This is a genomic window from Pseudomonas sp. 20-5 (genome assembly GCF_056782835.1).
This window is the reverse complement of the sequence record NZ_CM165584.1, coordinates 504,740-559,638: the sequence shown is the minus strand read 5'-3', so window position 1 is coordinate 559,638 and position 54,899 is coordinate 504,740. Positions and strand designations below refer to the sequence as shown.

The following is a 54,899-nucleotide window of genomic DNA, read 5'->3' as shown; positions in this document are numbered from 1 at the left end:
TGACCACCAGGGTATTGCCCTCGGCCTTGTCCAGGCGCGCGGCGAGGCTTGCCGGGTCGTTGTGCAGGTAGCGCGAGAAACGCGCGCCGGAGAGCAATCCGGCATCCAGCAGCGAAGCGTGGTTGAGGCGGTCCTCCAGCACCGTGTCGCCCTTGCCGACCAGCGCGGTCACCGCACCGAGATTGGCCATGTAGCCGGTGGAGAACAGCAGCGCGCGCGGCCGCCCGGTGAATTCGGCGAGGGCCAGCTCCAGTTCGTGGTGCGGGCCGCTGTGGCCGACCACCAGGTGCGAGGCGCCACCGCCCACGCCCCAGCGCTCGGCGCCGGCGCGCAGCGCGGCGATCACCTCGGGATGGTTGGCCAGGCCGAGGTAGTCGTTGGAACAGAAGGCCAGCAGCGGCTGGCCGTCGACCACGACGTCCGGGCCCTGGGCCGACTCCAGCAGCGGCCGCTGGCGGTAGAGGTCTTCCGCGCGCCGGCTGGCGAGGCGGGAAGCGAGATCGAAGGACATGGCAGGTCGCTCGTGTTGCTGGACGGACGCAGGCGCACCCGTCCACGCAGGGCCGACATCAGCGGCTGCAACGAAGGGACGGCGGCACCCTCCCTTCCAGTATGGTCAGGCGGAAGCGGCGTTATAGAACAGCTTCGATTCGCGTTGTTCCACCAACGCCTGCTCGATGGCGGCCTGGTGCACTTCGTCGGCGTGCTCTTCGCGCTCTTCCGGCTTGATGCCGAGACGGGCGAACAACTGCATGTCCTTTTCGGCCTGCGGGTTCTTCGTGGTCAGCAGCTTTTCGCCGTAGAAGATCGAGTTGGCCCCGGCCATGAAGGCCAGCGCCTGCATCTGCTCGTTCATCTGCTCGCGGCCGGCGGACAGGCGCACGTGGGACTTCGGCATCATGATCCGGGCCACCGCCAGGGTGCGGATGAAGTCGAAGGGATCGACGTCCTTCTCTTCCGCCAGGGGCGTGCCCTTGACCTTCACCAGCATGTTGATCGGCACCGACTCCGGGTGCTCCGGCAGGTTCGCCAGTTGGATCAGCAGGCCGGCGCGGTCGTCCACCGACTCGCCCATGCCGAGGATGCCGCCGGAGCAGATCTTCATCCCCGCCTCGCGCACGTAGGCCAGGGTCTGCAGGCGCTCGCTGTAGGTGCGGGTGGTGATGATGTTGCCGTAGAACTCCGGCGAGGTATCCAGGTTGTGGTTGTAGTAGTCGAGGCCGGCGTCCGCCAGCGCCTGGGTCTGTTCCTGGGTCAGGCGACCGAGGGTCATGCAGGTCTCCAGGCCGAGCTTCTTCACGCCCTTGACCATCTCCAGGACGTAGGGCATGTCCTTGGCCGACGGGTGCTTCCAGGCAGCGCCCATGCAGAAGCGGGTCGAACCGATGGCCTTGGCCTCGGCCGCCGCCTCGAGGACCTTCTGCACCTCCATCAGCTTCTCCTTGTCCAGGCCGGTGTTGTAGTGGCCGGACTGCGGGCAGTACTTGCAGTCCTCGGGACAGGCGCCGGTCTTGATCGACAGCAGCGTCGAGACCTGCACGCGGTTCGGGTCGAAGTGCGCGCGATGCACCGTCTGCGCCTGGAACAGCAGGTCGTTGAACGGCTGCTCGAACAGGGCACGGACTTCGGCGAGGGACCAGTCGTGACGGGTGGCGACGGAAGCGGTTGCACTCATGGGGAAGATTCCTTCGACGCTTGTATGGCGCCTTTTGTCGGGGAGCCCCGGCACGCCGGGGGTCAGGCTCAAGGGCATCATAAGTGGCTGTATGACGCTGTCAACCCAACCCAGGACACAGGTCTACATCTGATCAATATTTGATCTCCAATGTAGAAGCCAGCAGTCATCGACTGCTCCAATCGGCCTCGACCTCTATGCGGCATTCGGCTCCCTGGAAAAAACGAGGCAACTACCTCGGGAAATTACAAGTAAAGCTTAGGATATTTCCTACAAGAAATAGGAAATATCTTATTTATATATTCCCTGGCAGGTTTCTAACATGGAGAAACATTGAATCTCTTGCCACCCTAGCGGTGCGCAACGAAAAAAAGTTATCCAGACTTGAACCATGAACGCAACCAACCACCCTAGATATAGCCATTCAAAGCGCAGCGGAAGTATAACGAAAAATATATTCGATCCTTCCGACCAACCACTTTCCAAAACACGATACGGGTTTCATTCGGGCACATTCAGGAATATGAATGGAAAGCGCCTCTTCCAGGTCCGAAGTTGGCTTCGGATGGTTCTTGCATCGATATTCGCCTGGCTGTGCATGTCCGCCCATGCCGATCTCTCGTTCGACGGCCAGAACCGTTTCGTGATGAAAGGCAAGCGCCTGCCGATCACGCTGGTCAACGAGGGCAAGGAGCCGGCCCTGGCGGAAATCTCCCTGGATTGGGGTACCGACGGCACGGGGCAGGCGCTGCCCTTCGCCGTGTCCAGGCCGCTGCTCCGCCTGGGCGCCGGCCAGCGGGCCAAGGTGGAGGTGCTCTACCAGGGCCAGGGCCTGCCCACCGACCGCGAGACCTACCTGCTGTTGAGTGTGCTGGACGTGCCGCACGCGACTGGCAAAGGCGATGCTCTGCAAATCGCTCTGCGCCATCGTTTCAAACTGTTCTACCGACCGTCCTTGAAAGCTACCGTCGAGCAAGCCATGGCTGGCTTAACCTGGTTCTACGATCCTGAGGGTAGTCCCAGGACGCGGAATCCCTCTCCCTATTACGTGACCCTCAGCCAGGTGGAGTTTCTCGATGCGCCCGGGCGGCTCTGCACCCCACCCATCGATCACCTGATGCTGGCTCCTTATACCGAACACTCATTCGACAGCATCGATTGCCAGGCCATCAAGGCTCGATATGAGGTAGTCAGCGACGCCGGCAACCTACGACCCTTTCAGGTCATATTGCCAACGAATGGGAAAGCTACCGCCAATCCACTCTGACCTAGAAGAGACTCCCTATGAAGCCAACCATCCGACTCCTGTTCCTGGGACTGCTCCTGGCTCTATCCCAAAAAAGTCTCGCTTTGACTTGTCTGAAAAACGCGAAGGACGTATCTGATCAAATCTCGATGGATACGACCATCGCGGTACCCATTGCGCTTCCCAAGGACACCATTCTCTGGCGCTCCCCCAACTACAGCGTCAATATAAGTTGCTGGGCGAACCAGTTCTGGAACGACGAAGAGGAGATCTTTTTCTACCTCAGCCCCAAGGATCCTGGCTTGAGCATGATCGGACCCGACCTGGAGGTCGGACTGAACATCGACGGGCGGGACATACGGTGTACGCAAGTCGATCGCTGCCGAATCAAGCTTCCCTATAAAACCAAACGCTGCCTGAGCAATGGCCCCCTCGGCTGCCCGCACCTGACAACCGATTTCACGCTGCACTACAACTTCTTCATTTCCAAGCGAAGCCTTCCCGGCACCAACAAGGAAGGACCGATGGCTGGCCACGATAACTACGTGATTTTCCAGTTGGATGGTATTAAAGGCCCTATCGCCGACAACTTTCGCATGGTGCTCAATGGCCTGAACCAACTGCGCTATATCGCATGCTCGTCGACCCTGAGCATTTCACCCGAGACACTCGACTTCGGCCTACTTCAAGCGTATCAAGCCACCGCCAACCAGACCATCAAGGAAAAACCCTTCCAGATCACTGCAAGCAAGAACTGCAATAGCGCCTATGGCCTGGGAGCACTTCTGAGACCCGTGAATTCTTCCAGCACCGTAGGCGACACGTTGGTGCCGGGAGACAACAAGTCCGTAGGCATCACCGTGCTCAGGCAAGAAGACCGTAGCATCGTCCCCTTCAACGAAGAGTTCCAACTAGTGGAACACAGCAAAGACCAGGTCGTGGTGAAGAACTTCTTGGCCCAACTGAAATGGATGACCGACATGCCTACGCCGGGTCGATTCAATGCCACCGCTGCGATAGATATCTACTACAAGTGAGCGGGAGGCCGCTTCGCAGACGGAAGCGGCCGGTATCGACGACTCAGCGCAGGAAGAAGTGCTGGAGTCGTTGCACTTGCCAGTTGTAACGGCGACGCGCCTCGAGACCTTCCTCCAGGCTGACGGCGACGAAACGCGCCTTCTGGTTCGGTTGCATCTGCGCCAGCCGGTTCAGGTCGGGGCTGATCACCGTGCCCAGCGTGGCATATCCCCCACCGGACACCGCATCGCGATGCAGGACGATGGGTTCGAGCCCGCCCGGTACCTGGATCGAGCCGATGGGATAGCAGGCGTCGACGATGTTGGACGGGTCCGAGCCTGCGCCGAATGGCTGTTCGCGCGGCTCGAACCGGAGCGCCGTGCCGCCCTTGAAGCGGTAGCCGGTGCGGTCCGCCTCCGAGCCGACGGACCAGGTCTCGGCGAAGAAACGCTCGACCGCGTCGGGAGTCAGGCGATGGACGTAGAGTCCGGGAACCACCCGCAAGCTCACCTCGCCGCCGACCTCCACCTGCAACGAACGCGGCAGCGCCAAGCCCTCCACGGCAGAGGGCGAGGCAGGCCCCAGGGGCAGCAGGTCGCCCTCTGCCAGCCGTCGTCCCTGCAAGCCACCGATCGTCCCCAGACCGTAGGTCGAACGGCTGCCCAGCACCTCGGGTACCGCGATGCCGCCGTCGATGGCGAGATAGCCACGGGCGCCGGCACGGATGAAATCGAACCCCAGGACCTGGCCGGCGCGAACCCGGAAGGAAGTATCCAGCGGCATCTCCGCGCCCTCCAGGCGAGGCGTCATGCGCGCCCCGCACACGGCCACCAGGGCGTCGCGCTGGAACTCCAGCTGCGGCCCCAGCAGCGCGCACTCCAACACGGCGGCGGTCGGTGCGTTGCCCACCAGCAGGTTGGCAGCGCGCAGGGCATACTGGTCGAGCGCGCCGGACGGCGGGATGCCCAGGTGATAGTGGCCTTCGCGGCCGGCGTCCTGCACCGAGGTAGCGAGGCCGGGCTTGAGCACCTTAATCGACATACAGCACCTCCTGCAGATGTTGCGTGCAGCCTCGCGGATCGGCGAGGAACGCGTCGAGATCGAAACTCACCGGGCGGATGCGCAGGTCGAATGTGCCCGCTTCGACTTCGGCCGCCATGCGCTCGTATTCGGTCCGCTCGATGGGGCGGAACTGGACGATGTCGCCAGCGCGGAAGAACACCATCGATTCCTCGAGATAGGGCAGGCCCTGGCGGGGATCGAAGATCGGCGCCGGAGTCACGCCGAACATCTGATAGCCGCCGGCACCGCGCACCGAATAGATGCAGCCGAAGCAACCGCCGTGGCCGAGGGTCAGCTTCGGCGTGTCGATGCGCGGACGCAGGTACTTGGGCACCTGCAACTGCCGCTCGCGCTCGACCATCTGGTACATGAACGGCAGGCCGGCGACGAAACCGACCATCGAGACGAACCACGGCGTGCCGCTGTGCGCCTGGATGAACGCCTGCACGTCGGCGTAGCCGTTGATCCGCGCAGCGTACTCGAGGTCGGTGGAGTCCGGGTCCTGGTGCCGGTCGCGGAAGCGCATCAGGGTCTCGTGGGTCCAGGGGTCGTTGTACAACACCGGCACTTCGACGATACGCGTCTCGATGCTGCGCGCGGCGACCGCCTCGACCTCCAGGCCGCGTACGGTCTCCAGCAGCGCCTGCGGGGCCAGCCGGTCGGGGTCGAAGCGGACCTGGAACGAGGCGTTGGCCAGGCATACGTCGAGCACCCCGGGCAATTGCAGGGTCTCGATGGCGCGGGTGATCGCCATGCCGCGGAAGAAGGCTTCCAGCGACATGGACTCGGCGACCTCGGCGAACAGGTGCTCGTCGCCGCCGAAGCTGTAGCGGATGTTGGCATGCATCTCAAACCTCCTGCGCGGCGGCGGTCCGCTCGGCGAGCCAGGTTTCCAGGGTAGCGGTATCGAACTGCGCGGCCTGTACCCGCGCATCGGCGAGCAGCCAGCGGTGCAGCGGCAGGGTAGTGGCCATGCCGGCCAGCACGGTGCGCTCCAGCGCCTGGCGCGCGCGGGCGAACGCTTCGTCGCGGTCGCGACCATGGACGATCAGCTTGGCCAGCAACGAATCGTAGTACGGCGGCACCCGGTAGCCGGGATACAGGTGGCTGTCCACTCGCACGCCCTCGCCCTGCGGCCATTCCAGGCGCTCCACGGTGCCGGGGCTGGGGAAGAAATTGCGCGTCGGGTCTTCGGCGTTGATCCGCATCTCCAGCGCCGCGCCGTTCAGGCGAATGTCCTCCTGGCGCCAGGGCAGCGCCTCGCCGGCGGCGATGCGCAGCATAGCCTGGACCAGGTCGATGCCGGTGACCATCTCGCTGACCGGATGCTCGACCTGGATACGGGTGTTCATCTCGATGAAGAAGAACTCGCCGCTGTGCGCGTCGAACAGGTATTCCAGGGTGCCCGCGCCACGATAGCCGAGACTCTGCGCCAGGCGCACCGCGCTCTCGCAGAGGGCCTGGCGCTGCGCGCCGTCCAGCGCCGCCGAAGGTGCCTCCTCGAAGACCTTCTGGCGCCGCCGCTGCAGCGAGCATTCGCGTTCGAACAGATGCACCGCGCGCTCGCCATCGCCGAGGATCTGCACTTCGATGTGCCGTGCCTGGCGGATGAAGCGCTCCAGGTACACCGCCGGCGAACCGAAGGCGGCCTGCGCCTCGCGCTGGGCGATGGGGAATTCCCGACGCAGTTCGTCGGCGTCGTGGGCGATACGGATGCCACGCCCGCCGCCGCCAGCGGAGGCCTTGACCAGCAGCGGATAGCCGACCTCTTCGGCGCAGGCCAGCGCCGCGTCGAGGTCGTCCAGCTCGCCGGGCGAGCCCGGCACCACCGGCACCCCGGCGGCCATCGCGGTACGCCGCGCCTCGGCCTTGTCGCCCATGCGGCGGATGGTCTGCGCATCCGGACCGACGAAGACCAGGCCGGCCGCCTGCACCGCTTCGGCGAAGGCGGGGTTCTCGGAGAGGAAACCGTAGCCGGGATGGATCGAGTCGGCACCGGTTTCCCGCGCCGCCATGAGAATCGCCTCGATATCCAGGTAGCTCCGGTCGGCCCGCGCAGGGCCGATCAGGCGTACCTCATCGGCCAGCCGCGCGGCCAGCGAATCGCGATCCGCCTCGCTGCACACCGCTACCGTGGGAATGCCCAGTGCCTGCGCGGCGCGGATGATGCGCACGGCGATCTCGCCGCGATTGGCCACCAGCAGCTTGTTCAGTCGCTTGTGCATGGCATCCTCCTCAGGTAGCGCTGGCGATCACCGCCAGCACCTGGCCCGGCTCGATGGCCTCGCCATCTTCCACGTGGAACGCCTGGAGTATGCCGGCCTGCCCGGCCTGCACTTCGGAAAACTGCTTCATCACCTCGATCAGCCCGATCACGCTGCCGGCCTCGACCGCCTGCCCGACCTCCGCGTAGGGCGGCGCGTCGGGGCTGGCCTTGCGATAGAAGGTGCCGGGCAAGGGGGACTGCACGTTATGTTCGGCCATGACGAATCCTCATTATTCGAACGTTGTAGGAAATGGCAGAAAAGCTTGTCGCGAGGCTCGCCGAGGCGAGCGGCGCTCAACGCGGCGCCTTGATGCGGATGCCGGCGCCCTCCAGGCGCGCACGGGTGCTGGCGACCAGCTCCAGGGCACCGGGGGTATCGCTGTGGATGCACACCGAGTCGAAGGCGATGTCGAGGTCCTCGCCCTCGACGGTGCGCACCTTGCCCTCGCGGCAGGCGCGCAGGACCTTGTCGGCGACCTGCTGCGGATCGAGGGCGGCGACCCGCCGGGTGAAGACGATGGAGCCGCTGCGGTCGTAGTCGCGGTCGGCGTAGAACTCGCGCACCAGCGGCTGGCCCAGTTCCCGGCCGATGCGCCAGGTGGCCGAACCGGGCATGCAATAGAGCAGCAGTTCCGGTTCCAGGCGTTGCAGGGTCTCGACGAACAGGCGCGCGGCGACCTCGTCCCGCGCCAGGTGCATGTAGAGCGCGCCGTGGGGCTTGACGTGTTGCAGCGACAGGCCCTGCAGCCGGGCGAATTCGCGCAGTGCGCCAAGCTGGTAGAGCATGTCGTTGACCAGCTCGATGGCCGGCGCGGCGATGTGCCGACGCCCGAAGCCGACCAGGTCGCGGAAGCCCGGATGGGCGCCGATGGCCACGCCATGCTCGGCGGCCATCTCCACGGTGCGGCGCATGCTGCTCGGGTCGCCGGCATGGAAACCGGTGGCGATGTTGGCGCTGCTGATCAGCGGCATGATCGCCGCGTCCACGCCATCGCCGATGGTCCATGGGCCGAAGCCTTCGCCCATGTCGGAATTGAGGTCGACTTCAGTCATTGCCCGCAGGCCTCATCTGTCTTGTTGTTGGATGGAGCCACGGTAAAAGCCGGGAAAGGTATTGGGTAGATTTATTATTCGATAGACTGGTTTCTGAAAAACAGATACCTCCTCCGGATGCTCCCCATGGCCCTGACCCTCCGCCAGGTTCGCTACTTCATCGCCACCGCCGAGTTCGGCCAGATATCCCAGGCCGCCATCCACCTGAACATCTCGCAGTCGGCGGTGACCAGCGCGATCCAGGAACTGGAAAGCATGCTCGGCGTCGCCCTGTTCACCCGCACGGCGCAGGGCATGAACCTGACCGACAGCGGCCGGCACTTCCTCAACCACGCCTATTCGATCCAGCGCAGCGTCGACGACGCGCTCAACAGCCCGCAACCGGACACCCGGGTCGAAGGCACCCTGAAGGTCGCCGCCAGCTATACCGTGATGGGCTATTTCCTCCCCCACCACCTGCAACGCCTGGCGCAGTGGTACCCGGAACTGGAGCTGCAACTGTTCGAGGACGAGCGCGCCAGCATCGAGCGCGGCCTCCTCGACGGTCGCTACGACATCGCCGTGCTGCTCACCGGCAATCTCACCGAGCCCGGGATCGCCGCCGAAACCCTGTTCAACTCCGAGCGCCGGTTGTGGCTGCCCAGCCGCCATCCGCTGGGCGAGAAGGCCGACCTGGGCCTTGCCGACGTGGCCGGCGAGCCCTACATCATGCTCACCGTCGACGAGGCCGGGCAGAGCGCGCTGCGCTACTGGCAACAGAGCGGACACCGGCCACAGGTGATCCTCCATACCAGTTCGGTGGAAGCGGTGCGCAGCATGGTCGCCAACGGCTCCGGCGTGGCCATCCTCTCCGACTTGGTGTACCGGCCCTGGTCGCTGGAAGGCAAACGCATCGAGACGCTATCGCTGGTCGACCCGGTGCCGTCGATGAGCGTCGGCCTGGCCTGGCGCCGCGACACCGAAGCGAGCGCCGGGATGCGCGCGTTCCGCGAATACTTCCGCCAGTCGTTCCTCGCTCCGCAGCAAAGCAGCAGCCGGCGCTGAACCCGGCGGCTAATCTCTGATCCAACGCTGGGAACACTCAGGACAGGACACTCATGGGTACAGAAGGCTTTTTCGACGGACTGGGCGAGATGCTGGGCAGGGCGATCCGCTTCGTGGTGGACCTGCTCTCCGGCCTGCTGGGCGGCATCTGGGGCGCCATGGACGACTTCCTCCACGGCCTGGCCAGGGCCATCGGCATGGACGCATCGCTGTTCAGCTTCGTCTTCCTGGTGCTCGGCCTGTTGCTGCTCTACAGCGGTATACGCGCCTTCATGCGCCGCTCGATAGTCGGCGGGGTGATCTGGACGGTGCTCGGCCTGATCGTCATGAGCTGGCTCATCCACTGATCCACGCGTCGGCCGTTTCCGCAAGGAGCGAAGGAAGGTTTCGGTTATCCACAGGCGAGTTCCGAACCCGCTGGCAACGGCTGGTCGGCGGCGCGCGCCTGCGGTTGCATGGTGCGACATCCGCCAGGAAGTCCCGCCATGTCGTTCCCGCTTCGTCCTCTCACGCGCTGGCTTTTGCCGCCGCCGGCCTGCCTGCTCTGCGCCGCCCGCAGCGACCAGCCGGCCCGCCCGCTGTGCCGCGCCTGTGCCGCCGACCTGCCCTGGTCGCGCCAGCAGTGCCGGCGCTGCGCCCTGCCCCTGCCGCTGGACGGCCAGGTGTGCGGCGAGTGCCTGCGCCGCCCGCCGTCCTATGAACAGGCGATCGCGCCCTGGCGCTACGCCTTTCCGCTCGACAGCCTGATCAACCGCTTCAAGCACCAGGCGGCCTGGCCGCTGGGGCGGCTGCTCGGCGAGTTGCTGGCGGAACACCTGCGGCAACGCTACGCCGAAGGCCTGCCGCGCCCGGCACGCCTGCTGCCGGTCCCGCTGGCGCCACGGCGCGAACGTCGTCGCGGCTTCAACCAGGCGCAACAGCTCGCCGAGCGACTGGCTGGCGAGCTGGACCTGCGCTGCGATCCGCACAGCCTGCGGCGAGTGCTGGATACTCCGGCCCAGCAGGGACTGGACGCGACGGTGCGGCGGCGCAACCTGCGCCACGCCTTCGCCCTGGCGCCCGCCAGCGATGTTCGCGGGCTGCACCTGGCACTGGTGGACGACGTGCTCACCACCGGGGCCACCGCCGAGCGCCTTTCCCGCCTGTTGCGCCGGGCGGGCGCCGCGCGGGTCGACGTCTACTGCCTGGCGCGCACGCCGAAGCCCGGCTGAGCTGGGCTAAACTGCCGCGCAACCGATACGGGAGAGGATCCATGCGCGCACTGCTGGTCGCGGCCTGCCTGTTGCTCGGCGGTTGCAGCCATTTCGCCGAAGACGACTGGCTGGGCGAAGACAAAGCCCTGCATTTCGCCAGTTCCGCGGCCCTTGCCGCGGCGGGCATGCAGATGGCCCACGACCGCGGCCTGCGCGGCGCTCGCCAGGCACGCTTCGGCCTGAGCTTCTCGCTCGCCTTCGGCGTCGGCAAGGAGTTCTACGACAGCCGTTCCGCCGGCAGCGGCTGGAGCTGGAAGGACCTCGCCTGGGACCTGGCCGGCGCCGCCGCCGGCTACGGTCTCTACCAGGCCGCCGAGTGACGCCCTTGCGTTTTGCCCATGGCTGTTGGAGCCTTCGCCGTATACGTCCGCTCATAGCGAAGCCTCCATGTCCGCACTCTCCACTCTCGCCCAGCACGTCACCCGTCGCCCGCAACGCATCGCCCTGCTCGCGCAGATCGCCGAACTGGGCTCCATCACCCGTGCGGCGAAGGCCGTGGGCATCAGCTACAAGGGCGCCTGGGACGCCATCGACGAACTGAACAACCTGGCCGAGCGTCCGCTGGTCGAGCGTAGCGTCGGCGGCAAGGGCGGCGGCGGCGCCCGGCTGACCGCCGAGGGCGAACGCCTGCTGGCTCTCTACCGGCGCCTGGAAGCCTTGCAAGCGCAGGTGTTGCAGGCCGCGGAAGACGCCGAGGACCTCAACCTGATCGGCCGCCTGATGCTCCGCACCAGCGCACGCAACCAATTGCACGGGCGGGTCCTGTCGATCCATGGCGAAGGCTTCCACGACCGCATCGCCATCGAGCTGCCAGGCCAGCAACGCATCGAGGCGCTGATCACCCGCGCCAGCACCGAGCAACTCGAACTCGGTCGCGGCCGCCCGGTACTGGCGCTGATCAAGGCCGGCTGGCTGGACGTCGGGCTGGAACCGCGCGAGGACCAGCCGAACCAGTTGCACGGCACCCTGGAGGAAATCCTCGCGGCCAAGGCCGGTCCCAGCGAGGTGCGCATCGCCCTGGGCAGCGGTCTTACCCTCTGCGCGCTGCTGTCCGGCGAACGACTGGCCAGCCTGGGGCTGAAGAAGGGCCAGAAGGTGATCGCCTCCTTCGATCCAGCCCAGGTCCTGCTCGGCACGCCGCTGTGAACCTGCCGGCCCGCGCCGGCTTGCGTACACTAGGGGTCTTTCGAGCCTTGGATGCCCCGTCATGTCCCATCCCTTCGACCAACTGACCCCCGACCTCGTCCTGGATGCCGTGGAAAGCCTCGGCTATCTCAGCGACGCACGGGTGCTGGCGCTCAACAGCTACGAAAACCGCGTGTACCAGGTCGGCATCGAGGACGGCGAGCCGCTGATCGCCAAGTTCTACCGACCGGACCGCTGGAGCGACGCGGCGATCCGCGAGGAGCACGCCTTCTCCGCCGAGCTGGCGGAATGCGAGGTGCCGGTGGTGGCGCCGCTGTCGCGCGACGGCGAAAGCCTGTTCGCATTCTCCGGCTTCCGCTTCGCCCTGTTCCCCCGGCGCGGCGGGCGCGCGCCCGAGCCGGGCAATCTCGACCAGCTCTACCGCCTCGGCCAGTTGCTCGGCCGCCTGCACGCGGTCGGCGCCACGCGGCCGTTCGAGCACCGCGAGGCGCTCGCTGTGGATAACTTCGGCCACGCCTCGCTGGCCACCCTGCTGGAAGGCAATTTCATCCCCAGGAGCCTGCTGCCGGCCTACGAGTCGGTCGCCCGCGACCTGCTGAAACGCCTCGACGCCCTGTTCGCCGAGGTGCCCTACCAGCCGATCCGCCTGCACGGCGACTGCCATCCGGGCAACCTGCTGTGCCGCGACGAGGTCTACCACATGGTCGATCTCGACGACTGCCGCATGGGCCCGGCCCTCCAGGACCTGTGGATGATGCTCGCCGGCGAGCGCCACGAACGCCTGGCGCAGATTGCCGAACTGGTCGACGGCTACAACGAGTTCCACGACTTCGACCCGCGCCAGCTACCGCTGCTCGAAGGCCTGCGCAGCCTCCGCCTGATGCACTACAGCGCCTGGCTCGCGCGGCGCTGGGACGACCCGGCGTTCCCGCCGAGCTTCCCCTGGTTCGGCAGCGAACGTTACTGGGGCGAGCAGGTGCTGGTGCTGCGCGAACAACTGGCGGCGCTGGACGAGGAACCGCTGCGACTGTTCTGAGCCTCCTGCGGACGGGGCGAATGGCGCGCGGCGCTATCCGTCCCGCCGCGTGGCAGGCGAGGGAACGGCAAGTGTGCCGGTGCTTTTCCGCGGGAACTGTGCGCAGACAAGCTCGCCACCCCCCTACTAGAATTCACAGGTCATCCGCGCGTGCATACCGTGCACGGCCATTCTTACCTGCCTGACGTTTCAAGGATTCTCCATGGCGACCGCCAACCTCCGTCGGGGCTATGTCCTCGGCCTGACGGCTTATGTGATCTGGGGACTGTTCCCGCTCTACTTCAAACTGCTCGAACGCATTCCCGCGGTGGAAATCATCGTCCAGCGCGCGGTCTGGTCGGCCCTGTTCGGCGCCGTCCTGCTGCTGTTCTGGAAGCACCCGGGCTGGTGGCGCGAGCTGCGCCAGAATCCGCAGCGCTTCGTCGTGCTGGCCGCCAGCGGACTGCTGATCGCCAGCAACTGGATGACCTATGTCTGGGCGGTGAACAACGGCCACATGCTGGAAGCCAGCCTGGGCTACTACATCAATCCGCTGATCAACGTGATGCTCGGCATGTTGCTGCTCAAGGAACGCCTGCGTCCCCTGCAATGGCTGGCAGTGGCCCTGGCTTCGCTGGGCGTGGCGCAGCAGGTCTGGCAACTCGGCAGCCTGCCCTGGGTGTCGCTGGTGCTGGCCCTGACCTTCGGCTTCTACGGCCTGATCCGCAAAAAGGCGCCGGTCGCCGCGCTGCCCGGACTGGTGGTGGAAACCTGGCTGCTGCTGCCGCTGGCGCTGGTCTGGTTGCTGTTGTTCGCCGACGGGCCGACCAGCGAAACGGCTTTCTGGAGCACCCCGGAAGCCCTGTGGGTGGTCGCCGCGGGCCCGGTGACGCTGGTTCCGCTGGTCTGCTTCAACGCTGCGGCAAGGCACCTGCCCTACGCCACCCTGGGCTTCCTGCAATACCTGGCGCCGACGCTGGTCCTGCTACAGGCGATCCTGCTGTTCGGCGAGCATCTGGACTCCAGCCGCCTGACCGCCTTCGCTTTCATCTGGCTCGCCCTGGCCGTCTACAGCTTCGACGCCTGGCGCAGCCTACGCCGCCTTCCCCAGCCGGGCTGACGTTATCCCCAGGCTTGCGGAACTCCGCAAGCCTGGCGAAAAAACACGCACTCCTTCCTATCCCCCGCCAATACTGACGCTCAGCGATCCACCCCAGGCTTTTCCACAGGATCATGCACGCACTTTGTGCATAGACCTGCCTTCTCCTCTCCGCAGGCACGTGGATAACTCGTCGGAAGAGGCCCTGCAAAGCGCCTGATCAGTCTTTGAGCATACCGCTGCATGCCAGGCTTACCAAGGGTTACAACGATATACACAAGGCTTATCCACAAAGCTGCCCAAGGCTTTTGTGAGCAACTGTGGATGAACCGGAAAAGCCATCGATCAAAAAACGTACGGACACCTGGATTACCGATGGATAAAGGCCTGCATGGATTTTTCCCCGGCTTACCCACAGACTGCTCCACGTCATTTGTGCACAGGGGCAACGATAGCGGCGAAGGTTAATCCACAAGCAAAAGCGCAAGAGAGGCTGCTCAGAAAACGATCAAACCCTTGTATCGCCCATGGATAAAGGCCTGCAAGGTTATCCACACAGAATACCCACAGGCTGGTCCACCTGGTTTGGGAATAACCGCAACGCAGCTGGTCAAAAAACGCGCTACGACCTCCAAGCCTCGCGGCGCCTGGGCTTCAGGGTTTCACCCAAGGCTTTTCCACAGGCCCGTCCCCGGCTTTCCTGAACAACTTCAGGACGCGTCCAGCACCAACTCCACCATCAGGTCGTCGGCCAGGTCTTCCAGTCGCTCGCGCAGGGTGTCCAGCGACAGGGTCAGCGGCACCGCCAGCAGCGCATCGGCATGGAACAGCGGTTCGCTGCTCATCGGCGCCGGGCGCACTTCGGTGGACAGGCTCTCCAGGTTCACCCCGTGCTCGGCCAGCAGCCGGGTGATGTCACGCACGATACCGGGGCGGTCGTTGCCCACCAGGTCGAGGTGGATAGGCTTCCAGTTGCATACCGGCTCGATCCCGCTTTCCGCCAGGAGCACGCGGATACCGTGGCTGGACAGGCCCTGTAGCCCTTCCACCAGTTCGTCGTAGCCTTCCGCCGGCACGGCCACCCGCAGTATCCCGGCGAACTGCCCGGCCATCCGCGACATGCGGCTTTCCAGCCAGTTGCCGCCGTGGGAGGCGATGCATTGGGCGATGCGCTCGACCAGGCCGGGATGGTCGGTGGCGATCACGGTCAGGACCAGGTGATCCATGAGCTTGCCTCCTGCAGGGACGAATGGGAGTTCAGAGCTGCAGCCAGTAAGTGTAGAACTGTTCGTCACGGACATAGCCGAGGCGCTCGTAGAGCGACTGCCCGGCGTGGTTGGTCTTCGCCGTCTCCAGTTGCAGGCCGCAGGCGCCCATGCTTTCGGCGAAACCCCGGGCCTGGTTCATCAGGGCCTCGCCGACACCCCGGCGACGCGCCTCCGGGCGGACGTAGAGATCGCTGAGCAGCCACGAAGGTCGTAGCGCCAGGGAGGCGAACAGCGGATAGAGTTGGACGAAGCCCAGCGCCCGCGCCTCGGCATCCCTGGCCAGGAACAGGGTCGAATCGCCCTGGCGCAGGCGCTCGGCGAGGAATGCGCGAACCTGCTCTTCCGGCGCCGGCACTTCGTAGAAGTCGAGGTAGGCGGAAAACAGCGGAACCAGGTCGGCGAGATCGGCGAGGGATGCGGCATGGACGGGCATGGCGAGGCTCCTGGGGCGATTCCGGAGTATAGGCAAGGCGCTCGCAGCGCAGTGAAACATCCTGCGACGCCGCGCCGCAGTTGGGCTCGCGATAAATCGTGTACTGTTTTTAGATTTATCTGGAACAAAGTACAGTTTTTTTGCGAACATTGAGCCTGGCCAACGTGACCGTGAAGCGTCATCCAGTCGTAACGCGACGCGTAACCACTGATTTTTCCCGCGGCATCATGTAGTATGCCGCGGCTCGGACTACAAGGCCGTGCGGCCCGGGTCCAGAGCTGGTCTAGAGCAGAGTGAGGCAAACAATGACTGAACGCGTTCAAGTCGGTGGCCTGCAGGTCGCCAAAGTCCTGTTCGACTTCGTGAACAACGAAGCCATCCCCGGAACCGGCGTCTCTGCCGACACGTTCTGGACCGGTGCGGAGGCCGTGATCAACGACCTGGCGCCGAAGAATAAAGCCCTGCTCGCCAAGCGCGACGAACTCCAGGCCAAGATCGACGGCTGGCACCAGGCTCGCGCCGGCCAGGCCCACGACGCCGCTGCCTACAAGGCCTTCCTCGAGGAAATCGGCTACCTGCTGCCCGAGGCGGAAGACTTCCAGGCCGGCACCCAGAACGTCGACGACGAGATCGCCCGCATGGCCGGCCCGCAGCTGGTGGTGCCGGTGATGAATGCGCGCTTCGCCCTCAACGCCTCCAACGCCCGCTGGGGCTCGCTGTACGACGCACTCTACGGCACCGACGTGATCAGCGAAGAAGGCGGCGCCGAGAAAGGCAAGGGCTACAACAAGGTTCGCGGCGACAAGGTCATCGCCTTCGCTCGCGCCTTCCTCGACGAGGCCGCGCCGCTGGAGTCCGGCTCCCATGTCGACGCCACGTCCTACAGCGTGAAGAACGGCGCGCTGGTCGTCGCGCTGAAGAACGGCAGCGAAACCGCCCTGAAGAACGCTGGCCAGTTCCTTGCCTTCCAGGGCGACGCCGCCAAGCCGCAAGCGGTACTGCTCAAGCACAACGGCCTGCACTTCGAAATCCAGATCGACCCCAGCAGCCCGGTCGGCCAGACCGATGCCGCAGGCGTGAAGGACGTGCTGATGGAGGCCGCCCTCACCACCATCATGGACTGCGAGGACTCGGTCGCCGCGGTCGACGCCGACGACAAGGTAGTGATCTACCGCAACTGGCTGGGCCTGATGAAAGGCGACCTGGCCGAGGAAGTCAGCAAGGGCGGCAGCACCTTCACCCGCACCATGAACCCGGACCGCGTCTACACCAGGGCCGACGGTTCCGAACTGACCCTGCACGGCCGCTCGCTGCTGTTCGTGCGCAACGTCGGCCACTTGATGACCAACGATGCGATCCTCGACAAGGACGGCAACGAAGTGCCGGAAGGCATCCAGGACGGCCTTTTCACCAGCCTGATCGCCATTCATGACCTGAACGGCAACACCAGCCGCAAGAACAGCCGCACCGGCAGCGTGTATATCGTCAAGCCGAAGATGCACGGTCCGGAAGAAGCCGCCTTCACCAACGAGCTGTTCGGCCGCGTCGAGGACGTCCTCGGCCTGCCGCGCAACACCCTGAAGGTCGGCATCATGGACGAGGAGCGCCGCACCACCGTGAACCTGAAGGCCTGCATCAAGGCGGCCAAGGATCGCGTGGTGTTCATCAACACCGGCTTCCTCGACCGCACCGGCGACGAGATCCACACCTCCATGGAAGCCGGCGCCGTGGTGCGCAAGGGCGCCATGAAGTCGGAGAAGTGGATCGGCGCCTACGAGAACAACAACGTCGACGTCGGCCTGGCCACCGGCCTGCAAGGCAAGGCGCAGATCGGCAAGGGCATGTGGGCCATGCCCGACCTGATGGCCGCCATGCTCGAGCAGAAGATCGGCCATCCGCTGGCCGGCGCCAACACCGCCTGGGTCCCGTCGCCGACCGCCGCGACCCTGCACGCCCTGCATTACCACAAGGTCGACGTGTTCGCCCGCCAGGCCGAGCTGGCCAAGCGCACCCCGGCCTCGGTGGACGATATCCTGACCATTCCGCTGGCGCCGAACACCAACTGGACCGCGGAAGAGATCAAGAACGAGGTGGACAACAACGCCCAGGGCATCCTCGGCTATGTCGTCCGCTGGATCGACCAGGGCGTCGGCTGCTCCAAGGTGCCGGACATCAACGACGTCGGTCTGATGGAAGACCGCGCCACCCTGCGCATCTCCAGCCAGCTGCTGGCCAACTGGCTGCGTCACGGCGTGATCAGCCAGGAGCAGGTGGTCGAGAGCCTCAAGCGCATGGCCGTGGTGGTCGACCGGCAGAACGCCAGCGACCCGTCCTACCGGCCGATGGCGCCGAACTTCGACGACAACGTCGCGTTCCAGGCCGCCCTGGAGCTGGTGGTGGAAGGCACCCGGCAGCCGAACGGCTATACCGAGCCGGTCCTGCATCGCCGCCGCCGCGAGTTCAAGGCGAAGAACGGGCTGTAGGCCGTTCGCCGCAGCGCAACGAAAAGCCGCCCCGAGGGGCGGCTTTTTCATTTCTTCGGGTAGCCATGCACACGCTCCCAACAGTCGTCGCGCAGCTCCTCGGCGTGGCTACGGATGCTGTCCCAACCGTTCTGCCGCAGCGCCTCCCGGGCCTCTCGACGTACCGCCTGCCATCCGGGGTGGGCATAGATGTCGAAGTCGAAGCAGCCCAGCGCTTCCTCGGGCAGCTCGTTGCACAGCGCCCAGACACGCCTCAAGGCATCGCGAAAATTCCCGGCCTGGTGACCCGGACAGCCTTCGAGCCACTCGTGCAACGGCACGATCTTCTCCGACCAGGTAGAGCAGCCCGGGCAACTGCCGATGGTCTCTCTCTGCATGGCACCGTCAAGGGCCAGGAAATCGAGCGCCAGGAACGCCTCTGCGCTGAGCAGGACCCATCGATGCTCATCCTGCCCGTACCACGTCCAGATGAAACTGCCCGGCTCGTTCATGTCGGCTCCTGCGCCGAGGGAAAAGCCGCGACGATAGCCTAATCAGGCTGCGCCGAGAAAGCTCAGCACCGCGCCTTCGAACGCCTGCGGGAACTCGACGTTCGACAGATGCACCGCCGGCAGCGTAACCAGCCTGGCCCCGGCAATCGACGTGGCGATCAGCTCGCCGTGGCTGGCGGCGGTGACCGTGTCGTACGCCCCTGCGATCACCAGGGTCGGCCGCTCGATCCGCGCCAGTTGCGCGCGCAGGTCGGTATCGCGCACCGCCGCGAAGGAGCCGGCCAGGCCGTGCCGGTTGGTGGCCATGAGCATCGCCCGGAAGCGCTCGACGACGGGCTCGGCGCGCTCCAGCAGCGCCGGCGGAAACCAGTTGCCGAGGAAGCCCGCGGCGGTCTCGCTCATGTCCTCGGCCTGCAGCACCGCGGCGATGCGCTCGTCCCACTGCGCCGCCGGGCCGAGCCAGGCCGAGGTGTTGGCCAGCACCAGCCGCTCGATCCGCTGCGGCGCATGCAGCGCCAGCCACTGGCCGACGATCCCGCCCAGGGACAGGCCGAGGAAATGCGCGCGCCGTACCTCCAGCGCGTCGAACAGCTCCAGTACGTCCTCGCCCAGCCGGGCCAGGGTATAGGGCCCCGGCGGCACGCTGGAGGCGCCATGGCCACGGGCGTCGTAGCGCAGGACGCGGAAGTGCCGGGTCAGTGCCGGGAGTTGTGCATCCCACATGTGCAGGGTGGTACCGATGGAGTTGGAGAGCGCCAGCAGCGGTTTCTCCGCCGCACCGTCCAGGCGATAGGCGAGGCTGGCGCCATCGCTGGTAGCGAGAAAAGACAGGTTGCCCATGGGAGCCTCCGGGGTCAGGGTGATTGCCATGCACGCCAGGCTAGTTGCGACGGCCCCTGGGAAAAACTACAAAGAATGGAACGACTCTGTCAGGGAAGCTGACATGCACGATTTCACCCTCCACGACCTCCAATGCTTCGACGCAGTGGTCGACGCCGGCGGCTTCCAGGCCGCCGCACAGCGCCTGCACCGCTCCCATCCGGCGGTGTTCGCCGCCGTTGCCAGGCTGGAGCGCCAGCTCGGCCTGGTGCTGCTGGAACGGGGCGGCTACCGGGTCGGCCTGACCGCCGCCGGTCGCTCCTTCCACCAGCGTGCCCAGGCCCTGCTCTACGAACTGGAAGGGCTGCGGGGCCACGCCGCGCACCTGGCCCAGGGCGAGGAAAGCGAGCTGCGCGTGGTACTGGGCGACCTCTGCCCGCCGCGCCCGGCCCTGGCGCTGCTCGCAGGGTTCTTCGGCAGCCAGCCGCAGACCCGCCTGCAATTGCTGTTCGAAACCGTCAGCGGCCCGCTGGAGCGCCTGCTGGACGGCGAGGCCGACCTGATCCTGCATCGCGTGGACAAGTCCGACCCACGCCTGGAATGGCTCGACCTGTGCAGGGTCGGGCTGGTCCCGGTCATCGCACCGGGCCTGCTCGGCGATCCTCCGCCGCGACCGGTGCGCCCGGAACAACTGCGCCCCTTCGCCCAGTGCGTGATGCGCGACAGCGCCCGCCATTCTCCGCCGACGGACTATTTCATGCTCGCCGGCGCGCGACAGTGCAGCGTGCCGGACCAGCGAACGAAGAAAGAGGTGATCCTCCAGGGCCTCGGCTGGGGGCACCTGCCGGACTTCCTGGTCGACGAGGAACTGGCCGACGGCCGCCTGCTCGCACTGGCCGGGCCGCATCTGCCAGGACGCAGCGAAGAGGTGGTGGCGGCGCGCCGGCGCGATCGCGCGCAGGGCCCGGTAGCGGAACGCCTGTGGGCGTTCCTGCGGGACAACGCTACAGCGCTACGGGAGAGCGGCATGGATACCGGTGGCGATGACTCGGCAGGCGCCAGGCGTCCTCGGTGAGAAACTGGCGGATATCGCCAGGCGCTATTCGCCCTACCCCCACACACTCCCCCGGCATCAACGTCGGCTTGCCGCCAGCTACTCCGCCATCTTGCGCAACGCCTCGCCATCCAGCCGGTAGCGCACCCACTCGTCCTGCGGCAGCGCGCCGATGGAGCGGTAGAAGTCGATGGCCGGCTGGTTCCAGTCCAGCACGCTCCACTCCAGGCGTCCGCAGTCGTTGGCCACGGCCTCGCGGGCCAGCTCGCGGAGCAGCCGGCGACCGGCGCCGACGCCACGGTACTCAGGGGTGACGTAGAGGTCTTCGAGGTAGATGCCGTTGCGCCCCAGCCAGGTCGAGTAGCTGTAGAAATACACCGCATAGCCGATCGGCCGGCCTTCGCTCAGGCACATCAGCGCGCGGGTCGGCGAGCCTTCGGCGAACAGGCTGCGGCGGATGCCTTCGACATCGGTGACCACCTCATGGCGGGCGCGCTCGTAGTCGGCCAGTTCGATGATGAAGGCAAGGATCTGTTCGGCGTCGGCCGGTACGGCGGGACGGATTTCGAGAGTCATGGGCAACCTTCCGGTGGGGGATCCGGCCATCCTAGTGCGCCTGCTAAGATGCATGAAGTGCATTCTTCTCATCGGCAACTGAATAACATGCATCCCCTGCTGCGCCGTCTCGATCTCAACCTCCTGCTTGTCTTCGACGCCCTGTATCGCCACCGCAACGTCGGCACCGCAGCCAGCGAACTGGCGATCAGCGCCTCGGCCTTCAGCCATGCGCTGGGGCGCCTGCGCCAGGGGCTGGACGACGAGCTGTTCCTGCGCCAGGGCAACCGCATGCAGCCGACCCAGCGTGCCGAGCACCTGGCCGCTGCGGTGGCCGCCGCTCTGCGCGCCCTCGGCGAGGGGCTGGAAGAGTGGCGGCCGTTCGTACCGGGACAGAGCCAGCGCACCTTCGTCTTCGCCGCCACCGACTACACCGCCTTCGCCCTGCTTCCGCCGCTGATGAACCGCCTGCAGCACAGCGCGCCCGGAGTGCGCCTGCGCCTGGTCAATGCGGAACGCAAGCTGTCGGTGGAGGCCCTGGCCAGCGGGCGGATCGATTTCGCCCTCGGCTACGACGAGGAACACGAGCGCCTGCCCGAAGGCATCCAGGCCCATGACTGGTTCACCGACCGCTACGTGGTGGTAGCGCGGCGCGACCACCCGCGCCTCGCCGGGGCGCCGACGCTGGAGGGCTACCTGGCCGAACGGCATGCGGTGGTGACGCCGTGGAACGAGGACAGCGGGGTGATCGACCGGCTGCTGGCCCGCTCCGGCCTGCGTCGCGAAGTGGCGGTGCAACTGCCGACGGTGCTGGCGGCGCTGTTCCTGGCAGGCTCCACCGATTTCCTGCTCACCGCTCCGCGACATGCCGCACGGGCCCTGGCGGAAGCCGCCGGCCTCGCCCTGTATCCCGCGCCGTTCGACATTCCGCCCTACGTGCTGCGGCTCTACAGCCACGTCCAGCATGTCGGGCGTGACGCCCATGCGTGGATGATCGGGCAGTTGAAGGGCCTGGATATTTCCCGGACGGGCTGAGCTTCGCGCCGCGCACCGTCGACGGGCGCGGCGGTAACACTGGGCACAATTATTGTGCACAATTTTCCCAATGCGGCCTCCTGGCGTCCCGCTTTTTTCCCCTCTCCCTCGTCCGTCCGCATAAGCCTATGAATCGGTTCGAAATTCTTACCTGATCGAAGCGACAGCTTTTTCCCAAGCGGTTTCAGGGGCTTGCCGCCGAAAGGCCGGTTTCCGCAGAGCGCGGAAAATTCGGTCGAGGATCGGTTGGCACATAACTGGCTTAAATCTTCGAAATTCTTGTATACAAAAACAACAGACGAACCCGACCTCGCGCCGAGTTCTTCCGACTGCCGGAGGAGACCGCCATGTCCAGCACCCCGAAGCCGCCCGCCTCGCCCCGCGAGTTTTCTCCCTCGCTGCTCGACCTCGGCACCCTGGAAAGCCTCGACAGCCTGCCGCGCGCCGGTCAGCGGAGCGCCGAGTTCTCCGCCTCACTGCTCGACCTGGGCACTCCGGCCAGTCTCGACTGCCTGCCACGCGCCGGGCTGCGCGCAGCGGAGTTCTCGGCGGCGCGCCTGGACCTGGGCACTCCCGCCAGTCTCGATTGCCTGCCCCGCGCCAGCCATCACGCCGGCCCCGAACTGCCGCCGCTGAGCCCGCGCCTGTACAGCGCCGATCTCGCCCCGACCAAGGCCGAAGGGCGCCGCTGGGGACGCTACAGCCTGTTCGCGCTGTGGACCAACGACGTGCACAATATCGCCAACTACTCCTTCGCCATCGGCCTCTTCGCCCTCGGCATGAGCGGCGCGCAGATCCTCGCCGCGCTGGCCCTGGGCGCGCTGATGGTCTACGGGCTGATGAACCTGTCCGGCTACATGGGCCAGAAGACCGGGCTGCCCTACCCGGTGATGTGCCGCATCGCCTTCGGCATCCACGGCGCGCAACTCCCCGCGCTGATCCGCGCGGTGATCGCCATCGTCTGGTTCGGCATCCAGACCTATCTCGCCTCCATCGTCCTGCGCGTGCTGCTGACGGCGATCTGGCCGGGGCTCGCAGCCTACGACCAGGACGCCATCCTCGGCCTGTCGAGCCTGGGCTGGGCGACCTTCGTCGCCATCTGGTGCGTGCAACTGCTGATCTTCGCCTACGGCATGGAGATGGTGCGTCGCTACGAATCCTTCGCCGGACCGGTGATCCTGCTCACCGTCGCCGCCCTCGCCGCCTGGATGTACCTGCGCGCCGGCGCCTCCATCGCCTGGTCCAGCGGCGAACCCATGAGCGGTTCGCAGATGTGGTTGAAGATCTTCGGCGGCGCGGCGTTCTGGGTGACCCTGTACGGCACCATGATCCTGAACTTCTGCGACTTCGCCCGCGGCTGCCCGGACCGCCGCACCATCAGCGTCGGCAACTTCTGGGGGCTGCCGGTGAACATCCTGCTGTTCGGCCTGTTCGCGGTGGTCCTCGCCGGCGCCCAGTTCAGGATCGACGGCCAGCTCATCCAGAGCCCCACCGACATCGTCGCCGCGATCCCCGACACCCTCTTCCTGGTGCTGGCCAGCCTGGCGCTGCTGATCGTCACCGTGGCGGTGAACATCATGGCCAACTTCGTCGCCCCGGCCTACGTACTCACCAACCTGGCGCCGAACCTGCTGAACTTCCGCCGCGCCGGGCTGATCAGCGCGACCATCGCGGTGCTGATCCTGCCCTGGCACCTGTACAACAGCCCCGGGGTGATCCTCTACTTCCTCGGCGGCCTCGGCGCGCTGCTCGGCCCGCTGTACGGGATCATCATGGTCGACTACTACCTGGTGCGGAAAGGCCGGGTGAACCTGCCGGAGCTGTACACCGAAAGCCGCGCCGGCGCCTATCACTACGCGCGAGGGGTGAACCCGCGGGCCATCGCCGCGTTCGTCCCGGCGGCGATCATCTCCACCCTGCTGGCATTGTTGCCGGCATTCGCCGAGCTATCGCCGTTCTCCTGGTTCTTCGGCGCCGGCCTGGCCGGCCTGATCCACTACGCCCTGGCCAAGCGCCGCACGGCCTACCACGAAGTTTCCGGCGAAGCGATCGCGGTGGACAGCGTGCAGCACTGACGGATACCTGGCCGGCCTGGGCGCGACACCCGCCTAGGCCGGCAGTAGCGCCTGCAATTCTTCCTCGATCGCATCCAGCGCCTGGAACGACCGCTCGACGCGGGCCACCGCGACCGCCCCCTCCAGCGCCGCGAGGATCAGCCAGGCGCGCGAGGCGGCGAGCTTTTCCGCCAGTCCGTCGGCGCGCAACGCACGCTCGATGCTGGCGTGCCAGGCGCGGAGCGCCCGGCGGCATTCAGCGTGCACCGGGGCCAGCTCGGCGTCGATGCTCAGGCTGGTGGAAAGCACCGGGCAGGCCTCTTCGAAACGCGAATGCTCCAGCCAGCCACGCAGGGTCGCGGTGAACTGGCGGAGGACGTTGCGCGCATGGGGGGCCTGGGTCCCGGCGCGGTCGAGGAAGGACGCCACCTCGTCGGCGACGAAGCCGATCGCGGCGCTGGCGATCTGCGGCTTGCCCTCGGGGAAATAGTGATAGAGCGAGCCTTTCGGCGCCTCGGCGCGAGCGATGATGTCGCTCAGCCCGGTGCCGAAATACCCGCGGCTGGCCAGCAGCGAGGCGGTGGCATGGACGATCCGTTCGGCGGCATTGGACTTCTTCGGCAAACCTGACTCCCCAACTCACGGCAGACGACCGGGCAAGCATGCCCGAGCCTCAGGGCAGATGAAACACGCCGCTGGCGCTGGCCACCAGGCGCTCGCCGCTGTGCAGCCGGGCCGAGGCGAAGGCCATGCGCTGGCCGAGCTTGTCGACCCGGGTATGCACCTCCAGCCAGTCGCCGACCCGCGCGACCCCGCAGAAGTCCAGGCGCAGGCCGACGGTGACCATCGGCTGCGGCGGTTCGCGGGAGAACGCCATGGCGTAGCCGAGGCCAACGTCGGCCAGGGTCGAGAGCAGGCCGCCGTGGGCGGTGCCACCGTGGTTGCAGTGCTTTTCGTCGATGCGCAGCGCCACCACCAACTGGCGCTGGGCGTCCTGCCGGCAGAAGAAAGGACCGAGCAGGTCGAGCAACGGACTGCTGCGGAACAGCGGCTGGAACCCTTCGGGGACGTTCATCACGGTGCGGCCTCCGTTTTATATAGACTGGTCTATATAAAATATGCCCGGACGCTGGATCCACCAGCGCCGCGAAGGTCTTATCGAGGCGCTGAATGGCGCTTCATCAGGACGGCGCCCTGGGCGCCGCCCGCACTCCCTCTCAGCGGCTCATCGGACCGCGCACCGGCCGCTCGCGGGCGTGGCTGGTCGCGCTGAGCGGCGCGCCGGCCTCGCGCAGCGCCTGGCGCTGTTCGGCGACCGGGGTCTGCGCGGTGGCCTTCTCGAAACGCGCCAGATGCTGGAAGGCCGGCAGGGCGAAAGCGTCAGCCAACAGGCGCGCCAGGCGCGGCCAGCGCTCGCCGTCGACCTGGTAGCGCGCCAACTGGGCATTGCGGAACAGGCAGGCGACGGCGACATCGGCGATGGACAGCTCGCCGCACAGCCAGCCGCTCGGCGGGATCCGCCCTTCCAGGTAATTGCAGATCGACGGCAGGTCTTCGTCGTAGGTGCGTTGCAGGATCGCCTGGTCGGGTTCGCGCTGCCAGATGCCGCGGTTGATCACCAACTGGTGGAACAACTGCCAGATGATCACCTGGCCCAGCCGCGAATCGGCGTACTCCTCCAGCCAGCGGGCCTGGGCGCGCTGGCCGATGTCGGCGGGATACAGGCTCGGCTGCGGGTAGCGCTCCTCCAGGTACTGGCAGATCACGCTGGAATCGTTGAGGACGAAGTCACCGTCCACCAGCACCGGAATCTGGCGCAACGGACTGAGGCGCTCGAAGGCCTCGTCGCCGAAGAACGGCACGATGGGGTCGATGCGGTAGGCGATGCCTTTCAGTTCCAGCAGCACCAGCACCTTGCGCACATAGGGGGACAGATAGGAACCGATGATCAGCAAAGGTTCGGCCACGGCGAGACTCCTGTTCTTGTTATGGGAACACCGATCCTCCGGCAAACCAGCGGGACGACTCAAGTGGCTTCCCGACGGACGCCAATTGCAGGGATAGTCGCACTTTGCGATCATTTGCGAATAATTCTCGTTTTTCCATTCAATCCCGTTTCGGGATGGGGAGCGGTCGTGTCGGCGGGTGACGTCAGCAACAGCGAATTCGTGGGTAGCCTGTACCGGGACCACCGCGGCTGGCTGCTTGCCTGGCTGAACCGCAACCTCGGCTGCCGCCAGCGCGCCGAAGACCTCAGCCAGGACACCTTCGTTCGCCTCCTCGGCCGCCCGGAGCTGCCCGGCCTGCGCGAACCGCGCGCGTTCCTGGCGAAGGTGGCGCGCGGTCTGATGATCGACCACTTCCGCCGCGCCGCCCTTGAGCAGGCCTATCTCGCCGAACTGGCGCTGGTTCCGGAAGCGGAGCAGCCTTCGGCCGAAGAGCAGTACCTGATTCTCGAGGACCTCCGCGAGATCGATCGCCTGCTTGGCACGCTGTCGCTGAAGGCGCGTAGCGCGTTTCTCTATAGCCGCCTGGACGGCATGCCCCACGCGGAGATCGCCGAGCGTCTCGGAGTCTCGGTGCCGCGCGTGCGCCAATACCTGGCCCAGGGTCTGCGCCAGTGCTACATCGCCCTCTACGGAGAGCCCCGGTGAGCGCCGACGATCGTCATTCGCCGGTACGCGCGCGGGTGCTCGACGAAGCCATCGCCTGGCAATTGCTGCTCGACTCCGGCGAAGCCCATCCCGACGATCACCGCGCCTTCCACCGCTGGTACGCGGCGCATCCCGAACACGAACGCGCCTGGGAACAGCTCGGCGGCCTCGACCGGCACCTGGCGAGAGCCGCCAACGGGCCGGCACGCAACGCCCTGCTGTCCGGCAACGCACGCTTCAAGCGCCGCCTGCGCCGGCTCGGCGGCAGCGCCCTGGGGCTAGTGCTGGCGCTGGGCGTCGGGCTCGGCGTGGCCAACCGCTACGTCCCGGTCCGCTACCTGCTGGCCGATGCCTACAGCGCCACCGGCGAGCAGCGCGAGCTGACCCTCCCGGATGCCACTCATGTGCGCCTGAACAGCCGCAGCGCCATCGACGTCCGCTTCGACGGCGAACGCCGCCAGGTCGTGCTACTGGCCGGCGAGATCCTGGTGGAAACCGCCCATGGCGACCCGCGCCCCTTCGTGGTCAGCAGCGCCGATGGCGACATGCGCGCCCTCGGCACGCGCTTCCTGGTGCGCCGCGAGGAACCCGGCACGCGCCTCACCGTGTTGCAGTCGGCGGTGGCCGCGCGCGCGGAAACGCTCAGCGAAGAGCGTGTGATCAAGGAAGGCCAGCAGGTGCTGATCCTGCCGCAAGGCCTGCAGGCCAGCGAAGCGGCCCCGGCCCTGGCCGGCGCCTGGGCACAAGGCATGCTGGTGGTGGAGAACGCCCGGCTGGCCGACCTGGTGGCGGAACTGGGGCGCTATTCGCCGGCGCTGCTGCGGGTCGACCCGAGCATCGCCGACCTGCGCGTCACCGGCAGTTTCCCGCTGAAGGACACCCGCCTCGCCCTTCAGGCTTTGGAGCCGAGCCTGCCGGTGCGCAGCGTGAGGCACAACGCCTGGTGGTTCGAAGTGGTGCCACGCTGAACCGAACGGGCCGGCGAAAAATTTTTCCCGCCGGCCCTATCACTTTTTCCGACTCGTCCGGCAAGGAGGCATTGAGACTCGTTTCCATCCAGGAGCCCCGCACATGCCTCGCCCGACGTTCCGTCCCGGCCTGCTCGCCCTAGCCATCGCCCTCGCCGTTCCCGCACCGTTCCTCCACGCCGCCCCGGCCGAACAGGCCAGCGTGCGCGACTACCGCATCGCCGCCGGGCCGCTGGCAGGCACCCTGAACCGCATCGCGGCCCAGGCCGGCCTGGTCCTCACCCTGGATCCGGCGCTCGCCGAAGGACGCAGCGCCCACGCCGTGCAAGGTCGCTTCGACGCGCCCGGCGCATTGCGCGAAGCGCTCAAGGGCAGCGGCCTGGAACTGGTGGAAAATGCCGGCGGCACCTACAGCCTGCGCAAGGTGCCGGAAGACACCCTGTCGCTGCAGGCGATGACGGTCAGCGGCGCCGAGGAAGACCCACTGGGGCCGACCAGCGGCTACGTGGCCAAGCGCAGCATGACCGGCACCAAGACCGATACGCCGATCCTCGAGACCCCGCGTTCGATCTCGGTGGCGACCCGCCAGCAGATGACCGACCGCGCCGTGCACAACCTCGACGACGCGGTGCGCTACATGCCCGGCGTCGTCGCCAGCAGTTTCGGCAGCGACTCCCGTTCCGACTGGTTGAAGGTGCGCGGCTTCAAGCCGACCCAGTTCCTCGATGGATTGCCGATGGCGACAGGCTCATACAACAACCCGAAGCTGGAGACCTGGAATCTGGAGCGCCTCGCCCTGCTCCGCGGCCCGGCCTCCTCGGTCTACGGCCAGACCCCGCCCGGCGGCATGCTCGACATGGTCAGCCTGCGCCCGCAGGGCATCGCCAGCCATGAACTGAAGGCCGAGATCGGCAACTACAACCACAAGCAGGTCAGCTTCGACAGCACCGGCCCGATCGACGACGAGGGGCGCTTTCTCTATCGCCTCTCCGGCGTGGTGCGCGACAGCAACACTCAGGTCGACCATATCGACGACAAGCGCTACAACATCGCCCCGAGCCTGACCTGGAACATCGACGACGATACCCGGCTGACCTTCCTCAGCCAATTCAACCGCGACGATACAGCCGCCACCAGCCAATTCTTGCCGTTACGCGGGACCAAATACGATGCTCCATTCGGAAAGATTTCCCATCACAAAAACCTCGGCGATCCGGACTGGGACTTCTACGACCGCACCTACTATTGGTTGGGCTACTCCTTCGAACGGCGCATCAACGATGTCTGGCAGTTCCGCCAGAACCTGCGCTACCTGCGCAACGACCTGTCGTTCCAGACGCTTACGCCAACCAGCAGTATCGATGCGGCCAGCGCCGACGGCACCTTACAGCGCATGACGACCTCGGTGGACGAGGACATCAGTCAGTTCGTGGTAGATAACAATTTCCAGGCTGACTTCGAGACCGGTGCGCTGCGCCATACTCTCCTGCTGGGTATCGATCACAACCGCACCCGCACCGACTACACCTCGATCTACAACTTCACCGGTGTGCCGCCGACCAACGTCAACAACCCGATCTATGGTCAGCCAATTCCCAAGCCATCGCGCTCTAGTGCGTTCTATGACTACCGACAGAAGACTTATCAGACCGGGCTCTACGTCCAGGATCAGATCGCCCTCGACAACTGGCGCCTGACCCTCGGCGGCCGCGAGGACTGGGTACATGCCGGCGCCACGTTCTACAATCAGAACGATGCCACCAACACCAGCCGCGACAAGAAATTCAGCGGTAACGCAGCTCTGAGCTACATCTTCGACAACGGCCTGGCGCCCTACCTTTCCTATGCGGAGTCATTCCAGCCAAGCACCGGCGCCGACGATATAGGCTCCAACAAGATGTTCAAACCCACCGAAGGCAAACAATGGGAACTGGGCGTCAAGTATCAACCCGTAGGCTCCGATTCGCTGTTCACCGCAGCCGTCTACGACCTACGCCAGGAGAACGTGAGGGTCACCGACAACGTCAATGGGACACCCACTACCTCGCAGGCTGGCGAGGTTAAGGTCACCGGCTTGGAGCTGGAAGCCACCAGCAACGTCACAGACAATCTGAAAGTGATCGGCTCCTATAGCTACGCCGACACCGAAGTGAAAAAAGGCCAGTACGCAGGCAACCGCCTGCAACAGGCGCCGCGCAACCAGGCCTCGCTATGGGCCGACTACACCTGGCACGAGGGTACGCTGAACGGTTTCAGCGTGGGTGCCGGCGCCCGCTACGTAGGCTCGACCTACGGCGACCAGGCCAACACCTACGACGGCTACGCCGGCTCGTACACCCTGTACGACGCCGCCGTGCGCTACGACCTGGGCCAATTGAACGGCAGCCTGAAAGGCGTCAGCGTGGCGGTCAATGCCAACAATCTGTTCAACAAGGACTACCTGGCGTCCTGCGACGGCTACTACTGCTACTACGGCGACCAGCGCAGCGTGGTGGGCAGCGTCAGCTACAAGTGGTGAGCGACGCGTCACAGGTGCGTAACGGCGGATAACCGCTTCGCGGTTATTCGCCCTACCGCAGAACGTACCTTCCGGGCACCGGATGCCCTCCTCCCGCCTGAGGGAGAGGGCCGGGATATCGGCAGCCGGCGCAATGGGGAGGACCTGCATTCCGGGCGCCGGAGATCATCGTTCACCCCGCGATCCGACCCCACAGCGCGCTGGCGTCGTCGTGGATCTTGAAACGCGGGAAAGCCAGGGCCTGGTCGTCGCCCTGTTCGATCTCGCGCAACTCGTCGAGCATGGCGCTCACTCCGACGTCCTCGAGGCGCCGCAGCAACTGTTCGTCGGTATAGCGGCGGAAAGGCTCGACCAGCCGGTCGAAGCCGTCGGTCATCAGCACGAAGGAACGCAACGCGGCGAGCGGCAAGGTCTCGCGCTGCACCTGGCCGAGCCAGCGGTCGCTGATGTCCAGCGCCCAGTAGCCCTCGGGCTTGTTCATCAGCAGGCGGTTCTGCCGCACGCGCGGGCGGCTGGCCTTGAACAGTTCGGCGTGATCCCACTGCGGATGTTCCTCGCGCATCCGGCAGAAATGCGCCAGGGATTGCCGATCCAGTTCGTGTAGGGCCGAATCGCCGAAGCTGCGTACCTGGCCGTCGGCGCCTTCGACGAGGATCCGGCTGTCGCCGATGTTGAGCAGTTCGATTTCTCCGCCGCGAATCCGCAGCAGGCTCAGGCAGGCCGCCGGCATGTCTTCGAGGTCGTGCCAGTCGCGGCCGCTCTGGGCGCGGAAGTCGCCCTGGATATCGTTGAGCAGGCGCCGCAGCAGGGTCTCGCTGGATTGCTCGGGCTCGACTTCCAGCAGCAACCGCAGGTGCCGGTCCACCGCCTGGGCCAGCCAGCGCGCGTCGCTTTCCACGCCCAGCACGCTGCGACCGATGCTGGTGGCACCGTCGATCACCCAGGCGGCCTGCGCCGTGCAGCCCAGCGCATCGTCGTTCACCGCGCCCCCCGCGCGGCATTCCGCCCCGAGTATTTCCACTGTGGCCATTCGCAGTTCCTCCTATGCTCAATGCGCTGCCAGAATAGCAAGACAGAGCCTTTCCACGTTCCGCTCGTCATTCCGGGAGAACCGTATGCGTCACCTGCCCTACCCGCTGCTGGGCCTGTTCCTGGCCCTGTCGTCGACCGGCGCCGCCCTGGCCGGCGAACAGTACTACCCGCTGGACAAGGGCTCCGCGCCCTACGCGGTCGCGCCCAGTGCACAGGGTGCGGTCTGGTACGGCGCGGACGGCGGGCATTCGCTGGGGCGCCTCGACCCGACCAGTGGCGAGAGCGTGCAGGTGCCGCTCGGCGAAGGCGCGCGGCCGCGAGCCATCGTCAGTGACGAGAGCGGCAACGCCTGGGTGCTCGACAGCGGCCTCAACGCCATCCTTTGCATCGGCGGCGAGCGCCTGGGCAGCGAACGTTTCCCGCTACCGGCCAAGGCCGCGCCGGCCGGGCTCGACTCCGCGGTATTCGACGACGACGGGCGCCTCTGGTTCACCGGCAGCCGCGGCTTCCACGGTCGCCTCGACCCAGCCAGGCGCCTGGTGGAGGTCTGGCCCTCGCCCCAGGGCAAGGCGGCGAACGGCATCTGCGTCACCCCGGACGGCGAGGTCTGGTACGCGCAGGACGACGCGCTGGTGCATGTCGATCCGCTCGACGGCAGCACCGAGCGGTTGCCCGCGCCTGAAGGCACGAAGGCCTTGCGCGGGATCGGCGCCGACTCCATCGGCAGGCTCTGGGCCAGCGACAGCGGTGGCGCCCGGCTGTACCGCTACGATCCCAGCGATGCCTCGTGGCAGAGCTGGCCGCTGCCGGACAGCCAGGCCCGCCCGGACAGCCTGCGGGACGACGCCATGGACCGTGTCTGGCTGCACGACGCCGCCAGCGGGGCGCTCTTGCGTTTCGACAGTGAGCAGGCGACATTCCGCGTCCTGCCCAGCGACCGGCCGGCGCCCGGCAACGCCCTGCTCGGCGGTCGCCCCGGAGAAACCTGGAGCGCCGAGCCTGCCGCCGATCGTCTGCGCGTCGTCCGCGACTGATCCTTCCAAGGAGCCCGCATGAGCGCTACCCATACGCTGTTCTACGCCGCCGCCTCGCCCTTCGTGCGCAAGGTCCTGGTCCTGCTCCACGAAACCGGCCAACGCGAGCGCGTCGCGCTCGAGGAAGTCACGCCGACGCCGGTCGCGCCCATCCGGCAGCTCAACGCCAGCAACCCGGCCGGCAAGATTCCCGCCCTGCGCCTGCCGGACGGCCAGGTGCTGCACGACAGCCGGGTGATCTGCGACTACTTCGACCAGCAGCACGTCGGCGAACCGCTGATCCCCCGCGAAGGCAGCGCCCGCTGGCGACGCCTGACCATCGCCTCGCTGGCGGACGCCGTCCTCGACGCCGCGGTGCTGTCCCGCTACGAAACCTTCGTCCGCCCCGAGGAGAAGCGCTGGGACACCTGGCTCGAAGCACAGCGGGAAAAGATCGCGCGGTCCCTGGCGTGGCTGGAGGGCGACTGCATCGCCGAACTGCAGGCGCGCTTCGACATCGCCGCCATCGGCGTCGCCTGCGCCCTGGGCTATCTCGACCTGCGCCAGCCGGAGTGGGACTGGCGCGGCCGCTACCCGCGACTCGCCGCCTGGTTCGCCGAAGTCAGCCAGCGCCCGTCGATGCAGGCCACCCGCGCCTGACCCCAAGGCCCGCCGACGCCTGCTGCCGCCGCAGACGTTCGGCGCGTTGCAGCCAGGCCGCCGAGGGGCCGGGGAACAGCAGGCCGATCCGCGTCGCCAGGCGCTCGCCGTCGCGACGGTCGTCGCGCAGGCCGACATAGCCATTCATTTCCAGCACACCAGGCGGAACAGCAGCAGGCCCAGCAACAGCGCGCTCTGTCCGAGCCCCATGCAAAGCTCCAGGAAGGAGCGCACGTGCGGATTGCCGGCGGCGCCCTCGATGCCGCTGAGGCCTTCCCAGAATCCGTCCGGCATCAGCACCAGCATGGCGTGGGCCAGGGGCTTGCCGCTGGCGATCCAGTACTCGATCAGGCCGAACTTGCCGAAGAACAGCAGAAAGATCAGGATCACGCCGCTGACCAGCAGGCCGAGGGCGGCACAGAGGGTGAACTCGAAGAACAGGCGCATGCTTTTCCTCCTTGGAAATCGGCGGCGGCCGGCGCCGCCGCCTTCGTCGTCAGGCCCTGGCGGGTACCGCCGGGAAGTCCTTGCGGCCGACCCCGTACCAGTCCAGGCGGCGGGTCAGCACCATCACCGCGGCAAGCACCGCGAACAGCAGCAGCGAGCCCATCAGCAAGGCGTAGTCCTCCGCGCTCAGCAAGCCGTAGAGCAGGCCGTACAGCCCTGCCAGGCCGGCGCTGAAGCCCAGCCCTCGGGCCACGCTGCGCAGGACGAAGCACAGGTAGAAGCCGATCAGGCCGACGCAGGCTCCGGCGGAGACCAGGTAGGCCAGCTCGAAGCCGACGTGCTCGGCCAGCGACAGCAGCAGCAGGTAGAAGAACGCCAGCGCCAGGCCGACCAGCGCGTACTGGACCGGGTGTACCGCCAGGCGCTTGAGCACCTCGAAGAGGAAGAAGCCGGCGAAGGTCAGGGTGATGAACAGCAGCGCGTACTTGATCGCGCGGTCGGCCTTCAGGTACTGGTCCACCGGATCGACCAGGCCGACGCCGAAGGCGCGCGCCTGGAAGCCGTCGCAACGCTGCTCCTCCACGCAACTGCGCAGCGCCTCTTCCATGTTGGTGGCGAAGAAGCTGGTCTGCCAGCGCGCGGTGAAGCCCTGGGCGGTGATCTCCCGCTCGCTGGGCAGGAACTCGCCGCCGAAGCTCGGGTGCGGCCAGTCGGCCTTCAGGATGACCTGGCTGTCGCGGCCCACCGGCACGATGTCCAGCCGCTCGCTGCCGAGCAACGACAGGTCGAAGGCGTACTCCAGGCGCTGCGCCTGGCGCCCGTCGACGCCTTGCAGCGGTGCGTGCACACCGCTGCCGAGCAGGCCGACCCGGCTACCCGGCTCGAAGTCGACGCTGGCACCGTTGAGGGACAGGCGCAGGGCATTCTCGATGCCGCGGATGTCGCTGATGCCCATCGCCAGGAACGGCGTTTCGAACTGGTAGTCCTCCAGGTCTTCTTCGATGCCATAGTGCGCAGGCACCTGGAAGTAGCCGGCAACCTTGTTGTCGACGTGGTACAGGCGCGCCTGGTAGATGCCACGGTAGCGCAGCTCGGTGCGCATCTGCCCGTCGAGGGCGAAGCGGTCGGGCAGGAAGTACAGCTCGCCGCGCTGCTCGCGCTCCTGCAACACGCGCTTCTCGGTCTTCTCCTCGGTGACCCACTCGCGCACCGTCCTGCGGTACGGCACCACCAGCAGCGGGCCGGTGAGGCGCTGGCTGTAGCTGGAGCTGCGGGCGATATCCTGCAGCACGCCGTCACGAACCTCCTGGCGATCGCGGATCAGGCCGTCGATCATCAACAGGGGAATCAGCAATAGCAGGATGAGTAGGGCGATGGCGCCGAGCTTGTAGGCCAGCGTGCGGTTCATGGGGGACTCTCCGTCGGGGTGATGGCGGAAAGTCTGCGGCGCCGCGATGGCGGGCTTCGGGTCGCCGTGTGGAGAGTCGATGGAGTTTCCGTGGAGACGCCTCAGCCGCGCGGCAGCCAGAGCAGCGCCTCGACGCCGTCGTCGCGGTTGCCGACCTGCAACCGGCCGCCATGCAGTTGCGCCACCTCGGCGACGAAGTTCAGTCCCAGCCCGGTGCTCTTGCGCCCGCTGGCCGGGCGCGGCAGCGAGTAGAAGCGTTCGGTGAGGCGCGCCAGGGCGTAGTCGGGAATCGCCGGCCCCTGGTTGAACAGGCGCAGGGCGATACCCTCGCCGTCGGCCTCGGCGAGCAGGCGAAGGATGCCGCCGGGCGGGGTGAAGTCGAGGGCGTTGTCGAGCAGGTTGGCCAGCGCCTGGCGCAGCAGGAACTGCTCGCCGCGAACCTCGCAGGGACCTTCCAGGCGGTTCTCCACCCGCAATCGCTGGCGCTGGATACGCGCCGCCTGGCCTTCCAGCAGGGACGCGGCGATCTCCCGCAGGTCGACCTTGCCGACCTCCTCCAGGCCTTGCCGCTGCTCCACCTGGGCCAGGCTCAGCAGGCGCTCGATCAGTTGTTGCAGGCGCTCGCTCTCGCCGGCGATGTTGCCGACGAAGCGCGCCCGCTGCTCGGCCGGCATCTCGCCGTCGAGCAACTCGGCGGCGCCACGGATCGCCGCCAATGGGCTCTTCAGTTCGTGGGTCAGGGTATGCACGTAGCGCTCGACGTAGTCCTTGCCTTCCAGTTGCGTGCGCATGCGTTCCACCGCGTCGGCCAGTTGCGCCATCTCGCCGCCGCGATAGCGCGGCAGCTCGGCGCGGCGCCCCTCGCTGACCGCCTGTGCGTACTGGGTGAGGCGCCGCAGCGCGCCGCTGAGCCACCAGGAGAGCAGGCCGCCGACCAGCAGCCCGAGGGCGATCAGCCCGGCACCGAGCCAGGCCAGGCGCCGCTGCGAGCGGTCGATGTAGGGTTGCAGGCTGCTGTTCGGCTTGGCCACCGAAACCACCCCGATGATCTTCCCGCCATCCTTGATCGGCGCCGCCACGTACATCACCGAGGAATCCGGGTCGTCCGGGTCTTCGCGGCTGGAGCGCGCGCCGTACTGGCCCCGGAGAGTCAGGTAGACGTCGTTCCAGCGCGAATAGTCCTGGCCGACGGCCACCCCGGCGGAGTCCAGCAGCACCTTGCCGCTGGCGTCGGTGACGTAGATGCGGTGGTTCACCGCCTCCTTGCGCAAGCCCCAGATATCCGCCTGCGGCACCCGCTTGCCGTAGTCCTCGAGCATCTCCGGCAGGTCGCTCTGTGCCAGGGTGCCGTTCTTCACGTCCTGGCGGAGGATCTCGGCGAGCAGGTTGGCGGTGTCCACCAGAGTTTCCTCGGTGGACTGGCGCACGCCGGGGCGCACTTCGTCCATCACCGTGCTCAGCACGAAGTAGCCGGTGAGACCGACGAACAGGAAGTAGACCAGGAAGATCCGAACGCCGAGCGGCATCAGGCGTGGTCCGGGCTGTAGCTGTAGCCCAGGCCGCGATGGGTCTGGATCGCTTCGCCGCGTTCGTTCACCTGGCGCAGCTTGGCGCGCAGGCTCTTGATGTGGCTGTCGATGTTGCGCTCGTAGCCGGCCTCGCTGGCGACGCCGAGGGCGTCGAGCAACTGCTCGCGGCTGAATACCCGCTCGGGCTGCCCGAGCAGCGTCTGCAACAGGCGGAACTCGTGGCGGGTGAGGTTGAGCGGGGTGTCGCGGTAGTGGATCCGCACGCGCTCCTCGTCGACCTGGAACGGCCCGCTCGGCGCGGCCCCTTCCAGCGCCGCCGGGCGCGGCGCCATGCGCTTGAGGATGGCCTTGACCCGAGCCGCCACCTCGCGCGGGCTGAACGGCTTGACCACGTAGTCGTCGGCGCCGATCTCCAGGCCGACCACGCGGTCGATCTCGGCATCGCGCGCGGTGAGGAAGATCACCGGCACCTCGGAGAACCGCCGCAGGCGCTTGCAGGCCTCGAAACCGCTGATGTCCGGCAGACCGACGTCGAGGATCAGCAGATCCGCCGGCTGGCGCTCCTGCAACGCCAGCGCCTCGCCGGCGAGGGTCACCCAGGTGGTGGCGAAGCCTTCGGCCTGCAGGGCGTAGAGCAGGGTGTCGGCAATCGCGGCTTCATCTTCGACGATCAGGATATGCGGCATGGCGTGACGGCGGCTGACGGGAATGCCGGAACGGTGCCGCAAGCCGGCGCGCGCGTCAATCGCGCCGCCGGTGGCGTAGGACGCTTACTTGCAGGTGGGCTTGTCGGCGACGAAGCGCTCGGAGGGATCGACCGCGACGTGGAATTTGCGCAAGCCCTTGGTGCCCATCAGGAACGGATAGTTGAAGGCGCTGCGGTCGGTGAGGTTGACCTCGATGGTCTTCATCGCTCCGCCCAGGCAGACCTGCAGGTCGATCACCGGGCGTTCGCTCAGGCGGTCCTCATCCTCGTCCTCGCCGTTGCGGTTGTCGGCGCGGTTCTTGATCTTGCCGATGCGCGCCAGCTTGTGCTCGAACACAGAGCCGTCGGCCTCCTTGGTGGCCAGCCGGAAGCGCACCCACTCCTCGCCGTCGCGCTGGAACAACTCGATGTCCTTGGCCGACAGCGAGGAGGTGTAGGCGCCGGTGTCCATCTTCGCCTGCAGGGTGCGGTCCAGCTCCGGCAGGGAGACCCATTCGTAGCGGCCGTAGAGGTTGGGTTCGGCGGCGAGGACCGGCAGGGCGAACAGCGAGAGCAAGGCAAGGGCACGCTTCACGCGGGCATCTCCTGAAGTGATACGAGGTCCACATAGGACTAGCACGGCGCGGTTTCGTTCGCCACGCCGGCGGCTTGGGCGGCGCGGCGCGGATGCGTATGATGGGCCGCGTCGACCCACACCCAGGACAGGGAAACCAACCATGCGGGAACTGTTGACCGGCCTGACCAGCAGCCTTCTGCTGCTTCTCAACACGCTGATCCTGATCGGCCCGATGATGCTGATCGCACTGCTCAAGCTGGTGCTCCCCGGCCAGCGCCTGAAGGACCTCTGCTCCAGGGGCGTGATGTGGATCGCCGAGACCTGGGCGGAGATCGACAAGTGGATCTTCGCCACCTGCACGCCGACGGTCTGGGACGTGCGCGGCGCCGGCGACCTGCGCCAGGACACCTCGTACCTGGTGGTGAGCAACCACCAGTCCTGGGTCGACATCCCCGCGTTGATCCAGGTGTTCAACCGGCGCACCCCTTACTTCAAGTTCTTCCTCAAGAAGGAGCTGATCTGGGTGCCCTTCCTCGGCCTGGCCTGGTGGGCGCTGGAGTATCCGTTCATGAAGCGCTATTCCAAGGCCTTCCTGGAGAAGCACCCGGAACTCAAGGGCAAGGACCTGGAGATCACCAAGGCCGCCTGCGAGAAGTTCAAGCGCATCCCGGTGACCGTGGTGAACTACCTGGAAGGCACGCGTTTCAGCGAGCAGAAGAAGGCTCGGCAACAGTCGCCCTATCGCCACCTGCTCAAGCCCAAGGCCGGCGGGGTGGCCTTCGTCCTCGCCGCGCTGGGCGAGCAACTGGACGCCCTGCTCGACGTCACCGTGGTCTACCCGAGCGACAAGGTGCCGGGATTCTGGGACCTGCTCTGCGGACGGGTGCCGAAGGTGATCGTCGACATCCAGACCCGCCCGATCGATCCCGCCCTGTGGCAGGGCGACTACGAGAACGACCCGGTGTTCCGCCAGTACGTGCAGGAATGGGTCTCGCGCATGTGGGAAGAAAAGGACGAACGCATCGCCCGCTTGCGGCAACTGCGCTGAAGTACCGGCCGAAGCACACCCATCTCGTAGGGCGGATAACGCCGGGGGCGTTATTCGCCCTACCGGAGCGGGCAACGAATACCCGGGGGTCGCACCCACCTCGTAGGGCGAATAACCGCAACGCGGTTATCCGCCGTTTCCACGGCGCAGCGGCGGATAACGCCGGGGGCGTTATTCGCCCTACCGGTGCGGGCAACGAATATCCGGGCGCCGCACCCACTTCGTAGGGCGAATAACCGCAGCGCGGTTATCCGCCGATCCGCTGGCGGCAGATCAGAGCAGCGACGAGCCGCCCGCCTTGCTCACTCCCCAGAGATTGCTCAGGCTGCCCAGCAGCTCGCTGTTGGCGCCCTGCTTGCCGAAGTAGTCGACCAGCACCTGGGCGAACTTCTCGGTCATCCCGCTATCCATGCCCAGGGTGCCGAAGGCCTTGTTCACGTCGCCCATGCTGTCCGCATTGCCGAGCAGCGAACCGAGGCCCTTGCTGTCGCCGCCGCTCTTGCCGAGCACGTTGCCGAGCCCGCCGAGACCGGCCAGGGCGTTGTTGCCGGCCAGCTTGTCGAGGCCGGGGATGGTCTTAACCAGTTGCGAATAATCGTTGCCGGCCAACTGGTTCTTGGCCAGGCCGAGCAGGGCGCCGGTACCGCCGACCGCCTGCTCCTGGCTGACCCCGAGCTGGCCGGTGAGTGCGCCGAGCAGACCGCTGGTCTGCGGGGTGGTGGCTACCTGGGCGGAGTCGCCCTGGGATGCCCCGGCGACCGCCTTGGCGGCATCCCCGAGATTGAAGGCGAACGCGGAGGCGGCGCTGAGCAGCAGGGCCGCGGCCAGGGTAGCGTGGGTGGTGACGCGCATCGGCAATTCCTCATGAGATATCGAACGCCCCGGCCGCATTCGCAGGCCGGGGTGAGATTTCGACCGACCGGCCGGTGCCTTGTTCCCCAACCTTGGTCGGGTCACTTGGCCTTCGGCTTGTCGGCCTTGCCCTTGGCGGCGGCGCCTTTCTTCGCCGCCGGCTTCCTCGCCGCCGTCGCGCGGCCCTTGGGCGTCTCGCCGGCGCCGGATTTCTTGCGTGCCGCCGGCTTCGGCGCGGCGCCCTTGCGGTAGCCGACGCCGTCCTTGGCGTCGTAGAAGAAGGTGACCGTCTCGCCCTCTTTCACCTCGCCCTTGAGCATCGCCGTGGCCAGGCGCGTCTCCAGTTGCTGGCGGATCTGCCGCTTCAGCTCGCGGGCGCCGAACTCCGGCTGGTAGGCCTCTTCGGCGAGGTGGCCGACCAGGCTGTCGTCGATGTGCAGGTAGATGTCCTGAGCGTGCGCGGCGCGCTTCACCCGCTCCAGTTGCAGGCGCACGATGTCCTCGATCTGCGCCTTGCTCAGCGACTCGAAGACGATCACCTCGTCGAGGCGGTTGAGGAATTCCGGGCGGAAATGTCCGCGCAGGGTAGTCATCAGTTCGCGCTTGAGCTTCTCCGGCGGCTGGGCGAACTCGCCGGCCTGGGCGTTCTTCATGATCAGCTCGGAGCCGAGGTTGCTGGTGGCGATGATGATGGTATTGGTGAAGTCCACCACGCGCCCCTTGCCGTCGGTCAGGCGGCCGTCGTCGAACACCTGCAGGAGGATGTTGTTGACGTCGGCGTGGGCCTTCTCGATCTCATCGAGCAGGATCACGCTGTACGGCCGCCGGCGCACCCGCTCGGTGAGCTGGCCGCCCTCGTCGTAGCCGACGTAGCCCGGCGGCGCACCGATCAGCCGGGACACCGCGTGGCGCTCCATGTATTCGCTCATGTCGATGCGGATCATCGCGTCTTCGTCGCCGAACACCACCTCGGCCAGGGCCTTGGCCAGCTCGGTCTTGCCCACCCCGGTCGGGCCAAGGAACAGGAAGGTGGCGATCGGCCGGCTGCCCTGGCGCAGCCCGGCGCGGGCCAGGCGCACGGCGTCGCTGACCGCGGTGATCGCTTCCTGCTGGCCGATCACCCGCTGGTGCAGGCGCTCTTCCATCTGCAGGAGCTTCTCGCGCTCCTCGGCGGTCAGTTCGGTGACCGGGATGCCGGTGAGCCTGGAGATGATCTCGGCGATGTCCTCGACCCGCACCTCCTCGGTCTTCGACCCCTGGGTCTGCTGCCAGCGCTCGGTGATCTGCTCGAGGTGTTCCTTGCGTTCCTGGATGCGTTTCTCGAAGACCTTAGCCTCGTCGTACCACTTGCGGCTGGCGGCGTAGTCCTGCTCGCGCTTGAGCTGCGCCAGCTCGGCCTCCAGTTCCTGGATCTCGGCCGGCCGCGAGGTGCTGGCGATGCGCACGCGGGCGGCGGCCTGGTCGATCAGGTCGATGGCCTTGTCCGGCAGGAAGCGGTTGCCGATGTAGCGGTCGGACAGCTCGGCGGCGGCGACGAAGGCCTCGTCGCGGATGGTCACCTTGTGGTGGCCTTCGAGCTTGTCGCGCAGGCCACGGAGGATGGAGATGGTCTGCTCCACCGTAGGCTCGGGGACGAACACCGGCTGGAAGCGCCGCTCCAGCGCGGCGTCCTTCTCGATGTACTTCTGGTACTCGTTGAGGGTGGTGGCGCCGATCAGGTTCATCTCGCCGCGCGCCATCGCCGGCTTCAGCACGTTGGCCACGTCCAGCCCGCCTTCGCCGCCGCCCTGGCCGGCACCGACGATGGTGTGCACCTCGTCGATGAACAGGATGATCTCGCTCTGCGCCGCCTGCAGTTCGTCCATCACCTGCTTGAGGCGTTCCTCGAACTCACCGCGGTACTTGGCGCCGGCGACCATGGCGTTGATGTTCAGTTCGACCAGGCGCTTGTCGCGCAGCACCTCCGGCACCTCGCCCTGGACCATGCGCTGGGCCAGGCCTTCGACGATGGCGGTCTTGCCGACGCCGGGCTCGCCGATCAGCACCGGGTTGTTCTTCTTGCGCCGGGCGAGCACCTCGATGGTGGTCTCGACTTCCTTCGAGCGGCCGATCACCGGATCGAGCTTGCCTTCGCGGGCCAGCCGGGTCAGGTCGCGGCTGAACTTGTCCAGTTGCGGAGTGTTGCTCGGGCCGTCCACGCGGCCGTCCTCGGCGCCCTTGCCGACCACCTTGACCGCTTTCTGCCGTAGCGCCTGCTCGGTCAGGCCGTACTTCTTCAGGAGCGTCCCGGCGAAGCTGTCCGGCACCGCCGCCAGGCCGAGCAACAGGTGCTCGGGGCCGACATAGCTGTGGCCGAGTTCGCGGGACAGGGCGAAGGCATGCTGCAAGGCGCTCTTCACCCGCGGCGAGATGGTCATGTCCTCGCTCGCCTCGCCCTTGCTGGCGCCGCGCACGGCGTTGGCCTCGATGTACTGCTTGAGGTCGGCCGGCGACAGGCCGAACTGCTTGAGCACCGCCTGCACCACGTCGGCGTCGGCCAGGGCGTAGAGCAGGTGCTCGGTGTCCACTTCGCGCTTGCCGAATTCGGCGGCGACCTGCGCGGCGCGTTGCAGGTACTCGGTGGTCTGCTTGCTGAAGTATTCGGCGATGTCCACCGCCTCCGGCTCGCGGGCGCGCACCGGGGTGACCGGGCTCTGCTCGCCGAAGCCGGAGAAGATCTCGTCGAACGGGCTGCCGCCGCCGAACAGCGACTCCAGCGGCGAGCGCATGCGCTGCTGGCGCATCAACTGGCGGTAGTGCAGTTCGCAGAGGGCGAGTTCGCGGCGCTGGCCGTTCTGTACCAGGCTGACGCGGGCGACGGCGGGACGTTCGTGGCAGATAGCGCAAAGTTCCTGGGCCATGGGAGGACTCCTGTTTCCACGGAAGGTGGGCTTCGGCGACGGCAGCAGCGACCGGGGTCGCCGAGCGCTGCGTGGAGAACATCGCGACAAGGCGGTGAAGCACGCGCCGTCGAGCATGCAACGCGGGACATGTCCGTGCGATGACGAAGCGCCGACGTCGCATCCGCAGCCACTGACGGGGTGACTCTTGAGTACTAGCACAGCAGCCGGCGAGCGCCAGCGCTTCGGCTTGACCCAGGACAATGAAAGGCGACCTCTCTGGCCGCGACTTCCGCCGCAATGCCCGCTGTTCGCCCCGATCCGGTCGCCGGCCGTCCCATCGCGGCGAGAACTTCTCTATGCTTGGGCCCTGTCCGCCCGAGGGAGCCCGTCCATGAGCGAGCCGTTCCAGCTCACCCCCCGCATCGCCCGCCAACTGCCCTGGCTGGTTGCCGTCGCCTTCTTCATGCAAGCCCTCGACGGCACCATCCTCAACACCGCGCTGCCGAGCATGGCCAGTTCGCTGAACGAAAACCCGCTGCGCATGCAGGCGGTGGTGATCGCCTACCTGCTCACGGTGGCCCTGCTGATACCGGCCTCGGGGTGGATCGCCGACCGTTTCGGCACGCGCCGGGTGTTCCTCGGCGCGGTACTGCTGTTCAGCCTCGGCTCGTTGCTTTGCGCGCTGTCGCCGAGCCTCGAACTGCTGGTCGGGGCGCGCATCGTACAGGGCGTCGGCGGCGCGCTGATGATGCCGGTGGGACGGCTGGTGATCCTGCGCGTCTACCCGCGCCAGGACCTGGTGCGGGTGCTCAGCTTCGTCACCATTCCCGGCCTGCTCGGCCCGCTGGCGGGACCGACGCTGGGCGGCTGGCTGGTGGAGTACGCCTCCTGGCACTGGATCTTCCTGATCAACCTGCCGGTCGGCCTGCTCGGCTGCCTGGTGGCGATGAAGCTGATGCCGGACCTGCGCAGCCCGGTGCCGAGCCGTTTCGACAGCATCGGCTTCCTGCTCTTCGGCGGCTCCATGGTGCTGATCTCCATCGCCCTGGAAGGACTCGGCGAGCTGCACCTGTCGCACCTGCGCGTGGTCCTGCTGCTGATCGGCGGACTGGTCCTGCTCACCGCCTACTGGCTGCGCGCGCTACGCATCGACAAGCCGCTGTTCCCACCGAGCCTGTTCAAGGCGCGGACCTTCGCCGTCGGCATCCTCGGCAACCTGTTCGCCCGCCTGGGCAGCGGCGCCCTGCCCTTCCTCACCCCGCTGTTGCTGCAGGTGGGACTGGGCTACCCGCCCTCCACCGCGGGCATGACCATGATCCCGCTGGCGCTGTTCGCGATGGTCGCCAAGCCGATGGCCAAGCCACTGCTGGACTTCTTCGGCTATCGCAAGCTGCTGGTCGGCAACACCCTGATCCTCGGCTGCCTGATCGCCGGCTTCGGCCTGGTCGACCAGGACACCCCCTACGTCTGGCTGCTGCTGCACCTGAGCCTGCTCGGCGCGGTGAACTCCCTGCAATTCACGGCGATGAACACCCTCACCCTGATCGACCTGCAGGACAGCAACGCCAGCAGCGGCAACAGCCTGATGTCGGTGGTCGTGCAGTTGTCGATCAGCCTCGGCGTGGCTTGCGCGGCGGCGTTGCTGGGCGGTTTCCAGACCGACCTGGATACGGGGCAGGACACCGTACTCGGCGCCTTCCACGCCACCTATGTCAGCGTCGGCCTGATGTCGATGCTGGCCGCGGCGATCTTCTTCCAGCTCGGCAGCGAGGACGGTCGCACCAGCCCGCGCCGGGTCGATCCGGAAAAGGACCCGGACCTCTAGGATGGCCTGGATCGCTACGCTCAAGCGCTGGGCTCGCGAGCTGAAGACCGAGGTCATCGTCCTCTGGCTGTGCAGCCGCCATCCGCACATGCCCTGGCTGGCCCGACTGGTGGCTCTGCTGGTGGTGGCCTATGCGCTGAGTCCGATCGACCTGATCCCGGACTTCATACCGCTGCTCGGCTACCTCGACGACCTGTTGCTGGTGCCGCTGGGGATCTGGCTGGCGATCCGCCTCACCCCACCCACGCTGCTCGCCGAGTGCCGCGCGCGGGCTCGCGAGGTCGAGACGCACCCGCGCAACCTGTGGATGGCTGCGCTGATCGTGCTGTTCTGGGTGGCGCTGGGCGCTGGACTGCTGCGCTGGTTCTTCTACTGAGCGGCGAGCGCGCTGCAGGTAGGTTTGCGGGTGAAGGTTCGGGACACGTCGACCGCGCCGAGGTGTTCGAGCGTGCGGCGGCCGAGCAGCACCGGATAGTTCATGTTGCCGCGGTCGCGCAGGGAGAACTGCTCGCGCAGCAGCTTGGCGCCCAGGCAGATGTCCATCGCCACCACCGGACGGCTGTCGCTGCCGCCGGCGCCGCGTACCTTGATCAGCCGCAGCACCTTGCGCTCGAAGGTCACGCTGACCGGCGCCTTGCTGTCGGCGGTGGGCAGCACGACATCGAAGCGCACCCAGCGCTCGCCGTCCTTCCTGTAGCGATGGATATTCCTCGCGTCCAGCGACGAGGTCAGCGCGCCGGTATCCAGCTTGGCCTTGGCCTGCATGCGCTCGGGCATCAGCCAGGACTGCTCGATCCAGCCCCAGTGCTCGGTGGCGGCATGGCAGGACGCGGAAGAGAACGACAGCGACAACAGCGCGGCGAAGGCCAGACGACGGGATTGCACAGGCTTCATCGAAACGACTCCGAACGGGACCGGGCCACTCTGGGCGGGAACTCGTCAAGACAGGGTGAACGGCAGGCGAAGACAGTGTGACGGTTTTCTCCGGGCAATAAAAAACCCGGATGCTTCCATCCGGGTTCTTCGGGCTGGGGCCCAGGGATCTTAGTTGATCACCTGAACGCGCTCGGCCTGCATGCCTTTCTGGCCTTGTACGACTTCGAAGCTGACCTTCTGGCCTTCGGCCAGGGTCTTGAAGCCGTTACCTTCGATGGCACGGAAGTGAACGAAAACGTCCGGGCCGCTTTCCGGGGTAATGAAGCCGTAGCCTTTGGTTTCGTTGAACCACTTAACGGTGCCGTTCTGACGGGACATTGCAAGTTCTCCTTGGAACTATGGGTATTGATTTAGCCACGAAATCGTAGCCGGTAACTGAGTTGCAAGGAGTTACAAGGAGTCGAGCAGGACGGGCTGGAATTTCCGACCGCATCAGGTCACGATCGACGGCGACCCATGCAAACACAGTGTCAGCACTCTACGACAAAAAACTGAGGAAAGCGAACCTGTATAAAAATACAGAAACGCGCTTTTTTCGTTTTTCGGACGAACGGTACTGGCCAAAGATACATTGCCTGTCGCTGCTGCTCCGGCGGCGATCGCACGCGGCAAGCCGCCGCAGGCTGCTAGACTAGCCGCTCGTATCGCCTGCCGAGCCCTGCCCCGTGACCTCCACCGCTTTCTCCTCGCTGCCGCTTTCCGCGGACCTCCTGGCCAATCTCGACTCCCTCGGTTACCGGGAGATGACGCCGATCCAGGCGCAGAGCCTGCCGCTGATCCTCCAGGGCCACGACCTGATCGCCCAGGCCAAGACCGGCAGCGGCAAGACCGCGGCCTTCGGCCTCGCCCTGCTCAGCCCGCTGAACCCGCGCTACTTCGGCTGCCAGGCGCTGGTGCTGTGCCCGACCCGCGAACTGGCCGACCAGGTCGCCAAGGAGATCCGCCGGCTGGCCCGCGCCGCCGACAACATCAAGGTCCTGACCCTCTGCGGCGGCGTCCCCTACGGCCCACAGGTGGCTTCGCTGGAGCACGGCGCGCACGTGGTGGTCGGCACCCCGGGGCGCATCCAGGAGCACCTGCGCAAGGGCACCCTGGTCCTCGACGGGCTCAATACCCTGGTCCTCGACGAAGCCGACCGGATGCTCGACATGGGCTTCTACGACAGCATCGCCGAGATCATCGGCCAGCTCCCCGAGCGCCGGCAGACCCTGCTGTTCTCCGCCACCTACCCGGACGGCATCGAGAAGCTGGCGAAGACCTTCATGCGCGATCCGCGACAGGTGAGGGTCGAGTCGCTGCACGCCGACAGCCAGATCGAGCAACGTTTCTTCGAGATCGATCCGAAACAGCGCATGGACGCCGTGGTACGCCTGCTCCAGCATTTCCGGCCACAGTCCAGCGTGGCCTTCTGCCAGACCCGCCAGCAGTGCCAGGAGCTGGCCGACGCACTGAAGGCGCAGCGGATTTCCGCCCTGGCCCTGCACGGCGACCTGGAGCAGCGCGAGCGCGACCAGGTCCTGACGGTGTTCGCCAACCGCAGTTGCAACGTACTGGTGGCCACCGACGTGGCCGCCCGCGGGCTGGACATCGCCGCCCTGGAAACGGTGATCAACGTCGAGCTGGCGCGTGACCCGGAGGTCCACATCCATCGCATCGGACGCAGCGGTCGCGCCGGCGAGAAAGGCCTGGCCCTGTCGCTGGTGGCGCCGGCCGAGGCCAGCCGCGCGCAGGCCATCGAGGACCTGCAGAAGCAGCCGCTGGCCTGGTACGCCCTCGGCCAGTTGAAGGCCAGCCCGGAGCCATTGCTGCCGCCGATGAGCACCCTGTGCATCGCCGGCGGACGCAAGGACAAGGTGCGCCCCGGCGACCTGCTCGGTGCCCTCACCGGCGACGCCGGGCTGCCCGGCAGCGCGGTGGGCAAGATCGCCATCTTCGACTTCCAGGCCTTCGTCGCCATCGAGCGGGGCCTCGCCCACCAGGCCCTCAAGCGCCTGAGCGAAGGCAAGATCAAGGGTCGCTCGTTCAAGGTCCGCCTGCTTTAGCGCGCCGCCGCTTCGCTCGCCGGGCCCGCTCCGGCGCGCTATATCGCCGCCGGGTAACGTTCGGCGCGGCGACGACGTCTTAGCGTTCGCAGGCACGAAGCCTGCATCCGCCAGATGCCCGGCTCGACCGAGTTGCCCACGGCAGCGCTTCCTGCGACTGCGGCGGGCAGCGGACTTCCAGTCGCGCGAAATCGGCCGATTGAATTAGCCGGACAGGCCACATAGGCTGAACCACGGACCATCGGATAGCACTCCGCCCCCATGCCGCCCTCTTCGTTGACACACACGCTCCGCCGCCTCTGGGCCCTCGACAAGTTCGCCTATAGCCTGCGGGTATTCATCGCCCTGGCCGGCGCCCTGCTGCTGTGCTGGTGGCAGGACCGCATCGAGCTGCTGATCCCGCTGTTTCTCGGGATCATCGCCAGCGCCCTGGCGGAGACCGACGACAACTGGCTAGGCCGCCTGCAAGCGCTGCTGGTGACCCTGCTGTGCTTCAGCGTCGCCGCCTTCGCCGTCGAGTTGCTGTTCCCCTATCCCTGGCTGTTCGTTTCCGGGATGGCGCTGTCGGCGTTCGGCATGATCCTCCTCGGCGCCCTCGGCGAGCGCTATGCGGCGATCGCCTCGGCGACCCTGATCCTCTCGATCTACACCATGATCGGCGTGGACCAGCGCGGCGGCGAGGTCGCCGATGTCTGGCACGAACCGCTGCTGCTGGTGGCCGGGGCGGCCTGGTACGGGCTGCTCTCGGTGCTGTGGAACGCGCTGTTCTCCAACCAGCCGGTGCAGCAGAGTCTTTCCCGCCTGTATTTCGAGCTGGGCGAATACCTGAGGATCAAGTCGAGCCTGTTCGAACCGTTGCGCCAGCTCGACGTGGAGGGCCAGCGCCTCGCCCTGGCACGGCAGAACGGCAAGGTGGTGGTGGCGCTGAACCAGGCCAAGGAGACCATTCTCAACCGCCTCGGCCATGGTCGGCCGGGCCCCAAGGTGAGCCGCTACCTGAAGCTCTATTTCATCGCCCAGGACGTCCACGAGCGCGCCAGTTCCTCGCACTACCCGTACAACCGGCTGGCCGAGGCGTTCTTCCACAGCGACGTGCTGTTCCGCTGCCAGCGCCTGCTCAACCAGCAGGGCAAGGCCTGCCAGGCCCTGGCGCGGGCTATCCGCCTGCGCCAGCCGTTCGACTACGCCGACCGCGAGCTGGCCCTGGAAGACCTCCAGGCCTCGCTCGAACACCTGCGCCAGCAGAGCAACCCGGCCTGGAAGGGCCTGCTGCGCTCGCTCGGCGCCCTGGCCGCCAACCTCACCACGCTGGACCGCAAGCTGGCCGGGGCAAGCAACCCGGACGCCATCGCCGACGAACAGGACAGCGCCCTGCTCGACCGCTCGCCGCGCAGCCTGAAGGACGCCTTCGAGCGCCTGCGCCAGCAGCTCACCCCGACCTCGCTGCTGTTCCGCCACGGCCTGCGCATGGCCCTGGCGCTGACCGCCGGCTACGGCGTGCTGCACTGGATCCATCCGACCCAGGGCTACTGGATACTGCTCACCACGGTGTTCGTCTGCCAGCCCAACTATGGCGCGACCCGCCTGCGCCTGGTGCAGCGGATCCTAGGTACGGTGGTCGGCCTGGTGGTCGGCTGGGCGCTGATCGACCTGTTCCCCAGCCCGCTGGTGCAGTCGCTGTTCGCGGTCGCCGCCGGGGTCGCCTTCTTCGCCACCCGCAGCAGTCGCTATACCCTGGCGACGGCGGCGATCACCCTGCTGGTGCTGTTCTGCTTCAACCAGGTCGGCGATGGCTACGGGCTGATCCTGCCCCGCCTGTTCGATACCTTGCTAGGCAGCCTGATCGCCGGCCTCGCGGTGTTCCTGGTGCTGCCCGACTGGCAGGGCCGCCGGCTCAACCGCATGCTCGCCAACACCCTCGCCTGCAACAGCCGCTACCTGCGGCAGATCATGCAGCAGTACGCCACCGGCAAGCGCGACGACCTCGACTACCGCACCGCCCGGCGCAACGCGCACAACGCCGACGCGGCGCTCTCGACCACCCTGTCGAACATGCTCCTGGAGCCCGGCCACTTCAGGAAGGACGCCGAGATCGGCTTCCGCTTCCTGGTCCTCTCGCACACCCTGCTCAGCTATCTATCCGGCCTCGGCGCGCACCGCGAAAGCCTGCCCGAGGACGCCAGCGACGGCCTCCTGGAGCGCGCCGCCGAGCGGCTCTCCGCCAGCCTCGAGGAAATCGCCGCGAGCCTGGAACAGAAACGCCCGGTCGCCATCTACAGCGAAGAGGAGGAAGCGCTGGCCAAGGAACTGGAGCAGATGCCCGAGGACATGGACGACAGCCATCGCCTGGTACAGACCCAACTGGCGCACATCTGTCGCCAGCTCGCCCCGCTGCGCACCCTGGCCGCGCACTTGCTGAAGAAGGAACTGGCCGGCGCGCAGCCGCTGCCAGGCCAGCCCTAGCGCGCGCCGTAGCGCTCCAGCAGGCGCTGGTAGCTGCCGTCGTCGCGCATGCCGCGGATGGCCAGGTCGAAGCCGTCGACGATCTCGTCATGCCGGGGATTCCTCAGGCTCACCAGCAGGTGCAGGCCGTTCTCGCCAAGCGGGGTGGGCAGTACCTCCAGCTTGTCGCGCAAATCGGCCAGCTCGCCCTTGAAGGCGACCCCCAGCGCCAGCTCGTCCTCCACCGCCAGGTCGACCCGCCCCGCCTCGAGCATCCGCGCGGCGTTGGCGAAGCTGGTCACGTTGACCTTCTGCAAACGGCTGTCACGGTCGAATTCGGGCGCGTAGGCATAGTCGCGCACGACCGCGATGCGGTAGGGACGCAGGTCGCTCAGGCGGGAAAACTCGATACCCCGCCCCTTGCGTTGCAGCAGGCGAATGCGGTTGCTCAGGTAGGCGCGGGAAAACTGCCCGTAGAGGCTGCGGGCGGGCTCGTACCAGGCGCTCAGGGCGATGTCGTAGTCGCCGCTGCGCACGCCGTACAGGGCACGCGACCAGGGTACCTGCTGGAAACTCGAGTCGAAGCCGGCGCGCTTGAGCGCGGTGGTCACCAGTTCCACCGCCAGGCCGTTGCCAGGCAGGCGCGAATCGACGAAAGGCGGCCAGGAGTCGCCGACCAGGCGCAGGTTGGCGGCAGGCAGCGCGCAAGGGAGGAGCAATGTCAGCAGCAGGAGTGCGCATCGCAGCATGAAGGAGCGTCCCGGGAGTGGATCGCCACAGCATAGCCATCCCGACCCCGGGCACGCATGTCCCCGTGTCGCGGCTCGATGATATTTCCATCTCAAACCGCACGCGTTCACCTCTCCTCTTCCTCTCCGGCGGCCTTTTCGTTCCGCGGCGCGGCACCTGCGTACTTGCCGCCGAAGAGTTCGATCGGCATCGGGAAGACGATGGTCGAACTCTTGTCGCCGGCGATCGCGCCGAGGGTCTGCATGTAGCGCAACTGCATGGCGCCACTCTGCCGGCCGAGCATCTGCGCCGCCTGCATGAGTTTCTCCGAGGCTTGCAGCTCGCCCTCGGCATGGATCACCTTGGCCCTGCGCTCACGCTCCGCCTCGGCCTGCCGGGCGATGGCGCGAACCATCGATTCGTTGAGATCGACGTGCTTGATTTCCACATTCGCCACCTTGATGCCCCAGGCGTCGGTCTGCGCATCGAGCACTTGCTGGATATCCAGGTTCAGGCGCTCGCGCTCGGCGAGCATCTCGTCCAGCTCGTGCTTGCCCAGCACCGCGCGCAGGGTGGTCTGGGCCAACTGGCTGGTGGCGGCCAGGTAGTTCTCCACCTGGATGATCGCCTTCTGCGGATCGAGCACGCGGAAGTACACCACCGCGTTGACCTTCACCGAAACGTTGTCGCGGGAAATCACATCCTGCGGCGGCACGTCGAGGACGATGGTGCGCAGGTCGATGCGCACCATCTGCTGGATCGCCGGGATCACCAGCACCAGCCCCGGCCCCTTGACCTTCCAGAACCGCCCGAGCTGGAACACCACGCCGCGCTCGTACTCGCGGAGGATGCGCAGCGCGCTGAACAGCAGCAGCGCGAGGAACACCAGCAACATCGCCAAACCATAGGAAATACCCATCATCCACCTCCTTCATCGGCCAGCGCGACTTCCAGGAGCAGGCCCTTGCGCGCCAGCACCCAGACCGGCTGGCCCACCGCCAGCGGCCGCGCGGCGAGCACCCGCCAGCGCTCGCCCTGGAGCTGCACCCAGCCTGCGCAGGGTTGTTCGGAATCCACCGCCGCCACCGTCGCCAGGCTGCCGACCAATCCGGCGGTGCCACTTACCACCGCTTGCCGGCGAGTACGCAGGGCCATGCCCAGCAGACCGACGATCAGCGCGGCGCTGAGCAACGCCAAGGCCACCACCAGGCCGGGCGGAATGCCGTAGCCGGGCACCTCGGTATCGATCAGGATCAGCGCGCCGACCACGAACGAGACGATTCCGCCGATGCCGAGCACGCCGAAGCTGGCGACGAACGCCTCGCCCACCATGAACGCCAGGCCCAGCGCGATCAGCGCCAGCCCGGCGTAGTTGACCGGCAGCATCTGCAGGGCGTACAGGCCAAGCAGCAGGCAGATGCCGCCGAGCACGCCGGGCAACGCCATGCCGGGATTGGCCAGTTCGAAGATCAGCCCGTAGATGCCGATCATCATCAGGATCAGCGCCACGCTGGGATCAGTGAGCACCGCCAGCAACCGCGCGCGCCAGTCCGGTGCCTGGCGCTCGACCGTGGCGCCGGCGGTAGCCAGGGTAAGCGCGCGCTCGCCGACGCGCAGGCTGCGGCCGTCGAGCTGGCGCAGCAGGTCGGGCAGGTCGCGGGCCTGCAGGTCGATCACCTTCTGCGCCGCCGCCTCGTGCGCCGCCAGGCTGACCGCCTCGCGCACCGCGCGCTCGGCCCATTCGACGTTGCGCCCGCGCAACTGCGCGAGGCCACGGATATAGGCGGCGGCGTCGTTGACCTGCTTGCGCGCCATGGGTTCGGCGTCCCGCGCCGGGGGCTTCTCTGCGGGCTTGTCCGGCGTCCCCAGGCGCACCGGGGTGGCGGCGCCGAGGTTGGTCCCCGGCGCCATCGCCGCGATATGGCAGGCATACAGGATGTAGGTGCCGGCGCTCGCCGCCCGCGCCCCGCTGGGCGCGACGAAACCGGCGACCGGCACCTGGCTGGCGAGGATCGCCTTGACGATGCGCCGCATCGATGCGTCCAGGCCGCCGGGCGTGTCCAGTTCCAGCACCACCAGTTGCGCGCCGTCCTCGGCGGCACGCTCGATGCCGCGCACCAGGTAATCGGCGCTGGCCGGGCCGATCGCACCATCCACCGAGAGCACCCGAACCGGGCCGGAGGCCGCGAGACAGGCCGGGCCGGCGAAGCACAACAACAGCGCCAGCGCGAGCCGGCACGGCATCCGCATATCGACCTCCCCGACCGCCCGGCCGGGCCACCCCGGGACGAAGGCGCTCGTCCCGCGCACCGGGCCGGCAAGCGACCGGCCCCGCCGCGCACTTCTCAGTCTAGTCCAGTGGCTCTCGCCTTCCCCGCGCGTGTCCGGATCGGCAAATCCCTCAACATGCCAACTTTTTAGCGACGAAATGATGGCACTCGCCACAGGAATTCATTAATCTTCGCGGCCGCAGCGGGCAGGCCGCCTGGCGCCCGACCCCATCCGGCTTCCGGCGGCCTCCCGCGGCCCTTGTCCTTTCTTCGCCAGACGAAGCCGGTATGCGCAAGACATAACTTGTCACAATCGCCTGCCCATCATGTGCCGGTCATCCCCAGCGCGGACCCGCACCATGACCTCCGATGTCCTTCCCGCCGACGCCGTCGCCAGTGCCGCCGGCAACGCGCACAAGCCCCATCTCGAGCAGCGTCCCGGCCGCCTCACCGCCCTCGTATTCTTCGCCGTGCTCGCCACCGGACTGCTGTTCAGCGCCTACAGCCTGATGCAGGACGTCGATGACGTCGGTTCCACGATCACCACCTGGACGCCCTTCCTGCTGCTCGGCGTGGCCCTGCTGATCGCCCTCGGCTTCGAGTTCGTCAACGGCTTCCACGACACCGCCAACGCGGTGGCCACGGTGATCTACACCCACTCGCTGCCGCCGCACTTCGCGGTGGTCTGGTCGGGTTGCTTCAACTTTCTCGGCGTATTGCTCTCCAGCGGCGCGGTGGCCTTCGGCATCATCGCCCTGCTGCCGGTGGAACTGATCCTGCAGGTCGGTTCCTCGGCCGGCTTCGCCATGGTCTTCGCCCTGCTGATCGCCGCCATCCTGTGGAACCTCGGGACCTGGTGGCTGGGCCTGCCGGCGTCGTCCTCGCACACCCTGATCGGCTCGATCATCGGCGTCGGCGTGGCCAACGCGCTGATGCATGGGCGCGATGGCACCAGCGGGGTGGACTGGGGCCAGGCGACCAAGGTCGGCTACTCCCTGCTGCTCTCGCCGCTGATCGGCTTCGCCTGCGCCGCCCTGTTGCTCCTGGCGCTGCGCCTGCTGGTGAAGAACCGCGCGCTGTACAAGGCGCCGAAGGGCAAGGCGCCGCCGCCCTGGTGGATCCGCGGCCTGCTGATCCTGACCTGTACCGGGGTGTCCTTCGCCCACGGCTCCAACGACGGACAGAAAGGCATGGGCCTGATCATGCTGATCCTGGTCGGCACCCTGCCGATGGCCTACGCCCTGAACCGCACCATGCCGGCGGACCAGGCGGTGCAGTTCGCCGCCGTCGCCGAGGTCACCCAGCAAGCGCTGGTGAAGAGTGCGCCGCAACCGGCGCCGGCCGATCCGCGCCAGGTACTCTCCGACTACGTGCGCAGCAAGCAGGCATCGCCTGAGCTGATCCCGGCGCTGGCCGCCCTGACCGGCTCGATCGGCCAGGAAGTGAAAGGCTATGGCGCGTTCTCGCGGGTACCGGCGCAAGCCATGGGCAACGTGCGCAACGACATGTACCTGACCTCCGAGGCGATCCGCCTGATGGACAAGGACGACGTCGGCCGCTTCGACGCCGACACCCGCGGCAAGTTGCAGGCGTTCAAGCGGAAGATCGACGACGCCACCAAGTTCATCCCGCTATGGGTGAAGATCGCCGTGGCCATCGCCCTCGGCCTGGGCACCATGGTCGGCTGGAAACGCATCGTGGTGACGGTCGGCGAGAAGATCGGCAAGACCCACCTGACCTACGCCCAGGGCGCCTCGGCGGAAACCGTGGCGATGCTGACCATTGGTGCGGCGGACCTGTATGGCTTGCCGGTATCCACCACCCATGTGCTGTCTTCCGGGGTGGCCGGGACCATGGCGGCGAACGGTTCGGGACTACAGTGGAAGACCATCCGCAACCTGCTGATGGCCTGGGTGCTGACGCTGCCGGCGGCGATCCTGCTCTCGGCCTCGCTCTACTGGCTGCTCACCCGGCTGTTCTGAAACACGGCGGCCGGCACGGGTGCCGGCCGCTCGTCGCGCCGATCAGGGCAGGACTTCGTCTTCCTTGAACTGGTCCTTGATGTAGGTGATCTCGGTCTTGCCGTGGGGCGCCGGCAGGCCGTCCGGGCCGAGGTTGACGAAGACCATCTTGTCGATGGTGAGGATGCTCTTGCGGGTGATCTTGTTGCGCACGTGGCAGGTCATGGTCAGCGAGGTACGACCGAAGTCGGTGGCGGTGATGCCCAGCTCGATGATGTCGCCCTGGCGCGCCGAGCTGACGAAGTTGATCTCGGAAATGTACTTGGTGACCACGCGCTGGTTGCCCAGCTGGA

54 protein-coding genes (2 of these 54 running past the window's edge) are annotated in these 54,899 nt (G+C 66.9%); 24 read left to right on the top strand and 30 right to left on the bottom strand.

Annotated elements, in window-relative coordinates; all coding sequences use genetic code 11:
- On the bottom strand, positions 1-511 hold the 5' end (the start) of the coding sequence (gene bioF / locus AC1RB9_RS02570) for an 8-amino-7-oxononanoate synthase (RefSeq protein WP_003084826.1). 695 nt of this gene lie to the left of the window's left edge; the window shows 511 of its 1,206 coding nt (coding positions 1-511); the start codon lies at positions 509-511; its stop codon lies off the left edge, out of view.
- Positions 512-616: 105 nt separating this feature from the next.
- Entirely contained in the window at positions 617-1,675 is a 1,059-nt protein-coding gene (gene bioB, locus AC1RB9_RS02565; protein WP_003103330.1) for a biotin synthase BioB, read from the bottom strand.
- A 565-nt stretch (positions 1,676-2,240) separates the two neighbouring features.
- Here bioB and AC1RB9_RS02560 point away from each other — a divergent pair.
- Complete coding sequence (locus tag AC1RB9_RS02560) at positions 2,241-2,942, top strand: fimbrial biogenesis chaperone (RefSeq protein WP_003121794.1); 702 nt, start codon at positions 2,241-2,243, stop codon at positions 2,940-2,942.
- A gap of 17 nt (positions 2,943-2,959) precedes the next feature.
- Positions 2,960-3,958, top strand: a complete 999-nt coding sequence (locus tag AC1RB9_RS02555; protein ID WP_003163218.1) for a fimbrial protein — start codon at positions 2,960-2,962, stop codon at positions 3,956-3,958.
- Between the two features lie 43 nt (positions 3,959-4,001).
- Here AC1RB9_RS02555 and AC1RB9_RS02550 read toward each other — a convergent pair whose 3' ends face one another.
- From AC1RB9_RS02550 to AC1RB9_RS02530, 5 genes are all read right to left on the bottom strand, one after another.
- The gene (locus AC1RB9_RS02550; RefSeq protein WP_003163217.1) at positions 4,002-4,979 is read right to left on the bottom strand and encodes a 5-oxoprolinase subunit C family protein; all 978 of its coding nucleotides are present in this window, start codon (positions 4,977-4,979) and stop codon (positions 4,002-4,004) included.
- On the bottom strand, positions 4,969-5,847 hold the full coding sequence (locus AC1RB9_RS02545) for a 5-oxoprolinase subunit B family protein (RefSeq protein WP_003103323.1): 879 nt from the start codon (positions 5,845-5,847) through the stop codon (positions 4,969-4,971). Before AC1RB9_RS02545 ends, AC1RB9_RS02550 begins: the two co-directional genes overlap by 11 nt.
- 1 nt (position 5,848) lies before the next feature.
- On the bottom strand, positions 5,849-7,225 hold the full coding sequence (locus tag AC1RB9_RS02540) for an acetyl-CoA carboxylase biotin carboxylase subunit (protein ID WP_003121791.1): 1,377 nt from the start codon (positions 7,223-7,225) through the stop codon (positions 5,849-5,851).
- A gap of 10 nt (positions 7,226-7,235) precedes the next feature.
- Positions 7,236-7,484 (bottom strand): acetyl-CoA carboxylase, encoded by a 249-nt coding sequence (locus AC1RB9_RS02535; RefSeq protein WP_003084813.1) that lies wholly within the window; start codon positions 7,482-7,484, stop codon positions 7,236-7,238.
- A gap of 76 nt (positions 7,485-7,560) precedes the next feature.
- Positions 7,561-8,319: a 5-oxoprolinase subunit PxpA gene (locus tag AC1RB9_RS02530; RefSeq protein WP_003103315.1), complete on the bottom strand. Its 759-nt coding sequence runs from the start codon at positions 8,317-8,319 to the stop codon at positions 7,561-7,563.
- Between the two features lie 117 nt (positions 8,320-8,436).
- Here AC1RB9_RS02530 and AC1RB9_RS02525 point away from each other — a divergent pair, with 117 nt between their 5' ends.
- The 7 genes from AC1RB9_RS02525 (at position 8,437) to rarD (ending at position 13,897) form a co-directional block, all read left to right on the top strand.
- A complete protein-coding gene (locus AC1RB9_RS02525; RefSeq protein WP_003121790.1) occupies positions 8,437-9,363 on the top strand; it encodes a LysR family transcriptional regulator in 927 nt (308 codons plus the stop codon).
- Positions 9,364-9,416: 53 nt separating this feature from the next.
- Complete coding sequence (locus AC1RB9_RS02520) at positions 9,417-9,710, top strand: hypothetical protein (protein ID WP_003084806.1); 294 nt, start codon at positions 9,417-9,419, stop codon at positions 9,708-9,710.
- Between the two features lie 138 nt (positions 9,711-9,848).
- A complete protein-coding gene (locus AC1RB9_RS02515; RefSeq protein ID WP_003121789.1) occupies positions 9,849-10,574 on the top strand; it encodes a ComF family protein in 726 nt (241 codons plus the stop codon).
- Between the two features lie 41 nt (positions 10,575-10,615).
- Positions 10,616-10,936 carry a YfiM family lipoprotein gene (locus AC1RB9_RS02510; RefSeq protein WP_003103307.1) on the top strand — a complete coding sequence of 107 codons (321 nt, stop codon included), beginning with the start codon at positions 10,616-10,618 and terminating at the stop codon, positions 10,934-10,936.
- A 67-nt stretch (positions 10,937-11,003) separates the two neighbouring features.
- Positions 11,004-11,762, top strand: a complete 759-nt coding sequence (locus AC1RB9_RS02505; RefSeq protein ID WP_003084796.1) for a TOBE domain-containing protein — start codon at positions 11,004-11,006, stop codon at positions 11,760-11,762.
- A 61-nt stretch (positions 11,763-11,823) separates the two neighbouring features.
- On the top strand, positions 11,824-12,798 hold the full coding sequence (locus AC1RB9_RS02500; protein WP_003084794.1) for a serine/threonine protein kinase: 975 nt from the start codon (positions 11,824-11,826) through the stop codon (positions 12,796-12,798).
- A 202-nt stretch (positions 12,799-13,000) separates the two neighbouring features.
- Entirely contained in the window at positions 13,001-13,897 is an 897-nt protein-coding gene (rarD, locus tag AC1RB9_RS02495; protein ID WP_003121788.1) for an EamA family transporter RarD, read from the top strand.
- A 689-nt stretch (positions 13,898-14,586) separates the two neighbouring features.
- Here the strand turns inward: rarD and AC1RB9_RS02490 are convergent.
- Complete coding sequence (locus tag AC1RB9_RS02490; RefSeq protein ID WP_003084789.1) at positions 14,587-15,102, bottom strand: glycine cleavage system transcriptional repressor; 516 nt, start codon at positions 15,100-15,102, stop codon at positions 14,587-14,589.
- 31 nt (positions 15,103-15,133) lie between these two features.
- Complete coding sequence (locus tag AC1RB9_RS02485; protein WP_003105215.1) at positions 15,134-15,577, bottom strand: GNAT family N-acetyltransferase; 444 nt, start codon at positions 15,575-15,577, stop codon at positions 15,134-15,136.
- 305 nt (positions 15,578-15,882) lie between these two features.
- Here AC1RB9_RS02485 and AC1RB9_RS02480 point away from each other — a divergent pair, with 305 nt between their 5' ends.
- Entirely contained in the window at positions 15,883-18,060 is a 2,178-nt protein-coding gene (locus AC1RB9_RS02480; protein ID WP_003111109.1) for a malate synthase G, read from the top strand.
- A gap of 47 nt (positions 18,061-18,107) precedes the next feature.
- Here the strand turns inward: AC1RB9_RS02480 and AC1RB9_RS02475 are convergent, their stop codons facing one another.
- Positions 18,108-18,551 (bottom strand): hypothetical protein, encoded by a 444-nt coding sequence (locus AC1RB9_RS02475; protein ID WP_003084782.1) that lies wholly within the window; start codon positions 18,549-18,551, stop codon positions 18,108-18,110.
- A gap of 42 nt (positions 18,552-18,593) precedes the next feature.
- Positions 18,594-19,391 carry a 3-oxoadipate enol-lactonase gene (gene pcaD / locus AC1RB9_RS02470; protein ID WP_003121785.1) on the bottom strand — a complete coding sequence of 266 codons (798 nt, stop codon included), beginning with the start codon at positions 19,389-19,391 and terminating at the stop codon, positions 18,594-18,596.
- Between the two features lie 103 nt (positions 19,392-19,494).
- Here pcaD and AC1RB9_RS02465 point away from each other — a divergent pair, with 103 nt between their 5' ends.
- Positions 19,495-20,445: a LysR family transcriptional regulator gene (locus AC1RB9_RS02465; RefSeq protein WP_003160882.1), complete on the top strand. Its 951-nt coding sequence runs from the start codon at positions 19,495-19,497 to the stop codon at positions 20,443-20,445.
- A gap of 78 nt (positions 20,446-20,523) precedes the next feature.
- Here the strand turns inward: AC1RB9_RS02465 and AC1RB9_RS02460 are convergent, their stop codons facing one another.
- Positions 20,524-21,000, bottom strand: a complete 477-nt coding sequence (locus AC1RB9_RS02460; RefSeq protein WP_003084777.1) for a GNAT family N-acetyltransferase — start codon at positions 20,998-21,000, stop codon at positions 20,524-20,526.
- Between the two features lie 87 nt (positions 21,001-21,087).
- Between AC1RB9_RS02460 and AC1RB9_RS02455 the strand changes: the two genes are divergently transcribed.
- Positions 21,088-22,014, top strand: coding sequence for a LysR substrate-binding domain-containing protein (locus AC1RB9_RS02455; protein WP_003121783.1), 927 nt, complete (start codon positions 21,088-21,090; stop codon positions 22,012-22,014).
- A 347-nt stretch (positions 22,015-22,361) separates the two neighbouring features.
- Positions 22,362-24,089, top strand: coding sequence for an NCS1 family nucleobase:cation symporter-1 (locus tag AC1RB9_RS02450; RefSeq protein ID WP_003163213.1), 1,728 nt, complete (start codon positions 22,362-22,364; stop codon positions 24,087-24,089).
- Positions 24,090-24,122: 33 nt separating this feature from the next.
- Here AC1RB9_RS02450 and AC1RB9_RS02445 read toward each other — a convergent pair whose 3' ends face one another.
- From AC1RB9_RS02445 to AC1RB9_RS02435, 3 genes are all read right to left on the bottom strand, one after another.
- Complete coding sequence (locus AC1RB9_RS02445) at positions 24,123-24,692, bottom strand: TetR/AcrR family transcriptional regulator (protein WP_003084771.1); 570 nt, start codon at positions 24,690-24,692, stop codon at positions 24,123-24,125.
- 49 nt (positions 24,693-24,741) lie between these two features.
- Positions 24,742-25,146 (bottom strand): PaaI family thioesterase, encoded by a 405-nt coding sequence (locus tag AC1RB9_RS02440; protein WP_003118845.1) that lies wholly within the window; start codon positions 25,144-25,146, stop codon positions 24,742-24,744.
- A 139-nt stretch (positions 25,147-25,285) separates the two neighbouring features.
- Positions 25,286-26,035 carry a glutathione S-transferase family protein gene (locus AC1RB9_RS02435; protein WP_003121781.1) on the bottom strand — a complete coding sequence of 250 codons (750 nt, stop codon included), beginning with the start codon at positions 26,033-26,035 and terminating at the stop codon, positions 25,286-25,288.
- Positions 26,036-26,203: 168 nt separating this feature from the next.
- Here AC1RB9_RS02435 and AC1RB9_RS02430 point away from each other — a divergent pair, with 168 nt between their 5' ends.
- The 3 genes from AC1RB9_RS02430 (at position 26,204) to AC1RB9_RS02420 (ending at position 30,208) form a co-directional block, all read left to right on the top strand.
- Positions 26,204-26,722: an RNA polymerase sigma factor gene (locus tag AC1RB9_RS02430; protein ID WP_003084762.1), complete on the top strand. Its 519-nt coding sequence runs from the start codon at positions 26,204-26,206 to the stop codon at positions 26,720-26,722.
- On the top strand, positions 26,719-27,690 hold the full coding sequence (locus tag AC1RB9_RS02425) for a FecR domain-containing protein (RefSeq protein WP_003105235.1): 972 nt from the start codon (positions 26,719-26,721) through the stop codon (positions 27,688-27,690). Before AC1RB9_RS02430 ends, AC1RB9_RS02425 begins: the two co-directional genes overlap by 4 nt.
- A gap of 103 nt (positions 27,691-27,793) precedes the next feature.
- Positions 27,794-30,208 (top strand): TonB-dependent siderophore receptor, encoded by a 2,415-nt coding sequence (locus AC1RB9_RS02420; protein WP_003142701.1) that lies wholly within the window; start codon positions 27,794-27,796, stop codon positions 30,206-30,208.
- 172 nt (positions 30,209-30,380) lie between these two features.
- Here the strand turns inward: AC1RB9_RS02420 and AC1RB9_RS02415 are convergent, their stop codons facing one another.
- A complete protein-coding gene (locus AC1RB9_RS02415; RefSeq protein WP_003099950.1) occupies positions 30,381-31,238 on the bottom strand; it encodes a PP2C family serine/threonine-protein phosphatase in 858 nt (285 codons plus the stop codon).
- A gap of 85 nt (positions 31,239-31,323) precedes the next feature.
- Here AC1RB9_RS02415 and AC1RB9_RS02410 point away from each other — a divergent pair, with 85 nt between their 5' ends.
- Together AC1RB9_RS02410 and AC1RB9_RS02405 are read left to right on the top strand one after the other, a co-directional pair.
- Positions 31,324-32,274, top strand: a complete 951-nt coding sequence (locus tag AC1RB9_RS02410; RefSeq protein ID WP_003459290.1) for a Vgb family protein — start codon at positions 31,324-31,326, stop codon at positions 32,272-32,274.
- Between the two features lie 18 nt (positions 32,275-32,292).
- The gene (locus AC1RB9_RS02405) at positions 32,293-32,913 is read left to right on the top strand and encodes a glutathione S-transferase (RefSeq protein WP_003117918.1); all 621 of its coding nucleotides are present in this window, start codon (positions 32,293-32,295) and stop codon (positions 32,911-32,913) included.
- Here the strand turns inward: AC1RB9_RS02405 and AC1RB9_RS02400 are convergent.
- The 6 genes from AC1RB9_RS02400 to rloA2 form a co-directional block, all read right to left on the bottom strand.
- Positions 32,876-33,061 carry a hypothetical protein gene (locus AC1RB9_RS02400; protein WP_003163211.1) on the bottom strand — a complete coding sequence of 62 codons (186 nt, stop codon included), beginning with the start codon at positions 33,059-33,061 and terminating at the stop codon, positions 32,876-32,878. The two genes, AC1RB9_RS02405 and AC1RB9_RS02400, sit on opposite strands and share 38 nt — an antisense overlap.
- The gene (locus AC1RB9_RS02395; protein WP_003084737.1) at positions 33,058-33,360 is read right to left on the bottom strand and encodes a hypothetical protein; all 303 of its coding nucleotides are present in this window, start codon (positions 33,358-33,360) and stop codon (positions 33,058-33,060) included. The genes AC1RB9_RS02400 and AC1RB9_RS02395 overlap by 4 nt, the downstream gene beginning before the upstream one ends.
- Positions 33,361-33,409: 49 nt before the next feature.
- Positions 33,410-34,768, bottom strand: coding sequence for a cell envelope integrity protein CreD (gene creD / locus AC1RB9_RS02390; protein ID WP_003099944.1), 1,359 nt, complete (start codon positions 34,766-34,768; stop codon positions 33,410-33,412).
- Positions 34,769-34,869: 101 nt separating this feature from the next.
- Positions 34,870-36,294, bottom strand: a complete 1,425-nt coding sequence (gene creC, locus AC1RB9_RS02385; protein WP_003113267.1) for a two-component system sensor histidine kinase CreC — start codon at positions 36,292-36,294, stop codon at positions 34,870-34,872.
- A complete protein-coding gene (creB, locus tag AC1RB9_RS02380) occupies positions 36,294-36,983 on the bottom strand; it encodes a two-component system response regulator CreB (RefSeq protein ID WP_003084734.1) in 690 nt (229 codons plus the stop codon). The genes creC and creB overlap by 1 nt, the downstream gene beginning before the upstream one ends.
- 84 nt (positions 36,984-37,067) lie before the next feature.
- Positions 37,068-37,577, bottom strand: coding sequence for a retropepsin-like aspartic peptidase RloA2 (gene rloA2 / locus AC1RB9_RS02375; RefSeq protein ID WP_003084733.1), 510 nt, complete (start codon positions 37,575-37,577; stop codon positions 37,068-37,070).
- Between the two features lie 142 nt (positions 37,578-37,719).
- On the opposite strand from rloA2, the gene AC1RB9_RS02370 reads away from it, so the two are divergent.
- The gene (locus tag AC1RB9_RS02370; protein ID WP_003099939.1) at positions 37,720-38,607 is read left to right on the top strand and encodes an acyltransferase; all 888 of its coding nucleotides are present in this window, start codon (positions 37,720-37,722) and stop codon (positions 38,605-38,607) included.
- 273 nt (positions 38,608-38,880) lie between these two features.
- On the opposite strand, the gene AC1RB9_RS02365 is transcribed toward AC1RB9_RS02370, so the two are convergent.
- On the bottom strand, positions 38,881-39,459 hold the full coding sequence (locus AC1RB9_RS02365; protein WP_003084725.1) for a DUF2780 domain-containing protein: 579 nt from the start codon (positions 39,457-39,459) through the stop codon (positions 38,881-38,883).
- 101 nt (positions 39,460-39,560) lie between these two features.
- Positions 39,561-42,359, bottom strand: a complete 2,799-nt coding sequence (gene clpG, locus AC1RB9_RS02360) for an AAA family protein disaggregase ClpG (protein ID WP_003117917.1) — start codon at positions 42,357-42,359, stop codon at positions 39,561-39,563.
- Positions 42,360-42,732: 373 nt separating this feature from the next.
- On the opposite strand from clpG, the gene mdtD reads away from it, so the two are divergent.
- A complete protein-coding gene (mdtD, locus tag AC1RB9_RS02355; protein WP_003084717.1) occupies positions 42,733-44,166 on the top strand; it encodes a multidrug transporter subunit MdtD in 1,434 nt (477 codons plus the stop codon).
- Position 44,167: 1 nt separating this feature from the next.
- Positions 44,168-44,542 (top strand): YkvA family protein, encoded by a 375-nt coding sequence (locus AC1RB9_RS02350; RefSeq protein WP_003142684.1) that lies wholly within the window; start codon positions 44,168-44,170, stop codon positions 44,540-44,542.
- Here AC1RB9_RS02350 and rloA3 read toward each other — a convergent pair.
- Together rloA3 and AC1RB9_RS02340 are read right to left on the bottom strand one after the other, a co-directional pair.
- Entirely contained in the window at positions 44,536-45,060 is a 525-nt protein-coding gene (rloA3, locus tag AC1RB9_RS02345; protein WP_003099931.1) for a retropepsin-like aspartic peptidase RloA3, read from the bottom strand. The two genes, AC1RB9_RS02350 and rloA3, sit on opposite strands and share 7 nt — an antisense overlap.
- A 150-nt stretch (positions 45,061-45,210) precedes the next feature.
- Positions 45,211-45,420, bottom strand: coding sequence for a cold-shock protein (locus tag AC1RB9_RS02340; RefSeq protein ID WP_003084710.1), 210 nt, complete (start codon positions 45,418-45,420; stop codon positions 45,211-45,213).
- A gap of 347 nt (positions 45,421-45,767) precedes the next feature.
- On the opposite strand from AC1RB9_RS02340, the gene dbpA reads away from it, so the two are divergent.
- Complete coding sequence (dbpA, locus tag AC1RB9_RS02335; protein ID WP_003118837.1) at positions 45,768-47,144, top strand: ATP-dependent RNA helicase DbpA; 1,377 nt, start codon at positions 45,768-45,770, stop codon at positions 47,142-47,144.
- A 261-nt stretch (positions 47,145-47,405) separates the two neighbouring features.
- Positions 47,406-49,607 (top strand): YccS family putative transporter, encoded by a 2,202-nt coding sequence (gene yccS, locus AC1RB9_RS02330; protein WP_003084700.1) that lies wholly within the window; start codon positions 47,406-47,408, stop codon positions 49,605-49,607.
- On the opposite strand, the gene AC1RB9_RS02325 is transcribed toward yccS, so the two are convergent.
- From AC1RB9_RS02325 to AC1RB9_RS02315, 3 genes are all read right to left on the bottom strand, one after another.
- Positions 49,604-50,335 carry a substrate-binding periplasmic protein gene (locus tag AC1RB9_RS02325; RefSeq protein WP_003109736.1) on the bottom strand — a complete coding sequence of 244 codons (732 nt, stop codon included), beginning with the start codon at positions 50,333-50,335 and terminating at the stop codon, positions 49,604-49,606. The two genes, yccS and AC1RB9_RS02325, sit on opposite strands and share 4 nt — an antisense overlap.
- Positions 50,336-50,442: 107 nt before the next feature.
- Positions 50,443-51,237, bottom strand: a complete 795-nt coding sequence (locus AC1RB9_RS02320; protein ID WP_003118835.1) for a slipin family protein — start codon at positions 51,235-51,237, stop codon at positions 50,443-50,445.
- Positions 51,234-52,565, bottom strand: a complete 1,332-nt coding sequence (locus AC1RB9_RS02315) for an NfeD family protein (protein WP_003459283.1) — start codon at positions 52,563-52,565, stop codon at positions 51,234-51,236. Before AC1RB9_RS02315 ends, AC1RB9_RS02320 begins: the two co-directional genes overlap by 4 nt.
- A gap of 379 nt (positions 52,566-52,944) precedes the next feature.
- On the opposite strand from AC1RB9_RS02315, the gene AC1RB9_RS02310 reads away from it, so the two are divergent.
- Complete coding sequence (locus AC1RB9_RS02310; protein WP_003163395.1) at positions 52,945-54,567, top strand: inorganic phosphate transporter; 1,623 nt, start codon at positions 52,945-52,947, stop codon at positions 54,565-54,567.
- 42 nt (positions 54,568-54,609) lie between these two features.
- Here the strand turns inward: AC1RB9_RS02310 and AC1RB9_RS02305 are convergent, their stop codons facing one another.
- On the bottom strand, positions 54,610-54,899 hold the 3' portion of the coding sequence (locus AC1RB9_RS02305) for an acyl-CoA thioesterase (protein WP_003084686.1). The gene runs 115 nt beyond the window's last position; the window shows 290 of its 405 coding nt (coding positions 116-405); its start codon lies off the right edge, out of view — the gene reads right to left on this strand; the stop codon is at positions 54,610-54,612.

Bases quoted from the DNA above. Each gene is read 5' to 3' on its own strand.
- bioB (WP_003103330.1), bottom strand. From the start codon at position 1,675: ATGAGTGCAACCGCTTCCGTCGCCACCCGTCACGACTGGTCCCTCGCC.
- AC1RB9_RS02560 (WP_003121794.1), top strand. From the start codon at position 2,241: ATGGTTCTTGCATCGATATTCGCCTGGCTGTGCATGTCCGCCCATGCC.
- AC1RB9_RS02555 (WP_003163218.1), top strand. From the start codon at position 2,960: ATGAAGCCAACCATCCGACTCCTGTTCCTGGGACTGCTCCTGGCTCTA.
- AC1RB9_RS02550 (WP_003163217.1), bottom strand. From the start codon at position 4,979: ATGTCGATTAAGGTGCTCAAGCCCGGCCTCGCTACCTCGGTGCAGGAC.
- AC1RB9_RS02545 (WP_003103323.1), bottom strand. From the start codon at position 5,847: ATGCATGCCAACATCCGCTACAGCTTCGGCGGCGACGAGCACCTGTTC.
- AC1RB9_RS02540 (WP_003121791.1), bottom strand. From the start codon at position 7,225: ATGCACAAGCGACTGAACAAGCTGCTGGTGGCCAATCGCGGCGAGATC.
- AC1RB9_RS02535 (WP_003084813.1), bottom strand. From the start codon at position 7,484: ATGGCCGAACATAACGTGCAGTCCCCCTTGCCCGGCACCTTCTATCGC.
- AC1RB9_RS02530 (WP_003103315.1), bottom strand. From the start codon at position 8,319: ATGACTGAAGTCGACCTCAATTCCGACATGGGCGAAGGCTTCGGCCCA.
- AC1RB9_RS02525 (WP_003121790.1), top strand. From the start codon at position 8,437: ATGCTCCCCATGGCCCTGACCCTCCGCCAGGTTCGCTACTTCATCGCC.
- AC1RB9_RS02520 (WP_003084806.1), top strand. From the start codon at position 9,417: ATGGGTACAGAAGGCTTTTTCGACGGACTGGGCGAGATGCTGGGCAGG.
- AC1RB9_RS02515 (WP_003121789.1), top strand. From the start codon at position 9,849: ATGTCGTTCCCGCTTCGTCCTCTCACGCGCTGGCTTTTGCCGCCGCCG.
- AC1RB9_RS02510 (WP_003103307.1), top strand. From the start codon at position 10,616: ATGCGCGCACTGCTGGTCGCGGCCTGCCTGTTGCTCGGCGGTTGCAGC.
- AC1RB9_RS02505 (WP_003084796.1), top strand. From the start codon at position 11,004: ATGTCCGCACTCTCCACTCTCGCCCAGCACGTCACCCGTCGCCCGCAA.
- AC1RB9_RS02500 (WP_003084794.1), top strand. From the start codon at position 11,824: ATGTCCCATCCCTTCGACCAACTGACCCCCGACCTCGTCCTGGATGCC.
- rarD (WP_003121788.1), top strand. From the start codon at position 13,001: ATGGCGACCGCCAACCTCCGTCGGGGCTATGTCCTCGGCCTGACGGCT.
- AC1RB9_RS02490 (WP_003084789.1), bottom strand. From the start codon at position 15,102: ATGGATCACCTGGTCCTGACCGTGATCGCCACCGACCATCCCGGCCTG.
- AC1RB9_RS02485 (WP_003105215.1), bottom strand. From the start codon at position 15,577: ATGCCCGTCCATGCCGCATCCCTCGCCGATCTCGCCGACCTGGTTCCG.
- AC1RB9_RS02480 (WP_003111109.1), top strand. From the start codon at position 15,883: ATGACTGAACGCGTTCAAGTCGGTGGCCTGCAGGTCGCCAAAGTCCTG.
- AC1RB9_RS02475 (WP_003084782.1), bottom strand. From the start codon at position 18,551: ATGAACGAGCCGGGCAGTTTCATCTGGACGTGGTACGGGCAGGATGAG.
- pcaD (WP_003121785.1), bottom strand. From the start codon at position 19,391: ATGGGCAACCTGTCTTTTCTCGCTACCAGCGATGGCGCCAGCCTCGCC.
- AC1RB9_RS02465 (WP_003160882.1), top strand. From the start codon at position 19,495: ATGCACGATTTCACCCTCCACGACCTCCAATGCTTCGACGCAGTGGTC.
- AC1RB9_RS02460 (WP_003084777.1), bottom strand. From the start codon at position 21,000: ATGACTCTCGAAATCCGTCCCGCCGTACCGGCCGACGCCGAACAGATC.
- AC1RB9_RS02455 (WP_003121783.1), top strand. From the start codon at position 21,088: ATGCATCCCCTGCTGCGCCGTCTCGATCTCAACCTCCTGCTTGTCTTC.
- AC1RB9_RS02450 (WP_003163213.1), top strand. From the start codon at position 22,362: ATGTCCAGCACCCCGAAGCCGCCCGCCTCGCCCCGCGAGTTTTCTCCC.
- AC1RB9_RS02420 (WP_003142701.1), top strand. From the start codon at position 27,794: ATGCCTCGCCCGACGTTCCGTCCCGGCCTGCTCGCCCTAGCCATCGCC.
- AC1RB9_RS02415 (WP_003099950.1), bottom strand. From the start codon at position 31,238: ATGGCCACAGTGGAAATACTCGGGGCGGAATGCCGCGCGGGGGGCGCG.
- AC1RB9_RS02410 (WP_003459290.1), top strand. From the start codon at position 31,324: ATGCGTCACCTGCCCTACCCGCTGCTGGGCCTGTTCCTGGCCCTGTCG.
- AC1RB9_RS02405 (WP_003117918.1), top strand. From the start codon at position 32,293: ATGAGCGCTACCCATACGCTGTTCTACGCCGCCGCCTCGCCCTTCGTG.
- AC1RB9_RS02400 (WP_003163211.1), bottom strand. From the start codon at position 33,061: ATGAATGGCTATGTCGGCCTGCGCGACGACCGTCGCGACGGCGAGCGC.
- AC1RB9_RS02395 (WP_003084737.1), bottom strand. From the start codon at position 33,360: ATGCGCCTGTTCTTCGAGTTCACCCTCTGTGCCGCCCTCGGCCTGCTG.
- creD (WP_003099944.1), bottom strand. From the start codon at position 34,768: ATGAACCGCACGCTGGCCTACAAGCTCGGCGCCATCGCCCTACTCATC.
- creC (WP_003113267.1), bottom strand. From the start codon at position 36,294: ATGCCGCTCGGCGTTCGGATCTTCCTGGTCTACTTCCTGTTCGTCGGT.
- creB (WP_003084734.1), bottom strand. From the start codon at position 36,983: ATGCCGCATATCCTGATCGTCGAAGATGAAGCCGCGATTGCCGACACC.
- AC1RB9_RS02370 (WP_003099939.1), top strand. From the start codon at position 37,720: ATGCGGGAACTGTTGACCGGCCTGACCAGCAGCCTTCTGCTGCTTCTC.
- AC1RB9_RS02365 (WP_003084725.1), bottom strand. From the start codon at position 39,459: ATGCGCGTCACCACCCACGCTACCCTGGCCGCGGCCCTGCTGCTCAGC.
- clpG (WP_003117917.1), bottom strand. From the start codon at position 42,359: ATGGCCCAGGAACTTTGCGCTATCTGCCACGAACGTCCCGCCGTCGCC.
- mdtD (WP_003084717.1), top strand. From the start codon at position 42,733: ATGAGCGAGCCGTTCCAGCTCACCCCCCGCATCGCCCGCCAACTGCCC.
- AC1RB9_RS02350 (WP_003142684.1), top strand. From the start codon at position 44,168: ATGGCCTGGATCGCTACGCTCAAGCGCTGGGCTCGCGAGCTGAAGACC.
- rloA3 (WP_003099931.1), bottom strand. From the start codon at position 45,060: ATGAAGCCTGTGCAATCCCGTCGTCTGGCCTTCGCCGCGCTGTTGTCG.
- AC1RB9_RS02340 (WP_003084710.1), bottom strand. From the start codon at position 45,420: ATGTCCCGTCAGAACGGCACCGTTAAGTGGTTCAACGAAACCAAAGGC.
- yccS (WP_003084700.1), top strand. From the start codon at position 47,406: ATGCCGCCCTCTTCGTTGACACACACGCTCCGCCGCCTCTGGGCCCTC.
- AC1RB9_RS02325 (WP_003109736.1), bottom strand. From the start codon at position 50,335: ATGCTGCGATGCGCACTCCTGCTGCTGACATTGCTCCTCCCTTGCGCG.
- AC1RB9_RS02320 (WP_003118835.1), bottom strand. From the start codon at position 51,237: ATGATGGGTATTTCCTATGGTTTGGCGATGTTGCTGGTGTTCCTCGCG.
- AC1RB9_RS02315 (WP_003459283.1), bottom strand. From the start codon at position 52,565: ATGCGGATGCCGTGCCGGCTCGCGCTGGCGCTGTTGTTGTGCTTCGCC.
- AC1RB9_RS02310 (WP_003163395.1), top strand. From the start codon at position 52,945: ATGACCTCCGATGTCCTTCCCGCCGACGCCGTCGCCAGTGCCGCCGGC.